The sequence below is a fragment of the Pandoraea sp. ISTKB genome (genome assembly GCF_001721285.1).
Classification (GTDB): Bacteria; Pseudomonadota; Gammaproteobacteria; order Burkholderiales; family Burkholderiaceae; genus Pandoraea; species Pandoraea capi.
The window spans coordinates 1-50,146 of sequence record NZ_MAOS01000052.1; the positions used below are offsets into that span (position 1 = coordinate 1).

Annotated in this window: 34 protein-coding genes and 1 pseudogene; 12 read left to right on the forward strand and 23 right to left on the reverse strand. The window is 64.8% G+C overall.

The genetic code is table 11. The features are described 5' to 3' along the window. Positions 1-174: 174 nt before the first annotated feature. The gene (locus A9762_RS20085; protein ID WP_069343784.1) at positions 175-459 is read left to right on the forward strand and encodes a hypothetical protein; all 285 of its coding nucleotides are present in this window, start codon (positions 175-177) and stop codon (positions 457-459) included. A gap of 11 nt (positions 460-470) precedes the next feature. Here A9762_RS20085 and A9762_RS20090 read toward each other — a convergent pair whose 3' ends face one another. Then, complete coding sequence (locus tag A9762_RS20090) at positions 471-1,172, reverse strand: DUF2092 domain-containing protein (RefSeq protein WP_170836286.1); 702 nt, start codon at positions 1,170-1,172, stop codon at positions 471-473. 689 nt (positions 1,173-1,861) lie between these two features. On the opposite strand from A9762_RS20090, the gene A9762_RS20095 reads away from it, so the two are divergent. Both A9762_RS20095 and A9762_RS20100 read left to right on the forward strand, forming a co-directional pair. Continuing rightward, complete coding sequence (locus tag A9762_RS20095; protein WP_069343785.1) at positions 1,862-2,482, forward strand: hypothetical protein; 621 nt, start codon at positions 1,862-1,864, stop codon at positions 2,480-2,482. A gap of 139 nt (positions 2,483-2,621) precedes the next feature. Beyond that, positions 2,622-3,200 (forward strand): hypothetical protein, encoded by a 579-nt coding sequence (locus A9762_RS20100; RefSeq protein ID WP_069343786.1) that lies wholly within the window; start codon positions 2,622-2,624, stop codon positions 3,198-3,200. On the opposite strand, the gene A9762_RS20105 is transcribed toward A9762_RS20100, so the two are convergent. The 5 genes and pseudogenes from A9762_RS20105 to A9762_RS20125 all read right to left on the reverse strand — a co-directional run bounded on the left by A9762_RS20105 (position 3,188) and on the right by A9762_RS20125 (position 11,520). Further along, entirely contained in the window at positions 3,188-4,654 is a 1,467-nt protein-coding gene (locus tag A9762_RS20105) for a heavy metal sensor histidine kinase (RefSeq protein WP_083254128.1), read from the reverse strand. The two genes, A9762_RS20100 and A9762_RS20105, sit on opposite strands and share 13 nt — an antisense overlap. Positions 4,655-4,695: 41 nt before the next feature. Beyond that, a complete protein-coding gene (locus tag A9762_RS20110; RefSeq protein ID WP_069343788.1) occupies positions 4,696-5,370 on the reverse strand; it encodes a heavy metal response regulator transcription factor in 675 nt (224 codons plus the stop codon). 9 nt (positions 5,371-5,379) lie between these two features. After that, positions 5,380-6,870: an efflux transporter outer membrane subunit gene (locus tag A9762_RS20115; protein WP_069343809.1), complete on the reverse strand. Its 1,491-nt coding sequence runs from the start codon at positions 6,868-6,870 to the stop codon at positions 5,380-5,382. A gap of 41 nt (positions 6,871-6,911) precedes the next feature. Next, positions 6,912-8,172: pseudogene (locus A9762_RS20120) on the reverse strand (efflux RND transporter periplasmic adaptor subunit). A gap of 141 nt (positions 8,173-8,313) precedes the next feature. Beyond that, positions 8,314-11,520, reverse strand: coding sequence for an efflux RND transporter permease subunit (locus tag A9762_RS20125; protein ID WP_069343789.1), 3,207 nt, complete (start codon positions 11,518-11,520; stop codon positions 8,314-8,316). 349 nt (positions 11,521-11,869) lie between these two features. Here A9762_RS20125 and A9762_RS20130 point away from each other — a divergent pair, with 349 nt between their 5' ends. Together A9762_RS20130 and A9762_RS20135 are read left to right on the forward strand one after the other, a co-directional pair. Continuing rightward, positions 11,870-13,009: a Dyp-type peroxidase gene (locus tag A9762_RS20130; RefSeq protein WP_069343790.1), complete on the forward strand. Its 1,140-nt coding sequence runs from the start codon at positions 11,870-11,872 to the stop codon at positions 13,007-13,009. Beyond that, positions 13,006-13,836: a family 1 encapsulin nanocompartment shell protein gene (locus A9762_RS20135; RefSeq protein WP_069343791.1), complete on the forward strand. Its 831-nt coding sequence runs from the start codon at positions 13,006-13,008 to the stop codon at positions 13,834-13,836. The genes A9762_RS20130 and A9762_RS20135 overlap by 4 nt, the downstream gene beginning before the upstream one ends. Positions 13,837-13,930: 94 nt before the next feature. Here A9762_RS20135 and A9762_RS20140 read toward each other — a convergent pair whose 3' ends face one another. From A9762_RS20140 to A9762_RS20155, 4 genes are all read right to left on the reverse strand, one after another. After that, positions 13,931-15,718 carry a glycosyltransferase family 39 protein gene (locus tag A9762_RS20140; RefSeq protein ID WP_083254129.1) on the reverse strand — a complete coding sequence of 596 codons (1,788 nt, stop codon included), beginning with the start codon at positions 15,716-15,718 and terminating at the stop codon, positions 13,931-13,933. Between the two features lie 42 nt (positions 15,719-15,760). Beyond that, complete coding sequence (locus tag A9762_RS20145) at positions 15,761-17,221, reverse strand: HAMP domain-containing sensor histidine kinase (protein WP_083254130.1); 1,461 nt, start codon at positions 17,219-17,221, stop codon at positions 15,761-15,763. Continuing rightward, complete coding sequence (locus A9762_RS20150) at positions 17,218-17,877, reverse strand: response regulator transcription factor (RefSeq protein ID WP_069343793.1); 660 nt, start codon at positions 17,875-17,877, stop codon at positions 17,218-17,220. The genes A9762_RS20145 and A9762_RS20150 overlap by 4 nt, the downstream gene beginning before the upstream one ends. A 318-nt stretch (positions 17,878-18,195) precedes the next feature. Then, positions 18,196-19,188: a LysR family transcriptional regulator gene (locus A9762_RS20155; RefSeq protein ID WP_069343794.1), complete on the reverse strand. Its 993-nt coding sequence runs from the start codon at positions 19,186-19,188 to the stop codon at positions 18,196-18,198. 183 nt (positions 19,189-19,371) lie between these two features. Between A9762_RS20155 and A9762_RS20160 the strand changes: the two genes are divergently transcribed. After that, entirely contained in the window at positions 19,372-21,243 is a 1,872-nt protein-coding gene (locus A9762_RS20160; RefSeq protein WP_083254131.1) for a sulfatase-like hydrolase/transferase, read from the forward strand. Positions 21,244-21,384: 141 nt separating this feature from the next. Next, the gene (locus A9762_RS20165; protein ID WP_069343795.1) at positions 21,385-22,005 is read left to right on the forward strand and encodes a molybdopterin-dependent oxidoreductase; all 621 of its coding nucleotides are present in this window, start codon (positions 21,385-21,387) and stop codon (positions 22,003-22,005) included. A gap of 11 nt (positions 22,006-22,016) precedes the next feature. On the opposite strand, the gene A9762_RS20170 is transcribed toward A9762_RS20165, so the two are convergent. Further along, the gene (locus A9762_RS20170; RefSeq protein ID WP_069343796.1) at positions 22,017-24,152 is read right to left on the reverse strand and encodes a triacylglycerol lipase; all 2,136 of its coding nucleotides are present in this window, start codon (positions 24,150-24,152) and stop codon (positions 22,017-22,019) included. Beyond that, positions 24,149-25,102, reverse strand: a complete 954-nt coding sequence (locus tag A9762_RS20175) for a DUF4105 domain-containing protein (RefSeq protein WP_240493645.1) — start codon at positions 25,100-25,102, stop codon at positions 24,149-24,151. The genes A9762_RS20170 and A9762_RS20175 overlap by 4 nt, the downstream gene beginning before the upstream one ends. Positions 25,103-25,271: 169 nt before the next feature. Between A9762_RS20175 and A9762_RS28645 the strand changes: the two genes are divergently transcribed. Both A9762_RS28645 and A9762_RS20180 read left to right on the forward strand, forming a co-directional pair. After that, positions 25,272-25,568 carry a hypothetical protein gene (locus A9762_RS28645; protein WP_139133311.1) on the forward strand — a complete coding sequence of 99 codons (297 nt, stop codon included), beginning with the start codon at positions 25,272-25,274 and terminating at the stop codon, positions 25,566-25,568. Between the two features lie 79 nt (positions 25,569-25,647). Next, a complete protein-coding gene (locus A9762_RS20180) occupies positions 25,648-26,316 on the forward strand; it encodes a hypothetical protein (protein WP_069343797.1) in 669 nt (222 codons plus the stop codon). Between the two features lie 15 nt (positions 26,317-26,331). Here the strand turns inward: A9762_RS20180 and A9762_RS20185 are convergent, their stop codons facing one another. The 7 genes from A9762_RS20185 to A9762_RS20215 all read right to left on the reverse strand — a co-directional run bounded on the left by A9762_RS20185 (position 26,332) and on the right by A9762_RS20215 (position 38,970). Continuing rightward, positions 26,332-27,816 (reverse strand): efflux transporter outer membrane subunit, encoded by a 1,485-nt coding sequence (locus A9762_RS20185; protein WP_069343798.1) that lies wholly within the window; start codon positions 27,814-27,816, stop codon positions 26,332-26,334. A 119-nt stretch (positions 27,817-27,935) separates the two neighbouring features. After that, positions 27,936-31,229, reverse strand: a complete 3,294-nt coding sequence (locus tag A9762_RS20190) for an efflux RND transporter permease subunit (protein ID WP_069343799.1) — start codon at positions 31,227-31,229, stop codon at positions 27,936-27,938. After that, entirely contained in the window at positions 31,226-34,396 is a 3,171-nt protein-coding gene (locus A9762_RS20195; RefSeq protein ID WP_069343800.1) for an efflux RND transporter permease subunit, read from the reverse strand. The genes A9762_RS20190 and A9762_RS20195 overlap by 4 nt, the downstream gene beginning before the upstream one ends. Before the next feature lie 52 nt (positions 34,397-34,448). Beyond that, positions 34,449-35,732: an efflux RND transporter periplasmic adaptor subunit gene (locus A9762_RS20200; protein ID WP_069343801.1), complete on the reverse strand. Its 1,284-nt coding sequence runs from the start codon at positions 35,730-35,732 to the stop codon at positions 34,449-34,451. Between the two features lie 430 nt (positions 35,733-36,162). Then, on the reverse strand, positions 36,163-37,167 hold the full coding sequence (locus A9762_RS20205; RefSeq protein WP_069343802.1) for a sterol desaturase family protein: 1,005 nt from the start codon (positions 37,165-37,167) through the stop codon (positions 36,163-36,165). A 12-nt stretch (positions 37,168-37,179) separates the two neighbouring features. Then, entirely contained in the window at positions 37,180-38,235 is a 1,056-nt protein-coding gene (locus A9762_RS20210) for a cytochrome D1 domain-containing protein (RefSeq protein WP_371443123.1), read from the reverse strand. 156 nt (positions 38,236-38,391) lie between these two features. Continuing rightward, positions 38,392-38,970, reverse strand: a complete 579-nt coding sequence (locus tag A9762_RS20215; protein ID WP_069343803.1) for a PadR family transcriptional regulator — start codon at positions 38,968-38,970, stop codon at positions 38,392-38,394. A 157-nt stretch (positions 38,971-39,127) separates the two neighbouring features. Between A9762_RS20215 and A9762_RS20220 the strand changes: the two genes are divergently transcribed. Together A9762_RS20220 and A9762_RS20225 are read left to right on the forward strand one after the other, a co-directional pair. Next, entirely contained in the window at positions 39,128-41,149 is a 2,022-nt protein-coding gene (locus tag A9762_RS20220) for an NADPH-dependent 2,4-dienoyl-CoA reductase (RefSeq protein ID WP_069343804.1), read from the forward strand. 212 nt (positions 41,150-41,361) lie between these two features. Next, positions 41,362-43,137, forward strand: coding sequence for a diguanylate cyclase (locus A9762_RS20225; RefSeq protein WP_170836287.1), 1,776 nt, complete (start codon positions 41,362-41,364; stop codon positions 43,135-43,137). A gap of 124 nt (positions 43,138-43,261) precedes the next feature. On the opposite strand, the gene A9762_RS20230 is transcribed toward A9762_RS20225, so the two are convergent. After that, positions 43,262-44,632 carry a CoA transferase gene (locus tag A9762_RS20230; RefSeq protein WP_139133312.1) on the reverse strand — a complete coding sequence of 457 codons (1,371 nt, stop codon included), beginning with the start codon at positions 44,630-44,632 and terminating at the stop codon, positions 43,262-43,264. Positions 44,633-44,872: 240 nt separating this feature from the next. Here A9762_RS20230 and A9762_RS20235 point away from each other — a divergent pair, with 240 nt between their 5' ends. Next, complete coding sequence (locus tag A9762_RS20235; protein WP_069343815.1) at positions 44,873-46,084, forward strand: citrate synthase family protein; 1,212 nt, start codon at positions 44,873-44,875, stop codon at positions 46,082-46,084. Between the two features lie 31 nt (positions 46,085-46,115). Here the strand turns inward: A9762_RS20235 and A9762_RS20240 are convergent, their stop codons facing one another. From A9762_RS20240 to A9762_RS20250, 3 genes are all read right to left on the reverse strand, one after another. Next, on the reverse strand, positions 46,116-47,708 hold the full coding sequence (locus tag A9762_RS20240; protein ID WP_069343805.1) for a PepSY domain-containing protein: 1,593 nt from the start codon (positions 47,706-47,708) through the stop codon (positions 46,116-46,118). A gap of 151 nt (positions 47,709-47,859) precedes the next feature. Then, positions 47,860-48,318 (reverse strand): DUF2946 domain-containing protein, encoded by a 459-nt coding sequence (locus A9762_RS20245; RefSeq protein WP_069343806.1) that lies wholly within the window; start codon positions 48,316-48,318, stop codon positions 47,860-47,862. An 88-nt stretch (positions 48,319-48,406) separates the two neighbouring features. Further along, entirely contained in the window at positions 48,407-49,885 is a 1,479-nt protein-coding gene (locus A9762_RS20250; protein ID WP_069343807.1) for an HD domain-containing phosphohydrolase, read from the reverse strand. Between the last annotated feature and the right edge of the window lie 261 nt (positions 49,886-50,146).

The following is a 50,146-nucleotide window of genomic DNA, read 5'->3' on the forward strand; positions in this document are numbered from 1 at the left end:
TGGGCCCGGGGGATGGGGATCAGGTCCGGGTCCCGGCCCCGGCCCGGGCGGTGGCCCGGGTGGGTGCGGCCCGGGGCCGGGATTCGGCGAAGGACTTGGTCCGGGTCCGGGGTTTGGGTGCGGGCCCGGGCCGGGTTGTGGTCCCGGCCCCGGAGGCTGCCCACCGGCGTGGGATTGCCCGCCGCCATTTGGTGGGCCACCGGTATTGGCATGTGCTGGCATGCCGCCTCGTGTGGCGCCGCTCAGATTGCCCTGATGGGACGCACCGCCCCCCTGAACGCTGCCGCCGTGGAAACCGCCGCCACCGCCGTGAAGGCTGGTGCGCGCACCGCCGCGAAAACCGAAGCCATGGCTGGCCGTCGACGTCAGGACGAGTATCGCAGCGGCGGCCAGACAGGTGGCACGGGCCACGGCAGCGATGCGTGGTTTGCGCGAATCGGCTGTGGCCGTTGGACGTGAGGTCGTTCGCATCATCGCTGACCTCCCGCCACCGGTTCGTCTTGCGTTGCGGCCGACGGCGGGCGCATTTCGATACGTTGCGCGCCTGCCGGTGCGGTGTAGGTGAATGTGCCCGCAGGGAAGGTCGGGTTCACATTCCAGCGGTAATTCACCGAGTGCCGGGGGCGTGACGGTTGCGACGTATCCGTGATGACGAAACGGCACGGCAGCGGCCGCGAGCCGGCGCTGATCCACAATTCCCAATCGACATCGGGTTGCTGATACGCGTAGTGGTTGCACCATTCGCCACCGACCCGGTCAAGCCCGATAAACAGTGCCGAGCGCAATTGCGCCGCATCGTCGGGATCCATTCCCCAATAGAAAAGATCCGCGAGCGGCATGCCGACCTGGTACTTCTCATCGATATCGCGAATCAATGCATCGATAGTCGGTGGCGCGCCAACCTGACTGTAAAAACGTTTGCCCTGCGACTGCTCGTAAAGCGTGAAGGTTTTGCCGTCGTATACGAAGCCACGATGGCGCGCCTGTCCGCTGACCACGGCACGCACTTTATCGGGGCGTTGAACGGAAAGCGCAGTGTGATGCAGGAAGCCGATGTTTTGTCCGGTGCTCAACACGGCATCCGTCACGGTATCGGCATCGACATGAAAGCGTTTGAGCGACCGCAGATAACGACTCATTTTCGTGAGCGCATCGACCGCTCCTTGCTGCATTTCCGGCATCGCCTGAGCCGGTGTCGAGCTGTCTGATCCGGGCGCCTGGGCCAGCACGGGCGCGGCCCCAAGCAGAGCCCCGGTCAGCAGGGTGACCACAACGGCAAGGGGGAGGTGCGGCCGGGAAGCCCGGCGGGAGTCGGGGAAAGGCACTGTGTGACCTCATTCGAATATTGAAATTGAACGGGACGACAACGACGTGCGGGCACGACACCGGCAAAGCAATGCCTGTGCGGCATTAGATGGAGGGTATTGAATCAGAATAGTAATTCGGATTGCAAACTGTCAAGCTTCGAAAAGATCATCCGAATGGATTAGGAATTACTTGAAACTCGTAAGTATTTTTGTAACAAGGTGTATCTGTTTTTCCGTTCGTGGTGAATCTGTCGCTGCCGGAGTTGACGAGAAGTACTGATCTATATCAAATCGCGATACTTATTTTCCCCATAACTCGGGAATTCTTCGTTCATGTATGGAAAAATTCGGGCAATTTAAATGACAAGAATAGATTGCGATATTTGGTATGCAATTCAGAACGAACTTGCAGCTTTGAATTATTTTGTTACTATCCGATGGAAACGTACGGGTTTCTACGCGGTCGGGAATTCCCGTTGTTTTAGTTCGGATAATTAACTAATTTGCGATCCCGGATATGGGAATCGCATTCTTCGATAACAAAAGGACTCACCATGAAGCTCGCGAACGCCATGATGTTGGCTGGTCTGCTGTCGTTGGGAACGGTGGTTCATGCGCAGGATGCGGCACGTCCGGCGCCGATCGTTGCGGGTGGCGTTGTCGAATATCGCACGACCTTGCTTGGCGTCGACGTGAAGAATCGCAGTATCAAAGTCGCGGACGAACAGGGCAAACCGGTGACGTTTCTGGTTGGCCCGGCGGTGCAGAACTTCGAGCAACTGCGTAAAGGTGACAAGATCATCGTCGCGTACGAGCGTTCCGTCGCGATTTCCGTGGCACCGGGAGACGGCATTCGCAGCCGTGTCGTGACTGAAGGCGCAAATCGCGCCGCACCGGGGGAGAAGCCTGCTGCCGACGCCGCACGCAATCTGAAGGTGGTGGCCACGGTGCAGCGCATCGATCGCAAGTCGAATGTCGTCACGCTGCGCGGCCCGCAGCGCACCGTCGACGTCAACGTCGAAGATCCGAAATTGCTGGAAGGCGTGAAGGTCGGCGACGCCGTCACGGTGAATTACACCGAAGCCGTTGCGATTGCCGTGACGCCCGATCCGTCGGCCAAGCGCACGTCGAAGCCGCGAGTCCCGCCGGTTCCGGCATCGGCACCGAAGCCCTGAGGTATCGTCTGACGGCTGCGGCGCGCTGCCCGTAGCCGTCATGACTGCATGACTGTCGTCAACGTGGTGTTGTCGGTGCGCGATCCGGTGCATCGGCGCACAGCGTCCCCCCTGATACGGCAAGCACCCGGAGATCGCCATGGCACGGTCCGCCTTGAAGTTCGACGATGCAACCTATGCTGCCTTGCTTGGTGCCGCACGCGATGCGGACGCAGCACACCCCCACAACAATCCCGCCTTCCTCGATGCGTTCCTGGCGGACGCGTGGAAAGCCGCGCACCGCATTTACGGTGCGCAAACCTATCTGCGTTTCATGGCGCAGTCGGGCGTGACGCGCCGTCCGAGCGCCGGTACGGTGCAAAAGGCCATCGTTCGGGCACGCGCAATGTTCGAAACGCCCGCCATTCCTGCCTTTGGCTCGATGCCGGGGGCTGGCGGGGTCGTCTGGGCGCAGCAACTGGAGCAGAATCTGGCGCGCGCCATGACGTTGCTCGACGCCATGCCCGAGAGTCATCATGCGCTCGGTGATGGCGCCGATGTGGCGGATGCCATGCGGCGAGTCCACCATCTCGAGCGGGAAAATCTGGAGTTACGTGCGCGTCTTGCGCAGATGACGGTGGCCGCAGCCTACGCTCGGGAAGCCCTGGGCGAGACGTTGACCGGTTTCACGCCGCATGCCATGTCGCAGGCGAACAACCTCGGCCGTCACGGCGTTTGACGCGCCAGTGATGTCGGTGTCGATGATGACGGCGCATCGGTAGCAGGCGACGGCGCAGGCGTCCCGTCGTCGTCTTTGCCGCCCGCCTTGGCGATCACGGAAAAGCCGAACGCGTTGAAGCCGTCTGCGCTGCGCGCCCATACCGTCCCGCCGTGCATCTCGGCAATGGCCTTCACGATCGCCAGTCCCAGCCCGTGATTCTCGCGACTGTTCGTGCGCGAGGCCTCCGCCCGGTAGAACCGGTCGAACAGGTGCTTGAGCACTTCCGGCGGGATCGGCGCCCCCGGGTTGACAACTTCGATATGCACTTGGCGCGCGTCGTCCGGTCTCGGCGAGATACGGACGTCGATGTTGGCGCCCGGCGCGCAATGCTCCACGGCGTTGATGACCAGATTGGCCAGCGCCCGGCCGAACAACGCCTTGTTGACGTGTGCGAACGCACTGCCGTGCAGACGCGCGCTGACCTGCGCCTCTTCCAGCGGAATCTCCAGAAACTCCAGCGTATGCGCGGCCTCGCTGCCAAGCGATACGGCAGTGAGGCCCGTGGCGCGTTCGCCCTGATCGGCGCGCGACAGGAACAGCATGTCGTTGATGATGGTGCGCATGCGCCCCAGTTCTTCGAGGTTCGATTGCAGCAGGACACGCAATTCCTCGACTGGCCGGTCGCGTGTAAGCGCGACTTCCGTCTGCCCGATCAGGATGGTGACGGGCGTGCGTAACTCGTGCGCCACGTCAGCGTTGAATGATTCAAGTCGCTCGTAAGCGCTGTCGAGCCGGGCCAGTGCACCGTTGAACGAGTGCGCCAGATCGTCGAGTTCGACGGGCAGCGAGCGGGTCACGAGGCGCTGCTTCCGGTTGTCGGGCCGAATTTCGGACGCTTCGCGTGTGAGCCGCCGCAACGGCGACAGGCCGAGACGCGTGACGGAGAAGGTCAGCAGCAGCACGCCGAGTGCGCCCAGCCCCGAGAGCGCGGCAAGACTCAGGCCGAAGGCCCGCAACGTCTGCTCGTTGGGGGCGTAGCTCGCGGCAACTTGCAGGACGACGGCAGGACGCGTGCCATAGGGCGGCAGAATCTCGCGCGTGGTCAGCATGTCGTCGCCGCCGTTGTCGGGGCTTAACCGTACATACCCGTTGGACAGTCGCTTGACGAACATGCCGCCCACGGGCGTGCCGAACGTGTATCGCGGGTCGTCGCTGGTGACCGAATAGGTCGTGGTGCCGTCGCGCGGGGTCATGTCGCTCAGTTTTTCCCGCACGATCTGCCACTTCTCGGGGGTGCCGCCGTGATAGACGATGATGTGGGCGATCTGTGCACGGTCGTCGAGCGACTCGCGCAGGTGACGCTCCAGTTGCACGCGTAACACCAGATACAACGCCGCGCCCACGAGCGCGAACACCGACAGCGCCACAACGGCGAACATGGCGGCAAGGCGGCGGGAGATCGAGTGTTTCACGGTAGCGTTCGGGTGCAGGTTCGCGTAGGCGGGCTTACAGCTTACGCCTCGCGAACCTCCAGCACATAGCCCATGCCGCGCACGGTGTGCAGCAGCTTGGTAGTGAAGGGGCCGTCGAGCTTCGCGCGCAGGCGCTTGATGGCGGTCTCGACGACGTTCGTGTGGCTATCGAAGTTGACGTCCCAGACCAGTTCGGTAATGGCCGTCTTCGAGAGAATATCGCCCTGACGGCGTGCCAGCACCGATAGCAACTGGAACTCCTTGGCGGTGAGGTCGAGGCGGTGACCGTCGCGCGTGGCACGGCGTCCGATGAGATCGACGAACAGGTCGCCGACCGAAATCAGTGTGGACTCCTGCACCCGCGTACGGCGGGCGAGGGCGTGCAGGCGTTCGACGAGCTCGATGAAGGAAAACGGCTTCGTCAGGTAATCGTCGGCCCCTTCGCGCAAGCCGCGCACCCGGTCGTTCACGTGATCACGCGCCGTGAGCATGATGACCGGCGTTGACTTGCGTTCGCGCAACGACCCCAGCACGGCGAAGCCATCGCGTTTGGGCAGCATGACGTCCAGCACGATCACGTCATAGTCGAACTCCAGCGCCAGATGCGTGCCTTCCTCGCCATCGAGCGCAACGTCGACCACCCAGCCTTGCTCGGTCAGGCCGGCGCGCAGATAGTCCACTACCTTTTGTTCGTCTTCAACGATCAGTACTTTCATGTCGTCCCCTCATCTTTGCGCATTATACGAGTCAGATGGAGCGTCGGCCGACGAGGTGGAAGCGGTCTCGGACGGTTGCCATCCGCCACCCAGCGCCTTGACCAACGCGACCGACAGCACGAGTTGCTGGCCACGAATCTGTACATCCTGACGCTCGCTCGCGAGCGCCGCCTGCTGCGCCGTAATCACGCTCAGGTAGGCCGTCAGGCCGCCGGAGTAGCGGTCGTTGGCGAGGCTGAGCAGACGTTCGGCGTCGACGACGGCCGCGCGAGATTCCCGTGCGGCGGCGTCCAGCACCGACAGGCCGGTCACGCCGTCCTGCACTTGCTGGAACGCGGTGAGCACCGTCTGGCGGTAGTTCGCCTCGACGCCGCGATAGCCGGCGCTGGCGAAGTCGACGTTGGCCTGACGTCGTCCGCCGTCGAAGATGGCCTGCGACGCGAGCGTGCCCAGCGTCCACAGCAGGCTAGGTGCGGAGAGCAGATTGGCAAACTCGGTGCTTTGCCAGCCAATGCCCGGATTGAGCATCAGGCTGGGGAAGAACGCGGCCTTTGCTACGCCGATCTGCGCGTTCGCGGCGGCCATGCTGCGTTCGGCCGAGGCGACGTCGGGGCGTCGTTGCAGGATGTCGCTCGGCACGCCCAGCGGAATCGGCGGCAACGCCTTCGGCAGTGGCCCCTCGGCCACGGAGAACGCCGGGGCGGGAACGCCGACGAGGGCGGCAATCGCATGCTCGTATTGATCGCGCTGCTGGTGCAGCAAACGCGCCTGCACGCGCGTCGAATCGAGTTGCGATTGCTGCTGAAGCACGTCGAGGCCCGAAACCGCGCCCAGATCGTGCTGAGCGCTGACGTAATCGAGCGCCTTCTGCTGCAACAGGACCGACTGGTCGAGCACCTTGATCTCGGCGTCCAGCGCACGCAACTGAAAGTACGCGGTGGCCAGTTGCGTCGTGAGCACCAGGCGCGCGTTCGCGAGATCGTCGCCCGCCTGTTCGGCAGACGCCTGCGCGCCTTCGACCTGACGTCGGATGCGCCCGAACAGATCGGTGTCGTAGCTGACGCCGAGGCCCAATTGCACGTTGTTCTGCACCGTCGACATGCTGCTCGACGAATAGCTCGTCACCGGCCGGTTCGCCGAGATACGCTGGCGCGCTAGCCCGAAGGACGCATCGACTTCCGGCAACCGTTGCGCGGAGGTGCCGGCGAGCGTCGCCTGCGCCTGATCGTAGTGCGCGACGGCGGCGGCAAGCGTCTGGTTCTGGGCGAGAGCCTGCGTTTCAAGCGCATCGAGCGCCGGTTCCTGGAACGCCTTCCACCAGTCGGGCTGCAACGCTGCGTGCGACGGTTGTGCGAGCTTCCAGAAACCGTCCGTTTTCCAGTCGGCAGGTGTCGAGACCTCGGGGCGATGATAGTCCGGGCCGACCGCGCAGGCGCCGAGCAGGGCGCAAAGCGCTGCCGCGGCAAGTCGTGTCGCGCTACGTTGCGCGCGGCGTACGATCGGGTGCCCCGGCGTGCGGACTTCCGGACGAATGGCCGGGCTCACGACTGATCCCCCTGCGGCTTCGCGTTGCTGCTCTTGGGCTTGCTACCCGAGCCCCCTTTCACGGCGAGCGCCTTGGCCTGCACGTGATCGCCGTCGTCGATGGAGTCGCTCGGGTTGACGATGACATGGTCGGTCGGCGACACGCCGTCGGCCAGTTCCAGCGACTGCCCGAGATCCTTGGCGATCACGATTTTTTGCAGATGCACCACGCCCTGATCGTCGACGACCGCCACGCGAGGGCCTTCGGCACGGAACAGCAGTGCGTTGGCCGGCACACTCAGGTGCGCCTGCACGGCGCTCGGCAAGGCCAGTTGCACGTAGGCGCCGGGGCGCAGTTTGCCGTCGGGATTGGGCAGGGCGGCTTCGATTTGCAGCGAGCGTGTCGTCACGTCGATCGCGCCCGACACATGGGTGATCTTGCCCTGGAAGTGCTGGCCCGGCAGTTCGGCCTGCGTGACGATGACCGGCTGGCCGACGGCCACGCCTTGCGCATACGCCTGCGGTACCTGCACGTAGACGCGCAGCGGATCGGTCTGCGCGAGTGAGAACAGCGCCTGACTGCTGCCGCTGCCTGCGGCGATCAGGTCGCCGATGTCGACATTGCGCTGCGTGATCACACCGTCGAAGGGGGCAACGATTCGCTTGAACGACTCCAGTTGCTGAAGCCGCTTGACGTTGGCGTCGGCGGCGGCGAGGTTCGCCACGCCCTGCGTGTACGTGCTCTGGCGCTCGTCGAGCTCCTGTTGCGAGACGGCGTCACGTTGACGCAGTTGCCCAGCGATCGAGCGACGACTTGGCGAGGCCGAGGCTGGCGCTGATCTGATTACGCTGTGCGATGGCCTGTGCGAGTTCCTGATCGATTTCCGGCGTATCGAGGTCGGCGAGCAACTGGCCCTGCTTCACCCGTGCGCCAATGTCGACGTAGCGGTGCAGCAGATAACCCGTCGCCCGGGCGTAGATCGGCGACTCCACGGCGCCGCGCAGCGTGGCGGGCAGCAGCGTTTCGCTGGCTTCGGTGGCCTGCGGCGTGACCACGCTCACGTACTGCTTTGCGTTTTGTGCGGTCACATCGGCGACGTCGCGGCGTTGCAGCGCGTTGGAGATCGTGGTGCGTGCCGCGCCGGCGACCAGCAGCAGCGCGACGACGATGAGCGCGATCTTGGCGCGCCGGAATTCGCCGTGACGCGGGGGCAACTGCCGGCCGTCGGCAGGATCGTGCTCGGGAATGGCCAGTTCGGCGTGATGTTTCTCGGTCATGTCGTTCAACCCGTCAAATCTTGATATCTGGTAGGTGAGGCGATGGTTTTTGCGCCTCGGGCACTTGGGGCCGCGCTATCTCGTTCGATGCCCTCGCTGCACTCGTTGCTCGCGATACGATTGGCGCGGCCAGCGCGGTCGTTAGTGTCCTGTGCTGTCATGGCTGTCGCCTTGCGCCGGTGCCGGGGTGTTGCCCGCTCGTCGCGCCTTACGGCGCGCCAGTCGCGTATGAACGCCCGCGAAGACCAGCGGCACGAAGAAGAGCGTCGAGACCGTAGCGAACATCAGTCCACCGATCACGGCACGCCCCAGCGGCGCGTTCTGTTCGGCGCCTTCGCCGAGGCCCAGCGCCATCGGCACCATCCCGATAATCATGGCCAGCGCGGTCATCAGCACCGGACGAATCCGGCTGGCGCCCGCTTCCAGCGCGGCCTTGAGCGGCGCCATGCCGGCTTCCATGCGCTGCCGTGCGAAGGCCACCACGAGAATACTGTTGGCGGTGGCGACCCCCATGGTCATGATGGCGCCGGTTAGCGCCGGTACCGAGAGTCGCGTACCGGACAGGAACAGCATCCAGACAATGCCGGCGAGGGCGGCGGGCAGGGCGCTCACGATGATGAGCGGATCGACCCACGACTGGAAATTCACCACGATCAGCAGGTAGACCAGCACAATGGCCATCGCCACGCCGATGCCCAGCCCCAGATAGGAGCTTTGCATCGTGCTGACCTGACCGCGTACGACGATCTGGCTGCCGCGCGGCAAATCCTTGCGCGCCTGCGTCACGAGCTTGTCGATGTCGCTCGCCACGCTGCCCAGATCCCGGCCTTCCACGCTCACGAAGATGTCGATGACCGGGCGGATGTTGTAGTGACTGACGACGGCGAAGCGCTGCGTCGGCTCGACCTTCACGAAGTTGGCGAGCAACTGGGGCTGGCCGTTATTGGCCGTGCCTGCGACCGGCAGACGCAGCAGATCGTCCATCGAGCTGATGCGGTACTGCGGCGACTGCACCGACAGGCTGTACTCCACGCCGTTCTGTTCGTTGAACCAGAAGCCCGGCGACGTCTGCGAGCTACCCGAGAGCGAAATCAGGACGTTCTGCGCGACGGCATTGGCGTTCAGGTTCAACTGCTGCAACCGCGTGCGATCCATGTCGAGGTGAATCGTCGGCGAGTTCACCCGTTGCTGGATGTGCGTGTCGACCGTGCCCGGCACTTGACGCACCTGCTTGAGCAGTTTTGTCGCCACATCGAAGTTCGCCAGCTGCTGGTTGCCGCTGATCTGAATGTCGATGGCGGCGGGCAGACCGAAGTTGAGAATCTGCGTGACGATGTCCGCCGGCTGGAAGAAGAACTCCACGCCCGGGAAACGTTGCGGTAGCAGGGCGCGCAGCTTGTCGACGTAAGTCGCGCTCGGATGGTGGTCCGGCGTCAGTGCGATCTGGATCTCACCGTCGAGCGTGCCGATCGTGCCCGAGTTGCTATATGAGAGGTTGATACCGCTGTAGGGCAGGCCGAGGTTGTCCAGGATGGTTTCGAGTTCGTTCGCCGGGACTACTTCGCGCACGACTTTCTCGACCTCGTCGGCCAGACGCGCCGTTTCCTCGATACGCGTGCCGGTCGGCGCCCGCATGTGCATGCGGATGTTGCCCGCATCGACCGACGGGAAAAAGTCGGCGCCCAGCGCGAACACCAGCCCCATCGACAGCACGCAGAACGCGAGGAAGCCCGTGGCGAAGACCCGGCGGCGGACGAGCAGCGTGGACAGCACCACGATGTACGCCCCGCGCATGCGCTCGAAGCCGGCATCGAAGCGTAGATAGATGCGACGGAACATGCCGGGTTTGGCGTTCGGATCGCTCGGATGGGCGTGGCCCATGAGCAGCATGGCCAGCGTGGGCACCAGCGTACGCGAGAGCACGTACGACGCCAGCATGGCGAACACCACGGCCTCGGCCAGCGGCACGAACAGGTAGCGCGCCACGCCGGTCAGGAAGAACATCGGCACGAAGACGATACAGATACACAGCGTCGAGACGAGCGCGGGGACGGCGATTTCCCCCGCCCCGTCGAGAATCGCCTGATGCAGCGGCGTGCCCATGTGTAAATGCCGCTCGATGTTCTCGATGGTGACCGTCGCATCGTCGACCAGAATCCCCACCGCGAGCGCCAGTCCGCCCAGCGTCATGATGTTGATCGTCTGGCCGAGCGCATGCAGCGCGAGCAGCGAGGAGAGGATCGAGAGCGGAATCGAGATGGCGATGATGCAGGTGCTGCGCCAGTTGCCGAGAAAGAGCAGGATCATGGCCGCCGTGAGCGCGGCGGCGATCAGCGCCTCGTGAATCACACCCTGCACGGCAGCCTTCACGAAGACCGACTGGTCGAACAGCGCCGAGATATGCAGGTCGGCAGGCAAGGCCGCCCGGGCTTCGGGCAACAGCGCCTTGAGTGAATCGACGACAGACAGCGTAGACGCATCGCCGGTCTTCATGATTGACATGAGCACGCCGCGCTGGCCGTTTTGCCGCACGATGTTCGTCTGCGGCGAGAAGCCCGTGCGCACGTGCGCCACCTCACGCAGATAGGTCGTGGCGCCGGCCACGGTGCGCACCGGAATGTTGTTCAGCCCTTCGACCGTCGGCGGCGAACCGTTCATGTCGACGGTGTACTCGCGCGGCCCGATCTTGGCGGTACCCGTGGGCAGGATCAGGTTCTGGGCGTTGACGGCGGCGACCACGTCCTGCGCCGTGAGACCCTTGGCGAGCAGGGCGCGCGTGTCGATGTCGACCGAGATCAGACGTGTCTTGCCGCCATACGGGTACGGCACGGCCGCCCCCGGGATCGTGACGAGCTGGGGACGCAGGAAATTGAGCGCGGTGTCGTTGAGTGCCGGCTCCGACAGGCTCGGGCTAGACAGACCCAGTTGCATGACCGGGATCGACGAGGCCGAATAGCTGATGACCAGTGGCGGCGTGGCCCCCGGCGGCATTTGCTTGACCTGCGCCTGTTCGACGGCGACGACCTGCGCGATGGCCGTCTGAATGTTGGCCGTCGGTTGCAGGAAGATTTTGATGATGCCGATGCCGGGCAACGATTGCGACTCGATGTGCTCGATGTTGTTGACGGTGGTCGTCAACCCGCGTTCGTTGCCGGAGATCATCCGGTCGGCAATGTCCTGCGCGGACAGCCCGTTATAGGTCCAGATGATGCTGATGACAGGGATGTTGATTTCCGGCAGCACGTCCACGGGCGTGCGCAGGAGCGCGAGCGGCGTGGCGAGCAGAATCAGAATGGCCATCACGATGAACGTGTAGGGCCGTTTGAGCGCAACGTTGACAATCCACATGATTCAGACGCGCTCGGGCGCAGTCGCAGGCGTACGGAACAAGGGCCGTCCGGTGAATGCGCACGCGGGCGCGCCACCGGTACCGGAAGGAACGCCGCCATGTTATGGGCGCGCCACCAACGCCAAAATGGCGCGAATATGGCGAAATTGACAGAATTGATGCGACCGCCCGTAAACCCGCGTCGCACAAGGGCCCGGTAGCGGAGATGTCGATGGGAGTGGCATATTACGGTGTGTTGCGTTATAAAGTTGACACACCAAAAGTCACTGTCCGATAGCCTTCGGTCGGTTTGCCGACCGGATTTGGCCCTCGTCAGCGGCAAGAACTCAAGTCCCAAGCAGGAAAGCAATGATCGAACGTCCGATTTCTCGCCCCGCCTCTGCTCCCGAGCCTGCCCCCGAACCCCAGCCCGTTTCCGGCACCGTCACCCGTAGCGCCATCTTTCTCGTCGCCACCGTTCGCGACGACGAAGCCGCACACGCCGCGGTTCGCAGTTGGTGTGCCGATGCCGCCGCGTATGTCCGCTCGGTCGGCAAGCGCGTGCCGAGCGGCAATCTGTCATGCGTGGTGGGTTTCAGCGACAACGCCTGGGATCGCCTGTTCGGCGACCCGCGCCCGGCGGAGCTGCATCCGTTCCGCGAATTCGGTGCCGGCAAGCGTCACGCCCCGGCCACCCCCGGCGATCTGTTGCTGCACATCCGCGCAGAGCAGATGGACCTGTGCTTCGACCTCGCCACGCTCATGCTGAACAAGCTGGGCGATGCCGTGACCGTCGTCGACGAGGTTCACGGCTTCCGCTATTTCGACATGCGCGCGATGATCGGCTTCGTCGACGGCACCGAGAACCCCGAAGGCCAGGAAGCGCTCGACTTCACGGTAATGGGCGACGAAGACCCCGACTTCGCCGGTGGCAGCTACGTGCTGGTGCAAAAGTACCTGCATGACATGACGGGCTGGAATGCGTTGCCGGTGGAGGTGCAGGAGCGCATCATCGGCCGCACCAAGTTCTCGGACGTCGAGCTCGACGAGGACGTCAAGCCGAGCAATTCGCACAGCGCGCTCACCACGCTCGAAGTCGACGGCAAGGAAGTGAAGATCCTGCGCGACAACATGCCGTTCGGCCGCCCCGGCTCGGGCGAGTTCGGCACGTTCTTCATTGGCTACGCGCGCTCGCCGTGGCCCATCGAGCAGATGCTGGAGAACATGTTCGTCGGCAAGCCGCCCGGTAACTACGATCGCTTGCTGGACTTCAGCACGGCGGTGACCGGCGGGCTGTTCTTCGTGCCCTCGGCCTCACTGCTGGAATCGTTGGCCGAACGTGAACCGGTGGCGGCTGCGGCCGGCGCTGGTCAGGCTATCAAGACGTTGATCGACGCACAGCCTTCCGGCGTGCAGGTCCTCGACGCTCAGGCTTCTCATCAGGCAAGCCCCGCACCTGCGGACGGCTCGCTGCAAATCGGATCGCTCAAAGGAGTTTCTCAGGCATGAATAACCTGCATCGCGAACTGGCCCCCATTTCGAGCGCCGCGTGGGCGCAGATCGAAGAAGAGGTGGCCCGCACATTCAAGCGTACGGTGGCCGCCCGTCGTGTGGTCGACGTGAAAGGCCCGGGCGGTCTGGCGCTCGCGGGCGTCGGCACCGGTCATCAGACGTCGATCGATGCGCCGCTCGACGGCGTGGGCGCGCGTCAGCGCGAAGTGAAGCCGCTCGTGGCGCTGCGTGTGCCGTTCGAGCTGTCGCGCGAAGCCATCGACGATGTCGAACGCGGTGCGAACGACTCCGACTGGCAACCGGCCAAGGACGCCGCCATCAAGCTGGCGTATGCCGAAGACCGTGCCATTTTCGACGGCTATGAAGCGGCTCGCATCACGGGCGTGCGTCAGGGCACGTCGAACCCGGTGCTACCGCTGCCGGACAACATCGCCGATTACCCGACCGTGATCGCCAAGGCGCTCGAACAACTGCGTCTGGAAGGTGTCGACGGTCCGTACAGCGTGTTGCTGGGTGCCGATGCCTACACGGCCGTCGCGGAAGCGAACGATCAGGGCTACCCGATTCTGGAGCACATCGGCCACATCGTGAGCGGCGAGATCATCTGGGCGCCGGCGATCGATGGCGGTTGTATCGTCTCGACGCGCGGTGGCGACTACGAGATGCACATCGGTCAGGACGTCTCCATCGGCTACCTCGACCACACGGCCACGACGGTTCGTCTGTATCTGGAAGAGACCTTCACCTTCCTGATGCTCACGGCCGAGGCAGGGGTGTCGGTCGGCAACGCCAAGCCCGCGGGCGTCAAGAAGAAAGCGAAGTAATTCGTTGAGGTCAATGCGTTAAAGCATTGACCCAAAAGAAAAACGGCTGAGACGGAAGTACCGTGCTCAGCCGTTTTTCGTTGTGCTTTGCCGATCAGTTGGCGGCGGGCGATGACGCCGTCGGAGCTGCCGAAGCTGCCGAAGCTGCTATGGGAGCATCGGCAGGCGTGCCGCCACTGGCGGACGCCGCATCCGTCGGTTTCTCGATGATGACGCGACGGTTATCGCGCGCAATGACCTTCATCGGCAGGCCGAGCGTCTCCAGCACCGTGAACTTCTCCGGATCGACCAGCGCGAGCGCCTTCGGATCGGCCATCCAGACATCCACGAACTTCTCCAGCGTGGGCACCCAGCTATCCGGCGCTTGCGAGATGCCGAACTCAAGCTCGTCCTGTACCGCGACCATGATCATCGGCTGATGCAGGTAATAGGGCATCGTGTGATCGAGCGTGCCGACCGAGTAGAACGGCGTGTCCGGCCCCAGTCGATCCATCTCCGCGCGCACGGCCGGCACCAGATCCACCCCCGAGCTGGCGCGTCCGAACGCTTCGTGGCCCGAGCCGCCGATCATCGCGAAGGCGAGCCAAGTGCCGGCGAAGGCGATCAGCGCCTGTTTGGTACTGCGCGTGCTCAACCAGCGCGTGATGCCGATGCCGATCAGACCGACCACGCTCGCCGCATACAGGTAGTTCGTGAACGCATGGTAGGCCTCGACGGTGTTACGGCTGTCCGAGTGATGCGAGAGGAACACGAGGCCCGTGACGATCGTCGCCACGAACAGCACGACGGACACGATCAGGTGCTTGCGCAGCGACTCGCGGGTCATGCCGGCCAGTCCGAGACCGAACAGCATGGCGATGGCCGGCACGATCGGCAGCACGTACGAAATCAGCTTCGAGTGCGAGAGCGAGAAGAAGCAGAAGATGAAGACGGCCCAGACCGTGATCATCAACACCGGACGGAAGCCGTTCGCCTGACGCGGCACGGCACGCGAGCCCGCGAAGGCGCGCGGGATCATCGACAGCCACGGCAGGAAACCGACGATCAGCACCGGCACGAAGTACCAGAGGGCGCCCGGGCGGTTGTGGTCCGGCTTCAGGAAGCGGTTGAAGTGCTCGTTGATGAAGAAAAATTCGAAGAACGACGGATTGCGCGACATCACAGCGGCGAACCACGGCACGGTGACGGCGAGCATCACGATCAGGCCGCTCACGAGATGCAGGCGTTTCCACAAGGCCCAGTCGCGTGCAATCAGGGTGTAGATCACGAGCACGGCACCGGGCAGTACCACGCCGATCAGGCCCTTGCTCAGGATCGACAGCCCCATCGCGGCCCAGCACAGCCACATCCAGTTACGCGTCTGCGTGTCGGTGAGACCCGGGCGCTGGGCAAGCAGCAGCGAGCACAGGACCAGCGTCATCATGAACGACAGCCCCATGTCGAGCACGTTGAAGTGACCGAGCAGGCTCCACAGCGGGGCGCTTGCCAGCGTGAGGGCGGCGAAGAAGCCCGCGCGGGCGCTGAACACGCGACGGCCGGTATAACCCACGAGCAGCACGCCGCCGAAACCGGTCAGCGCCGTCCACAGACGCGCCTGCCAGTCACCGAGACCGAAGACCATGAACGTGAGTGCGTTCATCCAGGTCTGGAACGGCGGCTTCTCGAAATACAGGTACCCGTTGTAGCGCGGTGTGACCCAGTCGCCCGTGACCAGCATTTCGCGGGCCATTTCGGCGTAGCGGCCTTCGTCGCTGGAGATCAGGTGGCGCAGATTCAGCACGCCGAACCAGACCAGCGCGAACACGATCAGCAGCCACAGCAGGGCCGCCGGAGAAATCGGCCAGGGCTCTAACCCGGCGTCACGTTGAGGACGTGTGGACATGAATGCGAAGCTTCCGTCTTGATGGATGAGGTGATGAGGCGGTTAACTGTTGTGAGCGCCGGGAGACTGTAACCCCTGAGCCCCCCGCGTGGGCTCGGTAGTCCCATTGGCCGGGTGATGTGTGCTTTGCGAGTGCTGCGGATTGTCTGGATTGTCCGGGTTCGGAAGTGCGACATGGACATGCAGGCCGCGAGGCGCTGACGCGCTGGCGTCCTGCAACTGGACCTGTCCGCCGAGCCTGTCGACGATGGCCCGCACGATCGCCAGTCCCAGTCCGGTGCCTTCGCCGCCGTGATCGCGGGATTCGCGATGATCGGTGGCGCGATAGAACGCGTCGAACACGCGCTCACGCTTGTCGGCATCGATGCCGGGACCGGAGTCGATCACGTCGATGATCACATCGCTCGCGGTCGACGACAGACGCACCGATACCGTGCCGCCCGCCGGGGTGTAACGCACGGCATTGCCGACGATATTGCCCAGCAGCGTGACGATGTCGCGTTTCGCACCGGCGACACGCAGGCCGGACCGTCCGGGCGGGTTCGCGGTGGCATTCGACGAGGCGTCGACGAGATCGAGCACGATCTGCTTGCGGTCGGCGAGCACGAATACGTCTTCCAGCGCTTCGTGCACGGCGGGCAGCAGCACCAGCGGCGGGGCGGGCACGATCGGGGCGCTTTGGGCTCTCGCAAGCGTGAGCAACTGTTCGATCAGGGTCCGGGTGCGTCGCAAACCGCTCTTGAGCTTGGTCAGACGGTTCCGCGTTTCCGCGTCGAGCCCTGCGGGTTCGAGTGCGCGGTCGAGGTTCTCCGACTGAATCACCAGTGCGGTAACGGGCGAGCGCAATTCGTGCGCGGCGTCGGCGACGAACCGGCGTTGTTCGTCGAGCGCCTTGTCGAGGCGGGACAGCAGACGGTTGATCGACACGATGAACGGCTCGATCTCGGTCGGCGCCCCTTGCGTATCGAGCCCACGCAGATCGGTATCGCGCCGTTTGTCGACTTCGGCAGCCAGTTGCTGCACGGGACGCCATGCGCGGCGAACCGTCCAGACGATGGCGGCGATGAGCAGCGGCACGAACACGACGAACGGTAGTGCGGTGCGCAAACCGCTATTGCGTGCGATCTCGTTGCGCCCCTCGGTCGGTTGCGCGACGACGATGCGCAGTTCCGGTCCGATGGTGCGCACGAAAGCGCGCCAGGTATGGTCGCCGGTGTTGACGGTGTGAAAGCCGTCGGACAACGTCACCGGAAACGTGCCGCCGAGACGTTGTACCGTCAGACGATAGTCGTGATCCTGAATCGGCAGGCCGTGCATGGCGCTGTCGGCACCGGCGAGATTGCGTGTATCGACAAGGGCGGCGAGTTGCAGCAGTTGGTCGTCCTGAAACCGGTAGGCTTCACGAAACGCCGCAGCGTAGGAGACGAAACCGGCAACGATGGCCAGCCCCAGCGCGCAGGCCGAGAGCGTGACCACCAGTCGCGACTGCAAGGAACGCATCATGCCTTGGGCACCAGCCAGCCCGCGCCACGGATATTACGGATGACGTCCGCCCCGAGCTTCTTGCGAATGGAGTGAATCAGGAAGTCGATCATGTTGCTCTCGATCTCTTCACCCCAGCCGTACAGGCGGTGTTCGAGGGCGTCGCGCGACAGGATCGTGCCCGGGCGAAGCATCAACGCATGCAGCAGCGCGTATTCGCGTGCCGAAAGCACGCAACTGTTCTCGCCGTACGTCGCCTGATGGGTGGCGGGATCGAGCGCGAGCGCGCCGTTGGTCAGCACCGGCACGGCCACCCCGGCGTGACGCCGGATCACCGCACGCATGCGGGCAAGCAGCTCGCCCACTTCGAACGGCTTCACGACGAAGTCGTCGGCACCGAGATCGAGGCCCTGAATGATGTCTTCGGCGCCGTCGCGAGCCGTGACGACGATGATCGGTGTACGCCCGCCCGCGCCACGATGGGCACGCAGGACTTCCCAGCCGTCGCGCCCCGGCAGGCCGAGGTCGAGCAGCATCAGGTCGTAGGCATGGGCGGCGAGGGCGGCCAGCGCGGCATCGCCGTCACGACACCAGTCGGCCGCATAGGAGGCGTCCTTGAGCGCCTGCATCATGGCCTCTCCGATCATGGAGTCGTCTTCTACGAGCAATATCCGCATGGTTTTCCGTACGCATTCTGGCGTGGCCAAGTCAGCCTACGCCTAAATCTTGCCGACCACGGAGGACGGCACGGGCGCACGATAGCGCGCGAAACTTAGGAGACACTTAGTGCGTGCGAACGCCCGCTGGCGCGACTATGCCACGTAAAGTTATAAACAATCAATGACTTAGCGGCGATTTTTCAAGTGATGTTGCGTTTCGATGATTTAGGCGCCTCGGATGAAAACGGGGCGGCAGGATCGCCCGCCGACCCACTTCGAGGGATTTCCCAGCTTCGGCCCTTGGGACTGGGGCCGGGCCGCTGGCGCCGAGTGCTTTCAGGAGGACGCGCGAGACGGGGGCGAGAGCGTGTGGGATACGTCCTGCAAGACGTCGATGAGTGCGAGTGCAGCGGCACTCGGCGCGTGACCATGCAATACGCCGACCGTTGGTGCAACGTGCGAAAACCGCAAACCGAAATCATGCAACGACGCCCCCAGCGGCGAGCGCGCCACGCCCAGACGTGATGCCAGGAACAGGCAAGGCATCGCCTGCGCCGTGCTGGCGTTGGTCATGAGCGTGACGGACTCCATGATGACGCGCGGCAGCGGCAGCCCCTGGTGTGCGAATTCGGTATCGATGGCACGGCGCATCGGCGTGCCCGGAGGCGGCACGATCCATGGGTAGCGCGCAGCGTCGGCCCAGTCCGGTGACGGATGCGAGACGAGCGGATGATGGCGCGCGCCGAAGACGCGAACCTCGTCGTCATAGAGCGGCACGACCCCGAAGCCTGCATTCATCGCGGTTTCGTCCAGTCGGCAGATGAGCAGATCGATCTCGTGCCATTGCGCGCGGGGCAGCAGGCGATCGAGCGTCTCTTCGAGCAAATTGATGCGTAGCGCCGGGCCGGTGCGTTCGAGCCGGGCGAGCGTCTGGGGCATCAGTACGCTCGCCATACCGGGAAGAATGCCGACGTTGACGGGCTTGGCCAGCCCGTCGCGCAACGCCTGCATGGCGGGCGCCACGCCCGCGAGGTCGGTCAGCATGCGCTCGGCGCGTTCCAGCAGTGCATCGCCATAGGGCGTTGGCGTGACGCGCCGCGTGGTGCGTTCGAACAGCGCGACGCCCAGCGCCTGCTCGATCTCGCGCAACCACTTGGACAGCGCCGGCTGGGTAATCGCTGCCGCCTCCGCCGTCCGGGCAAAACTGCGTGTGCGGCCCAGCCACCGGAGTGTCTCAAGGTCACGAATGCGTAGCTTGCGCAGCACGGCCGGGATCTGACGGGCGAGGGGCCCGGCGTCCGGACTTGGGGAGGGGCGCGCTTCGGTCATGGCTAAGGGAGTGAGGGATTCAAGGGGTAGGTAGACTTAGCGACGCCGCGCTATTGATGTCATTTTGGTAATGAATATAGCGTGACTTTTCATCGATGTGTACTGAGTCTTGCCAAATAATGAGACTCCCATCCGGTAGCCGACGCGTCGCACGACGTTGGCGCCTTCTCAGGAGCGAGACGCATGACACCCCACAAGCCTTCGTCCCCCGCAGCGTCGAACGACGACGTCACCTCAACGCCATCGTCAGGACCGAACCCGTCGCGGCGGGGCTTTCTGAAGCAGGCCGGTGCGGCGGTCGCGTCGGCAGGACTGACGTCTTCGGCCTTGGCCGCACCGACGTCCAGCCACCGTGAGCCGCATGTCGACGACGGTTACACGATGCCGCAGGAAGCGCCTGCCACGCCGCCAAAGGGCTACAACATTCTGTTCATCCTGACGGATCAGGAGCGGCACTTCGACAAGTGGCCGTTCCCGGTGCCGGGCCGGGAGCGCTTGCGCCGCGAGGGCGTGACGTTCATGAATCACCAGATCGCGGCCTGCGTTTGCTCGCCGTCGCGCTCCGTTGTGTACACCGGGCAGCACATTCAGCACACGCGCGTATTCGATAACTGCGGCATTCCGTGGCAGCCGGACATGTCGACCGACCTTCGCACCATCGGTCACATGATGCGGGACGCGGGGTATTACGCCGCCTATCTGGGCAAATGGCATCTGAGCGGCAAGCTGCATCAGAACCACACGCCCTACGACACCCCGACGCAGGCGTACAACGCGCTGTTCAAGTCGTACGGTTTCGACGACTACTTCGGCGTGGGCGATCTGATCGGACGCGTGCGTGGCGGCTACACCTACGACGGTCTGACGACATCGTCGGCAGTGTCGTGGCTACGCGGACGCGGTGCACAACTGGCGAGCGAACAGAAACCGTGGTTCATGGCGGTCAACCTCGTCAATCCGCACGACGCCATGTTCCTGAACACCGATCCCGCAGGCGTCGACACGCAGAACGCCAGCGGGCCGACGTTGGGCAACGCCCGTCCCCCGAAGAATGCGATTTACGACGCGCACTGGAATGTGCCGCTCGCCGCCACGCGTAAGCAGGCCTACGATGCGCCGGGGCGTCCGGCCGCGCACGGTGTCTACAACGCCGCCGAGGGCGTGCTGGTCGGCGACTATCCGCTCGACGACGCGCGGCTCCAGGTCTATCAGGACTATTACTTCAACTGCATTCGCGATTGCGACACGCACGTGGTGAAGCTGCTCGACACGCTGCGCGAGCTGGGCATCGACAAGAACACCATCGTGGTGATGAGTGCGGATCATGGCGACCATGTCGGCGCGCACAAGCTCGTGGGGAAGGGGCCGACGGCCTACCGCGAGCAGAACCACGTGCCGCTCGTCATTCGTCACCCGGCCTATCCGGGCGGGAAGCAATGCGCGGCCCTCAGTTCGCATCTGGACATCACGCCGACGCTGCTCGGATTGACGGGGCTCGACGCCGCAGGCGTTGCCCGCGTGGCAGGCGACGCGGCACACGGACACGACCTGACGCCGTTGCTGCGACGCCCCGAGCGGCAGGCCGTCGACGCGCTGCGCCCGGCAGCACTCTTCAATTACGCGATGCTGCTGTACTACGACAGCGAGTGGCTGGCACAGGAGTATGCAACGTTGCGTCAGAAAGGCGTGCCGATCGAGGAGATCCATCGGCGGGTGATCGCGCGTCAACCCGACTTCCGGCATCGCGGCATGATCCGCAGTGTTTTCGATGGGCGTTACCGCTTCTCGCGCTATTTCTCTCCCGAGCAGTTCAATCGGCCGACGTCGCTCGAAACGCTTTTCGCCAGTAATGACGTGGAGCTTTACGACTTGCACGCCGATCCGACCGAGTCGCACAATCTCGCGCTGTCGCCCCGTGCCAATGGCGCTTTGCTGCTTGCGATGAACGCGCTGCTCAACGACCGGCTCGATGCGGAAGTGGGCGACGACCGGCCCGACATTCTGCCGATCCGCGACGGCCGGGTGCACTTCATGTTCGAGAAGGCGACCGGCTGACTCAATAAGGCGTTGATGGCGTGAGGCCGCCTGGCAAGCCAATGACGTTGGCAGGTCAGGGGGCATCAATGGTACGCTCGTGCGACTGTGCGGCGGCTCGCCGCACGCGCCAGCGTCGTGCCATCCGCTTCTTCCTTCGCCATGAAAAAACGTCAATTCCTAGCCGGTGCCGTGGCACTGGGCGCATCGGTGCCCGTGCTCGCCAAGCCGGGCGTATCGAGTGTATCGGGGCCTTCTGCGGGGGCGTCGTCCGCCCCGGTGTCGACGCCGCTCGTCACGATTTCCGGTGCGATCGAGCGCCACAATCGCGGCCCCGTCGATCCGGCACTGGATCAACTGTTCCACAAGCAACTGGTGCAATTCGATGCGGGATATGCGCTCGACTTCGCCATGCTCACGCGCATGTCCGCCCAGACGATCCGTCCGACGCTCGAATACGACGCCAAGCCGCATACGTTGCGCGGCCCGCGTCTGGCCGACGTGCTTACACAGGCGGGCGCGCCGTCGAATCCGGCAACGCAGGTGCTGCTGCGCGCCATCGACGGCTACGTCGTGGCGACCACACTGGGGCAAGTGCGTGAGTACCGGTTCCTGCTTGCCACGCATATCGACGACAAGCCGCTCGCGCTGGGCGGACTCGGGCCGTTGTGGGCGGTGTATGACCCGGCTGCGATTCCCGCACTGGCGGGCAAACCGCTCAAGGAGCGGTTCACCCTTTGCCCGTGGGGCGTTTATCACATTCAGGTCAACGCGGTGTCCTGAGCTGCGATCGCTCAGCGCGACGTCGGGCGGCCCGGCAGCGACGGGGCCAGCGGCGGGGGATCGATGGGCTGGAACGGGTTCACTCGCCCCGGCAGTTTGACGGGATCCAGTTCGTCGACGTCTTCATGCAGGATTCGGCGGATTTCCAGAATGGCCTGCGGCGTTTCCTGCACGCTGTGGCCGGCCACGATCACCCGCTCGGACTCGGCACCCGCGAGATGCGCGCTGGTGTAGGGCACCACGCCGTCGCTCGACGCTTCGAGCGGCCCCTGCGCACTACGTCGCGCAATGATCGAGTGGTACTGCACCGCTGGCGATATCTTCAGTCCGGCGGCGGCCATCACGTACGGATCGTTATCGCGCAACTGATCGATGCTGTTGGGCACGTAACGTGTCTTGCCCTCGGACGGGTTGTCCTCCGAGCCGGTCGCGTAGTGCAGCACGTCGTCGATGCTCGAGAGCAGGGTGACGGGGAGTTTGATGAGGTTCGAGACCCAGCGTCCGAGCCGGTTACGGGCGAACGGCGTGCCGCGATGCGGCGCGGCAATGAAGATGGCCCGCTCGAATTGCGGTACCGGCCGGAAGTCGAACAGCGGGTCGAGCCGGTCGCGGGCGCGATCGATCTGTTCATCGTCCAGGTGATATTGACTCTGGAATGTCTCCCACAAATCGTCATCGGAGCTGGAAACCATCAACCGGGCGATCACGCCGCCCATGCTGTGCCCGATGATCACGGCATTATGCGACGCCGCAGACAGGCCGTCCGGATCGAAGTTTTTCAGCGTGGCCGCGAATGCGTTGCGAATGGCCATCGCGTTCACGAGGATCGGCGAATTCGTCGGGTAATAGACCTGCCAGACCTGAAAATGCTCGCGCAGCGTGGCGTCGCCCTGAATCTCGTTGGCCAGGTTCACCCACGCTTCGGGGCTGCTCGCCAGGCCGTGCAGCATCAGGATCACGCGGCGTCCCGGATCGAACGGCTGCATCAGATAGATGTGGGGACGCACGATGCCCCGGTCGCGCCCGAACAGGGTGCGCAGCGATTGCTCGGCAAAGCCGGACCGCGCGAGCCAAAGACCATAACCGGCGGTGAAGTTGCCCGCGAGCGGCACCAACTGATGGTTGAGCTCGACAGACGTCTGCCGGTAGGGGTCGTAGACGACCAGCGTGGCGACCTGTGTCGTGAGCACTTCTTCGAGGGTCGTGCCGTTAAAGCGCAGCAACAACGTGAGCGAGGGTGAGGGCATCTCACTGAAGACAGGGCCGGCGTTGGGATCGGTAGCACGCCGGAAGTCGCGTGACGCGCGGCTCTCACGGGTGCTCAGACCGCCGCGCGAGCCGCTGTCGTCGTTGTCATGATCCTCCGGCCCCGTCGCAGCATCGCCGCGCGGCGCCGGGCTGCGGGTGGTCGCGGAGAGTGCATCGGCGGCGGACTTCTCGTCGAGCACGGCGACGAGTTCTGCGCCGAAGCCATCGCGTCGATACGGGCTGCGCAGCCCCGCGAACGATAGCGTCGAGGCGGGCAGTACTTCGCGCGGCTGGGTGCGGTTCCCGGCGAAACGCACGCTGCTGGAATCCACCGGCAACGTCCACCCGGCAATCTTGTCGCTGCCCGTTTGCTGTACCCGGCGGAAAAGGGCGACGGCGAAGTTCTGCACGGCGTAGTTGTAGTAGTCGCGCACCTGCGTCTGCCGGTCTTCGAACGCGCGCTCGCTCGACGGGCGGTCGCTATAGAACAGGTAGGCATAGGAGTAGCGCGCGGCGCGCAACCACAGGTCGAACTGTGCGTCGTTCCATTGCTTGTCGCCGGGAGACGTCTGCGCGATGGCGAGCTGCATCGAGATCTCCGCCATGGCCGCCAGTCGCCGGTCGACGTCGATTTCCTTGGCGCGGCCCAGCGCATCGATACAGTCGAGCGACGTTTTGGCGCAGATCGTTTCGTCCAGTCCGGCCACCCGGATCGTCTGGTCGGTCGAGGTACTGAGCTTGCCTGTGGACAGAATGTCACCGCGCTTCATGGCGATGTACTGCTCCGGGCCGAGGGAGCGGACTTCCACCATTGCGCAGCCCGAGAGAACCGTCAGCCAGAGGACGGCGGCCAGCGCACCGGCACGACGAAGCCCCGATTGCGTGCGAGCGGACCTCATGGCTTCACCGTCGGATCGTCGCCCGGCACGCCCTGACGGATGCGTGTCGAGAAGTCCGGTGCGTCGCCGGCGGCCAGCGCCCGCTGCATGAAATTGCCGCGCTCATGGAGCTGGGCGTAGGTGAAGCCAGGCGTCAGGCCGCCCTGATCGTAGGCGTATTCGGCGAAGTAGCCGGACAGCAGCAGGCGGTAGTCGAGGGGTAATCCGGGCGCGATGAGCCGCGCGATCTCGAAGACGATGGTGGTGCAGTTGCTCGTGAGCGTGTTGTACCAGGCTGGCTCGCTGCGCAGTTCGCGCGCGCGTGCCAGATAGCCTAGAAACACCTCGCGTAGGGCTTTCGGCGGAATGTTCAGTCGGTAGAGGTAGGTCGTCTCGCCGCGCACGTTGCTGCGCACGCGCAGGATGTCGCGCTCGTCGGCCGCGACCAGCGTCGCTTCGAAGTCCTTGAAGAATCCGCCGACGGCCGAGAACTTCTGCCCCTGCTTCTTGCGGATCTCGATGGAGAACACCACGCGCTTGCCGTCGGAAAATCCGAACGACACGAGCGTGTGCGCAATCGCGGGACCCATCCAGTAAGACAGGACCAGATCGGCGCTGACGAGCTTGTCGAGGTCGTATTCGCGGGTTTCCCAGCGGGGAGTGAAGTCGGTTTCGGTGCGCCATTCGAAGTTGCGCACGTTATGCAGTGTGACGCGCGAGCCGTCGATCTGTGAATCGAGCAGTTGTGCCACGTCGGCAGCCCAGTTGCGGTCGTTGGACGGGCGGATCGTTTGCCACCACCCGATGAGCAGAATCGCGGCGATCAGAAAGCCCAGCGGCCAGCCCCGGAGCGGCACGCCGGCGCGCACGCGCAGCAGTGCAACGAGGGCCGCGACACCGAGCAACACCCACAGAGCGATGACGAGATAGCGCACGAGCGTCGGGCCGGGGCAGCGGTAGGCGAGGGCCATGGCCCCCCAGGCGCAGACGCCCAGCACGAGCAGGGCGAGAAAAGCACGTAGCACGTACACGTACCACGCGATGTGATGGCCGGCGAGCGCGTCGCCGGCGTGGGATTGCAGATGCACCATGATTCGCAGAGTTCGATCCGGGGTGGCCGCCGGTTAATGTTTCAGCCCTATGGCAGGTCCGATCGCCGTGCGACCGGGCTACGGTATCGATAGCCGCTTGGCCCAACCCGTGCGGCGCACCACCCATTTTTTCCTGTTCAGCGTCGAAGAATACCAGCAGACCGGCCTCAAGGACTTCCAACGATTTACCTTTATCGAGCGCCGAAGCGCTGAAGGTCGTCTGCATGAACGGCACATAGGTGCAGAAGCGCTGAAGTCTCAGGCAGGCCGCGCAACGCGTGCCGGACGTTACAATGCGTGCCCCATCGGCCGGATTTCAGGCCTTACGGTTAAGGAGACGTCATGAGGCTCAGGTGTTGAGGCGCCCCGGGATGGCGCTTGCAGCGGCGGGATCCCCATCATTCGCCCCAAAGGGGCACCGGTCCGTGCGCGCGCTCGCATGGGGCGTGGCGCTCGTCGGCGTCGCGGTGGGGCTGAGTGCCTGTACGACGCGCCCGTTTCAGCCTGCGCCACCGCTCTACACACTGTGGGCGAAGCCCGGTGTCGATGCGTCGGGCGTGCGAAGCGCGATGCTGGCCTGCGGATTTCCCGATGCGGCACACGTCGAGCCGAAGGACATGACGCTCAACGACTATGCCGGCGCGCAACGCTGCATGATCGACCGGGGCTTTCGCTATCAGGACCGCCGAATCGTCTGCACGGATTTCCCGCGTCTGCCTGCCTGCGCCGGTTTGCCGCGAGGCAAGACGTTCGGCACGGACCCGGATTTCGATCCGTCGACGCTAGCCTCGACATCCTCTGCACAGACGGTTCAGCCCGCCTACACCTACTGGACACGTCCGGGCGACGACATCGCCGCAGTGAAGCGGGAGATGACGGCCTGCGGCTACACGGAATTGAACATGCCGTCAGACGTCATGCCGCTCAACGACATTGCCGCCGCGCAGTTGTGCATGCTCGACAAAGGGTTCCGGTACGGTTGGCCGTCGCAGGCGCTGCTCTGCAAATCGACACCTTCGCTGCCGGCCTGTCGTGGCAAGGCGGTCAATGTGCAGCGCTGCTGTGCGCCACCGACACCGGCCGGACAGAAGTGACGACGCGTCATGTCGTCACTTTGCGGCGGACGTCGCCTGATTCGCGGGTCCTGACGTCGCTTTGGCGTCGGGAAGCGCGGGCGGCCCGTTCTGTGCCAGCGCGTCGTCCGACCACCCGCCACCGAGATCACCGATGAGCGACGCCGCGGCCAGCAACCGTGATTCCTGCACATTCAATGCGTTTTGCCGCGTGGTGAGTTGCGTCGTCTGCGCGGTGACGACGGTCGTGTAATCCACCGTGCCCGCCTGATACTCGCTCATTGCGATGCGGGCGCCTTCCGTCGAGTCGCGCACGGCTTCGTCGAGCGTCTGCGCCTGCTGTTCGAGGATGCGCAGCGATGCCAGATCGTTCTCCACACCCTGCAATGCCGTGAGGACGGTGCCCCGGTAATTCGCCACGGCCGCGTCGTAGGCTGCGCGCGCAGCATCGACTTTGGCGCTTCTTGCGCCACCATCGAAAATCGTCTCCGACGCACTCGCGCCGAGCGACCACACGTAATTGGCAATCTTGAACAACCCCGCGACGGGCGCGGCGGACAGCCCGTCCGTGAGCGACAGCGTGATGTTCGGGTAGTAGGCTGCGAGCGCAACACCGATGGCCGCGTTCTGTGCGGCCATCTGGCGCTCGGCGGTCGCGATGTCCGGGCGCCGCTGAAGCAGTGTCGACGGCAAGGCGATGGGCACGTCGGGCAGGCGCGGCAACGCAGTGCTGTGCGGAATCGTCAGCGATTCCGGATTGCGGCCGACGAGCACGGCGATGGCATGGGCATACTGCGCCCGCGAAATGCCGAGCGCGATCAGACTGGCGCGGGCGTTCTCCAGTTGCGTGCGTGCCGTAATGATGTCGGACGGCGGCACCGTTCCGGCCCGGTCCTGAGCGGCCACGACCCGAAGGTATTCCGTGTAGGCGGCGACGGTTTGCGTCAGCAGATCGATGTTCGCGTCGGTGATGCGCAAGTCGATGACGGCATTGGCGAGCGCGATCTGCTCGGACAGCGTCGCATTCGCGAGCGTGGCCTGACTGGCCTGCGCGGTGGCGTTACTTTGCTCGATGGAGCGCCGCACCTGTCCCCAGATGTCCGGCGCCCAGCTCACGCTGGCTTCGGTCGCGGCCGAGCTCACGATGTTCGCGCCGTTACGCGAGGCCAGTGCCGCGGACGTGCTGGCGCCGCCGCTGCTGCCGCGCGAACGGCTGGCCGAGGCGTCGATGCCGAGCGTCGGGAACAGCCCCGCGCGGGCCTGACGCACTTCGGCGAGCGCCTGCTGATAGTTGGCGTAGCTTTGTCGCACGGTCTGGTTGGAGACTTCAACCTGCGGCTCCAGCGTGTCCAGCAGCGGATCGTGGAAGGCCGTCCACCATTGGCCTTTCGGCCCTTCGGCGTCGGGACGCGCTTGCGTCCAGCCAGCCAGTTCGGTGTAGTGGGTCGGCATATCGACGAGCGGGCGCTGATAGTCCGGGCCGACAGCGCAGCCGGCCAGTGACGCGAGCCCCGCCAGCATAGCGGCGCAGGCCAGCGTCACCTGCGTCGGGGATTTACGCGTACGGGGTGAAGTGCGTGAAGCGAGTGAAGTGCGCGCAATAGGCGCCAGGGGCATGCGATATGCCTTTGCGAACCAACTCATGATCGAACCTCCGGGCCGGGATCGCGATGCCAGGGCAGGCGCGTGGACCAGCGTGCGAGCCGCGCGCGCAGGCGGTCCAGATACAAGTAGATGACGGGCGTCGTGTAAAGCGTGAAGACCTGGCTCAGGAGCAGGCCGCCCATGACCGTGACGCCGAGCGGCTGGCGCAACGACGCCCCCTGACCCAGCGCGATGGCGAGCGGTACGGCGCCGAGCACGGCGGCGAACGTCGTCATCATGATGGGGCGCAGCCGCACGACCGCGGCTTCGTGAATGGCCTGCTTGGCAGGCATGCCGTCCCGGCGCTGTAATTGAATGGCGACGTCGACCATCATGATGCCGTTCTTCTTGACGATGCCGATGAGCAGAATCATGCCGATCAGCGCGATGACGGAGAACGGGGTGCCGAAGATCAGCAGGGCGAGCGTGGCGCCGATGCCCGCTGACGGCAACGTCGAAAGGATGGTCAGCGGGTGAATCGTGTTCTCGTACAGCACGCCCAGCACGATGTACACCACACCGAGTGCCGCGAGGATGAGCAGCGGCACCGTGCCCATCGACTGCGAAAACGCCTGTGCCGCGCCCGCGAACGCGCCGTGGATGGAGGCGGGCATGCCGATGGCGCGCGCGGCGTCGTCGATGGCGACCTGCGCCTGACTCAGCGAGCCACCCGCCGGGAGGTTGAACGAAACGGTGGCCGCGACCATGCCGCCCTGATGGTTGACCTGCGTGGCCGTGTGCCGCGCCGTGAAGCTCGCGAGCGCGGTGAGCGGCACCATCGTCTCGGGGGCCGTGCTGTCTGCGCTTCCGCTGGAGTTGCCTCCCCGGCTGTTCGAGATCGCGTTGTTCTGCTGGTTGGCCACGGCATTGGCGTTGAGCGCATTGGTGCCCGAGGCCGCAGACTTCGCGCTCGCGCCGCTGACGGTCTTGCCGGACATCTGCGTCTGCCCCGTGCCGCTGGCGTTACCCGCGGCAGTGCTCAGATAGATCTGGTCGAGCGAGTTCGGATACTGCCAATACTCGGGCGACACTTCCATGACGACGAAGTACTGATTGATCGGGTTGTAAATCGTGGAGACGGTGCGCTGCCCGAAGGCGTCGTACAGCACGTTATCGATCTGGTTCGGTTGCAGATTGAAGCGTGCGGCGGTCTGACGATGCATGTTCACGTACATCTGCAAACCGTTCTGCTGGAGATCGGTGTTCACGTCGAGCACCGTCTGCCGATGCTTGCTCAACTCGGTGACGAGCTTCGGCACCCACTGATACAGCGCCTGCGCATCGTCGCTCGTCAACGTGTACTGGTATTCGGCCGCCGACTGTCTTCCGCCGATGCGCAAGTCCTGCTGCGCCTGCAGGAACAGGCGCGCGCCGGAGACGCCATTGAGCTTGGGGCGTAGCCGGTTGACCACCGCTGCCGCCGACAGGTGCCGCTCGGCGAGCGGCTTGAGTTGCACGAACACGGTGGCGGAGTTGAGTGAACGTCCGCCGGTGAAGCCGGCCACGGAGGCCACGGCGGGGTCGGTCTGGACGATGGTCTGCAACTGTTCCAGCTTCTTGCGCATGGCCGGGAACGAGATGCTCTGATCGGCCATGATCTGACCGATCAGAATGCCGGTGTCCTGCTCCGGGAAGAAGGTGGCAGGCAGCAGCCGGAACAGGAAGAGATTGCCGACGAGCAACCCCAGCATCACCAGACCGACGAGACCGGCATGGTCGAGCACTGCCGTGAGCGAGCGCGCGTAGGCGTCGCGAAAACGATCGAACTGGCGGCCGATCCACGTCGACCACCGGGCCTGCGAGACGGCCGACTCGCGGGTGAGCACATAGGCGCACAGCGTCGGCGTGACCGTGAGCGAGATCACCATCGAGATCAGGATCGCGATCGACAGGGTGACGGCGAATTCGTGGAACAGCAGGCCGACGATGCCCGGCATGAGCAGGATCGGCAGGAAGACGGCGATCAGCGACAGGCTCATCGACAGCACGGTGAAGCCCACTTCGCCCGCGCCTTGCAGGGCGGCTTCCTTCGGGGGGACGCCCAGCTCCAGATGACGCACGATGTTTTCCATGACGACAACCGCATCGTCGACGACAAAGCCTGTCCCAATGGTCAGCGCCATGAGGGAGAGGTTGTCCAGACTGTAGCCGAGCAGGTACATCGGCCCGAAGGTGCCGATGATCGACAGCGGCAGGACGACCGCCGGGATCAGCGTCGAGTTCGCCGAGCGGAGGAACACGAACACCACGCCGATCACGAGCAGCACCGCCAGCACCAGTGTGCGTTCCGTATCGCCCAGCGACGCCTCGACCGAGACCGAGCGGTCCAGCGCCACGTTGACCTTGATGTCGTGCGGCAGCGTGGCTTCGACCAGCGGCAGGATCTTGCGGATCTGCGACACCGTCTTGACGACATTGCTGCCCGGCGACGGATAGACGATTACCAGGACTGCCGGGTGGTTGTTGAAGAGCCCGGCATTGCGGATGTTCTCGTTGCTGTCGCGCACGAGCGCCACGTCGCGCAGCAGCACCGGCGCGCCGTTACGATAGGCGACGACGAGATCCTTGTAACCGTCGGCCTTGCTGATCTGGTCGTTCGAGGTGACCTGAAAGCGCTGATCGCCCTGATCCAGATGGCCTTTGGCGCTGTTCGCGTTGGCGGAGGACAGGGCAGCGCGCACGTCCTCCAGTCCGATCCCGTAACTGTTGAGCTTGCCCGGCTGCAATTCGACCCGTACCGACGGCAACGCACCGCCGCCCACCGTGATCTGGCCGACGCCGTCCACCTGGGAGAGTTGCTGGAGGATGACGGAGTCGGCCGAGTCGTAGAGCTGTGCGGTCGTGAGCGTGGCGGACGTCAGGGCAATGACCATGACCGGCGTGTCGGCCGGGTTGAATTTGCGGTAGCTCGGATTGCTGCGCAGCGTGCTCGGCAAGTCCGCTCTGGCGGCCTGAATCGCGGCTTCGACATCGCGCGCCGCACCTTCGATATCGCGCTTCAGACCGAAGACGACCGGGATCGAGACCGAGCCGACGGTGCTCGTCGAGGTCAGTTCGGTCACGTCGGCGATCACCCCGAGTCGGCGTTCTAACGGCTCGGCAACGGTCGACGCCATGATCTCGGGGCTCGCGCCCGCCATGCTCGCCTGCACGGCGATCACCGGGAAGGCGACGTTGGGCAGCGGCGCCACGGGCAGCCGCAGGTACGCCAGACAACCTGAAATCAGCACCGCAACGGCCAGCAACGTGGTCGCGACCGGGCGCTTGATGAACAGGGCCGAGAGGTTCACGGCTGGTCTCCCGTATTCCCCGGGTCTTGCGTGCCCTCCGGCTTGTCCGAGGTGCCCGGTCGGCCGGCGGCTAACTGCTTGCGCCGCTCCCGGCGCTCACGCACGCGCGCGGCGAGCCGGTCGAAATACAGGTAGATGACGGGCGTGGTGAACAGCGTGAGCAACTGGCTGAGCGTGAGCCCGCCGATGATCGCGAGCCCCAGCGGACGCCGCAGTTCCGAGCCGGTGCCCGAGCCGAGCAGCATGGGCAGCGCGCCGAGCATGGCCGCGAGCGTCGTCATCAGAATCGGCCGGAAGCGCAGCAGCGACGCCTCGAAAATGGCCTCACGCGGTGGCTTGTGCTGCGAGCGCTCGGCGTCGAGAGCGAAGTCGACCATCATGATCGCGTTCTTCTTGACGATGCCGATGAGCAGCACGATGCCGATGATGCCGATGACGTCGAGATCGCTGCCGGTGAGCATCAGCGCCAGCAGGGCGCCGATACCGGCCGAGGGAAGGGTCGACAGGATGGTGACCGGATGGATGAAGCTCTCGTACAGCACGCCCAGCACGATATAGACGGCCACGAGCGCGGCCACCAGCAGATAGACCTCGCTCGAGAGCGAATCCTCGAACGCCTGCGCCGCGCCCTGAAACGACGATGCCACCGACGGCGGCAGATGCACCGCCTGCTCGGCGCTACGGATTTCCTTGACGGCGCTGGAGAGCGAGGCGTCCAGCGCCAGATTGAACGACACCGTCACTGCCGGGAATTGCTGCAAATGGCTGATCGCCAGCGGCGTGCGCACCACCTTGAGTTGCGCGATGGCCGAGAGCGGCACCTGACCGCTCGCGCTCGTCTGGCTCGGCAGATAGAGGGTGCCCAGCGACTGGATCGTGTTCAGCGAGTCGGGCTTGGCGACAAGAATCACCCGGTATTGTGCCGACTGCTGGAAGATCGTCGACACGATGCGCTGGCCGAGCGCGTCATACAGGGCATTGTCGATGGTCGCGGGCGTAATGCCGTAACGCGCCGCCAGTTGCCGGTTCACTTCCACCTGAATCGACAGGCCGCTGGTGTCGAGATCGCTCGCGACGTCGGTAATGGACGAGATCTGCTTCAGGCGGGCGATGAGCGGTGGCACGTACTGCGCGAGCGTCGCCTGATCGGGGCCGCGCAGTACGAACTTGTACTGGTTGGGCGAAACCGTGGTGTCGAGCGTCAGATCCTGCGCGGGCTGCACGTAAAGCTTGATGCCGGGCACCTTCGCCGTGGCTTGCTGGATGCGGCGGCCGATCTCGACGGCAGTCTCCGAACGGTCGTCGCGCGCTTTCAGGTTGATGAGGAAGCGGCCGTTGTTGAGCGTGGTGTTGATGCCATCGATGCCGACGTACGACGTGATCGAGGTGACGTCGGGGTCTTGCAGCACGACGTCGGCCAGCGCGGTCTGCCGCTTGACCATCGCCGCATACGAGACCGAGTTGTCCGCGACGGTGATGCCTTGCAGCACGCCGACGTCCTGCACGGGGAACAACCCCTTCGGAATCACGATATAGAGCACGACGGTGAGCACCACTGTGCCGATGGCAACCATCAGGGTCAGGAACTGGTGGTCGAGTACCCATCGCAGGCCGCGCTCATAGGCGGCGAGCGTCTTGTCGAAAAGCCGCTCGCTCACCCGCTCGAAACGGCTGGGGTGCCGTGCCTCCTGCGCGCGCAGGATCCGGGCGCAGAGCATCGGCACGACGGTGAGCGAGACGATCGCTGAAATGACGATGGTGACGGCGAGTGTCACGGCGAATTCGCCGAACAACCGCCCGATGACCCCACCCATGAAAAGCAGCGGGATCAGCACGGCGATCAGCGAAATCGTGAGCGACATGATCGTGAAGCCGATCTGACCGGCCCCGGCCAGCGCGGCTTCCAGCGGCGCCATACCGGCTTCGAGGTAACGCACCACGTTCTCGATCATGACGATAGAGTCATCCACCACGAACCCGGTCGCGATGATGAGCGCCATGAGCGAGAGATTGTCGATGGAATATCCCAGCTCGTACATCACCGCGAGTGTGGCGATCAGCGATACCGGCACCGAGATGCTCGGAATGATGGTCGCGGGCACGTTGCGCAGGAACACGAAGATGACGGCGACCACGAGCACCACCGCGAGCACGAGTTCGAAGGCGGCGTCGCTCACCGATGCGCGGATCACGCCCGTGCTGTCCGAGACCACGCTGACTTTCATGCCGGCGGGCAGCGTCGCTTCGAGTTGCGGCAGCGCCCGCTTGATCTGATCCACGGTGGCGATGACGTTCGCCCCCGGCTGGCGCTGGACGTTCAGCACGATGGCCGGCGTCTTGTTGAACCAGGCCCCGCGCTCGACGTCCTGTGCGGCCTTCGCCACGTGTGCGACGTCGCGCAGATAAACAGGATTACCGTTCTGATAGGCGATGACGGTATCCAGATAACCCTGTGGATCGGTGATCTGGTCGTTGGCGTCGAGCGTGTAGTCGAGTTCCGGGCCGTCGAAATTGCCCTTCGGCTGGCTGACGTTCACGTTGGCGAGCAAGGTGCGCAGGTCGTCCAGATTCAGACCGTAGGCGGCGAGCTTCTGCGGATCGGCTTCCACACGCACCGCGGGGACATTGCCGCCCGCCAGCGTGACCACGCCGACGCCCGCGACCTGCGAGATCTTGGCGGCGAGGCGGTTGTTGGCGGCGTCCTGAAGCTGGGTGAGCGACAGGGATGACGAAGTGACGGCCAGCGTCATGATCGGCTGATCCGCCGGGTTGACCTTGGCGTAGGTCGGCGGCGCGGGGAGTCCGCTGGGGAGCAGACTGTTCGCAGCGTTGATTGCCTGCTGCACGTTCTGCTGCGCGACGTCGAGATTGAGCGCCAGATCGAATTGCAGCGTGATGACGGACGAACCCTCGGCGCTGTACGAAATCATCTGCTGCAACCCGGGGATCTGCCCGAGTTGCACTTCGAGCGGTGCCGTAACCGTGGTCGCCATCACTGAAGGGCTGGCGCCGGGGTAGAACGTCTGGACCTGAATCGTCGGATAGTCGACGCTCGGCAGCGACGACACGGGTAGCACCCGCACCGCCACGAGCCCGACGAGGACGAGCGCGATCATCAGCAGCCAGGTCGCCACCGGACGCAGGATGAAAAGTCGCGAGAAATTCATGAGCGCGTGCCTTGGGGCGTCGGATCAGGCCAGATGGCTCGCCGTGGGCGGGTCATCGGGACGAGGGGCTTGAGGCGGCAGATGCACTTGATGCCCCGGAGGCATCCGCATTCCGATGTCGCCCCTGACGTCCCTCATGCGCCCCGGCGGGTTCGCTGGCCGCCGCGCCGCTTGCCGCGCCCGGCAAGGCAATGTGCGCGCCGTCGCTCAGTCGATCCATCCCGTCGGTGACGACCGTCTCACCGGCGTTGAGACCACTCGTGACCACCGTGTGCTTCCCGTCGCTTGGTCCGATGGTGATCTTGCGCAACGATGCCGTCTTCTGCGCCGTGACGACATACACGAATTCCCCCGGTGCGCCGCTTTGCACCGCGGGTGTGGGCACGAGCATGGCGTGATCGAGCGTGTCGACGAGCAGCTTCACGTTGACGAACTCTTGCGGGAAGAGCACTTCGTCGTCGTTGGCGAATCGGGCGCGCAGTGTGACAGTGCCTGTCGCCGTCGCCATCTGGTTGCTGACTGCGTAGAGCGTGCCGGTGGCGAGTTGCTCGGTGTTGTCGCTCGAATAGACGGTGACCGCCAGCGGTGTCCCGGTGCGGTAGCGTTTCATTACCGCCGGCAGGGCATTCTGGGCGACGGTGAACTCCACGGTTGTCGGTTTGACGCTGGTGATGACCGCGATGCCGGTCGTACTGGTGGTGCTCACGTAGTTGCCGGGATCAACGAGGCGCAAGCCCACGCGGCCCGAGACCGGCGCTGTGATCCGACAGTAGGTCAGGTCGAGTTCGAACTGCTTGATGTTGGCCAGATCGGCTTTCACGGCGGCTTCGTCCTGCGCCACGGTGAACTGTTGATCGGCGTACGTCTGCTCGGCAATCGCCCGCTGTTCATGCAGTTGCGTGTAGCGCGCGAGATCGGCTTTGGCCTGAGCGAGGGCCGCACGGTCCTTGGCGAGCTGTGCCTGAGCCTGTTCCTTGCTGATTTCGTATTGACGCGGGTCGATCTGTGCGAGGAACTGGCCCTGTTTGACGTCTTGTCCTTCCTGATAACCGACCTGCGTGAGGTAGCCGCTAAGCTGCGGCAGGACCGTGACGGTGGCTTCGGGCGTGACCGTGCCGAGCGACGTGATCGTGACCGGCATGCTGCCGTATGTCACCTGTGCGACGGAGACGATTTGCGGAGCGACATTGCGCCGTGCGGCTGGCCGGTGCAACAGGTGCCATGCGATCCATGCCACGACCAGCAGGATGACGATGCCGATCCACAGCGCGGTGCGCCGCCGCTTCGGGGGCGCCGGTTGCTGGGGTGGCACTGCTGTGTTGGACGTTTGCTCCATGGCTGCCTCCGCCTGATGACCTGCCGGGATATCGAGCCGATTCCCGGACGGGGAGGCCACGTTTATCAGTCTAGCGACGAGGGAGTCGGACTTGGTATCAGGCGGGGGTGTCCGAGGTTACGGCGTGTTACGCGCGGCCTGGCGAAACGAGCGATGGGGGGCATGACGAAGCGGACATCGCGCGCGGTGCGCTCGATGCCCGTCTGAGAACGTCGAAATGCAAAAAACGAGGGGGAATCGCTGGAAAATCGTCGTAAAAGCGCCGATTCTGCGGATTGGGGAAGGGGCAAGCACGCCGGATGGAGAGGCAGGAGGAGGGGCGCGATCCGGCGATTCTCCCCCTGTTACATCGTGTTACCGCAGCGCCGCCGGTAAGCGGCTGGAAGGCATTGCGTCCTTCGTACCGGGTGGCGAACCACCCGGGCGGGGCTCAGACCGGCTGACGACCGGACGTCCGGCGCGGCACGATGCGTTTGGCAATGCGCCCGAGCGCACGCACCTGTTGTGCGATCACCCCGATGCCATAACGGCGCGAACGGCCTTCCGGTGCGGGCAACTGGTCGCGAATGCCGGTCGGCTCGAGGGTGCGCTCCCACGACGCCGTGCGGAACAGCATGTCCCACCACGGGAACAGCACCCCGAAGTTGCAGCCGTAGCGCGTGCCTTCATGTCCGTAGCCGATGGCGTGGTGGCGACGGTGGAACGTCGGGCTCACGATCAGGCGTTCGAGCACCGGGCCATACGGCAGACGGGCGTTCACGTGCTGCACGCTTTGCAGGAAGTTACCCACGGCCACGAGTACCACATACTGCGCGGGTTGCACGCCGATGAAGAGGGCGATGGCCGCGAAGAAACCGGCTTGCAGGATGTCGTCGAGGAAGTGATTCCGGTCGTCGGACCACAGCGACATCTGCTGCTGGCTGTGATGCACGGCATGCAGCTCCCACCAGACGCCGAAACGATGTTGCCAGCGGTGATACCAGTAACCGGCAAAGTCGAGCACCGTCAGGTACATCAGGAACGACACGATCGGCTGATCCGTCACACCGGGGTACAGGCCATCGAGATCGACGCTCGGCAGCCCATGGATCACCATCTGGCTCTGCAACTCGTTGAAAACCGGTTGCAACACCACGAAGAACAGCAGATTCAGAATGCCGAGCTTGGCGATCCAGGTGTAGATGACGTCCGAGCGAACCTGTTTGCGGTCTTGCCACTGTTCGAGCGGGCGCAGGGCTTCGAGCGGACGCAACAGCAAGTACGTCAGGCCGACCTGCAAGACGCCGATGATGACGAGATAAAGGGCGTCGTAGATATCGTCGTCGTAGCCCATCAGATTGAAGTGGAACAGCAACGGCTGCACCACATCCACGTAGATGAGCGTCTGGGCGGCAGAAATGCCGCTATCGACGAAATTGATGGCTTCCTGAATCATCTGTCGGCCCTGTCAGTCCGGGTTCGGCGAGAGAACCGGAGCACGCTCGGCAAAATAGATGCCGTGCGGCGACCGGTTGACGGCGATGGTATCGACCAGTTTGCGCGTGGTCAGGTCGATCACGCCCACGTGGCGCGCAAATCGGAACGTTACCCAAAGATAGCGTTTATCTGCGGACAATTCCATATCGTCCGGCCCCGGCATCAGACCGGTGATGTCGGCAACCTTGGTCAGCGTTTCGTAATCGATGATGCTGATGGTGCTCTCGACCCGGTTGCTCACGGCAATGTGGCGGCCGTCGGAGAGCGAGCGGAAGTTGTGCGCGCCGCGTCCCGTCTGAATGCGTTTGACGACTTTCTGCGTGCGCCAGTCGACCACTGCGACGTCGTCCTCGCCAGTCATGCCAACGAGCAGATACTTGTCGCCCGGCGTCATCCACAGGCCGGCCGGCGTCTTGCCCACCGGCATGCGCCATTTGACGCTCTGCGTCGGCAGGTCGATCGCGACCAACTCGCCCGAATCCTGCAACGTGACGAACACCGTCTTGCTGTCGGACGAGAACGTCATGTGGCTCGGCGTCTTGGCCAGCGGAATGCGCTTGGCCACCGTGACGTTTTCACCGTCGTAGTGATACAGATCCACGCGATCGAGGCGCAGTGCCGCGGTGACGAACCACTTGCGGTCGGGCGAGAAGCCCAACTGATAAGGATCGTCGATGTCGGCGACCTGACGCTGGAACTTGCCCGTGTTCGGATCGAGGAACATCAGGCTGTTCGAGACCGAGTTGGCCACGATCAGCGAGCGTTTGTCGGGCGTGATCATCAGGTGATGCGGCTCTTTGCCCGTGGGCATGGTGCCCACGACCTTGTGCGTCGCCTGATCGATCAGCGAGAGTTGCGCGGCGCCGGAGTCGAGCACGATGACCGTGCCGGCGTGAGCGGACGAAACTGCCAGGGGGAGCGTAGCGGCAACCAGCATCGACAGCACCGTACGCTGGGAGGCAGCGCGGGCACGGCTGGCAAGCCAGGAAAGCGTGGAGGGCTTGAGGGGCTTGAAGGAGAACACCATGAATGCCTAGGGTGGGGCGAAAAACGGCGACGTTCGCCGGTCGGCCGGAATGTCCGGCCTGGACACCTGCTTAACGTCGATTCTCACGTTAAACGCGCCAGACACCCCATCCGTTGACAAGAAAATGGGACGAATTCCTATGTCGCGCAGCCCACGTCAGGTGGCCTGACGGGCTTCGGTCACGGTGTCATCCCATTGCGCCAGCAACTGCAGGGCTTCCCGTGTCCAGTCGAGCCATCCCTGTTCGTAACGCACCCCCAACCGGAGGATGTGGCGTTGCAGCGCGGCCTCACGGGTCAGGGGCCTGCCGGTTTCATCTGTCGGAAAATCCCGGGCTTCGATGGCCTGATACGCCGCCAGTTTCTGCGCATGGAGCGCTGAGCGGCGCTGCAATTCGGGCACCAGACCGAGCGGGCCGATAGCGGCGTCGGCCCGCAACCGGACCATGAGGTCGTCGCGCAGATCGGCAGGTTCCGTGGTCGTGGCCACCCAGGCGAGCAACTCGTCCCGCCCGGCGTCGAGCACCCGGTAGACGCGTTTGCGTGTGCGACCGCCGTCCGGGGCTGCCGCCGAGTCGATCCATCCGGCCGTCTCCATGCGCGCCAGTTCGCGGTAGATTTGCTGGTGCGTGGCGTGCCAGAAGAATCCGATGGACTTGTCGAACCGGCGCGCCAGGTCGTATCCCGAGTAGGGCTTTTCCAGTAGCGAGGTCATCAGGGCGTGGGCGAGCGGCATGCCCGCTAGTCTAGGGACTCTAATCGCACTATGCAACGTGTTGCATAGTCGCTCGCGCGCTTAGAATCGTCGAACTATGCAACCGGTTGCATAACCGGAACAAGACCAGCCTATAAGAGACCCCACGGCACCCCGCCGAACGATGAGAGAGACAACGATGAGCGGCTATCCCCACCTGATGCAGCCCCTGGATCTGGGTTTTACCACGCTGCGCAACCGCGTGCTCATGGGCTCGATGCACGTCGGGCTCGAAGAAGCCCGTAACGGCTTCGCCCGCATGGCCGAGTTCTACGCCGAGCGTGCCCGCGGCGGTGTGGCGCTGATGGTGACGGGCGGGATTGCGCCGAACGAGGCGGGGCGCCCGTACGCCGGTGGCGCGAAGCTCAGTACCGAAGACGAGGCCGACAAGCACCGCGTGGTGACCGAGGCGGTACACGCGGCGGGCGGCAAGATCGCCATGCAGATTCTGCACTTCGGTCGTTACGCCTACCATCCCGATCTCGTGGCGCCCAGCGCCCTGCAGGCGCCCATCACGCCGGCCAAACCGCGTGAACTCACCGCCGATGAGGTCGAAGCGACCATCGAGGACTTCGTGAATTGCGCCGCGCTGGCGCAGCGCGCCGGGTACGACGGCGTGGAAATCATGGGGTCCGAGGGGTATCTGATCAATGAATTCATTGCCGCACGGACCAACCATCGCACGGATGGCTGGGGCGGCAGCTTCGAGCATCGCATGCGTTTTCCGGTGGAGATCGTGCGACGGGTGCGTGAGCGCGTCGGGCGCGAATTCATCATCATCTATCGACTGTCGATGCTCGATCTGGTCGAAGGCGGTTCGACGTTCGACGAAGTCGTGAAACTCGCGCGTGCCGTTGAAGCGGCCGGTGCGACGCTGATCAACACCGGCATTGGCTGGCACGAGGCCCGTATCCCGACGATTGCCACGAGCGTGCCGCGCGCGGCGTTCGCGTGGGTGACCGGCAAGCTCAAAGGACATGTCGGCATTCCGCTCATCACGACGAACCGCATCAATACGCCTGACGTCGCCGAGCGAATCCTGGCAGACGGCGAAGCCGACATGGTGTCGATGGCGCGTCCGCTGCTGGCCGATCCGGAGTTCGTGAACAAGGCTGCCGCAAATCGTGCCGAGCACATCAACACTTGCATCGGCTGTAATCAAGCCTGTCTCGACCATACCTTCAGCGGCAAGATCACGTCGTGTCTGGTCAATCCGCGGGCCTGTCACGAGACGGAACTGCGCATCGAGCTGGCCGGACGCAAGCGTCGTGTGGCGGTCGTGGGCGCCGGGCCTGCCGGTCTGGCCGCCGCGACGGTCGCTGCCCGGCGCGGCCACGACGTCACCCTGATCGAAGCGGAGGCAGAGATCGGTGGTCAGTTCAATATGGCCAAGCGCATTCCCGGCAAGGAGGAGTTCTTCGAGACGCTGCGGTACTTCCGTCATGAGCTTGCCGCGACCGGGGTAACGGTCCAGTTGAACACGCGCGCGACGGTCGACTCGATCGTCGCCGGCGGCTACGACGATGTCGTGCTGGCCACCGGTGTCGTGCCGCGCACGCCCGCTATCGACGGCATCGACCATCCGAAGGTCCTGAGCTATATCGATGTCCTGCGCGGCGGGGCCGCCGTCGGCAAGACGGTCGCCGTGATCGGCGCGGGCGGCATTGGCTTCGACATCGCCGAGTTCCTCACGCAATCGGGGGAAAGCGCCACGCTGGTACCCGAGAAGTTCTACGCGGAATGGGGCATCGATCCGTCATACGCACACGCCGGTGGCCTGCGTCCCCCGGTGCCGGAGACGTCCCCGCGCAAGGTCTATCTCATGCAACGCAAGACCTCGAAGGTCGGTGATGGGCTGGGCAAGACCACGGGGTGGATTCATCGCACGTCGCTCAAACATCGTGGCGTCGAGATGATTCCTGGCGTGACGTATCGCCGGATCGACGACGAGGGCCTGCACGTCACGATTGACGATACGCCGCATGTTTTGTCCGTTGACAACGTAGTTTTGTGCACAGGGCAGGAGCCGCTTAGGGAACTGGCCCAGGGGGTGCGGGACGCCGGTGTGCGCGTGCATGTCATTGGTGGGGCCGACGTGGCGGCGGAACTCGATGCCAAGCGTGCCATCAAGCAAGGTACCGAGGTGGCGATCGACCTATAAGTTTAGGGAGCCACGCGGGGGGCGGCATATCGTTGTGCGACAATGACGCCTCGCGAATCCCGCCTGCGGAAGGTGGTTTTGCGATGCCAAGCGTATGTGCCAAGTGCCGGGCACGACGTTTCCGCGGCAAGCTGCGGAGTGCCGCCGTCACGGTGTTTGCCGTCACGGCCTCAGTGGGAGTCTCTACCGTGTGGCCGACGGTGCCATCGTCAATGAAGCGCAAGTTACTTTCGGCCGGTTCGCTGACCGGCCGTCTCCGATTGCAGAACCTCGCCGTCGTCTGCGCTGTCGTCATCCTTTGCAGTGGTCTGCTGACCTGGGCCTGGGGCGCGTACCGGCAGGCCAGCGATGCCGCGCTTGCGCTCGATGCGTTGCGCGCCACGTTGCTGGCGATGGAAAAGGCGTCCGCCGAACGCGGCCCGGCCAATGCGGTGCTGGGCGCAGATCTCCCACTACCCGATGCCTCGGTCACTGCGTTGCGCAATGCCCGCGAAGCGACTAACGCACGTCTCCAGGAATTACTCGTGGCGCTGTCGTCCGACGGCTGCCAACAGTGCGCAGGCAGCTTGCGCACGATCGAGCGGGCGCGGCTCGATCTTGCTGCCGCGAGTGCCAACGTCGATCAACTGGTGCAGCGACCGCGCGAGATGCGCAGCGACGCGGCGGTGCGTGACGCCGTTGACCGCATGATCCGTGTCATCGCCGACTTCACGCCGGTAGCCTCATCGCGCATCGACATCGTGTCGCAAGGCGCGCCCGGCGCACTGCATTACGTCATCCTTGCCCGGCTCGCGGCCGAACTGCGCGAGTACGCCGGCCAACTCGGGTCGCACTTCACCGCTGCACTGACGACCCGTCAGACCCTCACCGAAGCCGACCAGCGCACCATCGAACGTACGCTCGGTCGCATCGACCAGCTTCGCGACATGATCTCGGCGCGCGTGATCGAGCCACCGGAACTCGGTCCCGCCACGCTCAATGCCCTGAACACGAAATACTTCAGCGGCGGTCTGCATTACGTAGCGACTGTGCGTACGCTGGCCGCTCAGCCGCAACCGCCGTCGCTTACGACGGCCGAGTTTGCCAGCCGCTATGTGCCGACGATGAGCGCCATCACCGATTTTCGCGACGCCATGTTGATGCGAGCACAGCGCAAGGTCGAAGCGCAACGCTCGCAGGCGCTTCGGTGGCTGTGGTTCACGGCGGTGGGCGAAGGGCTTCTGGTGCTCGTGACCGTCGTAGTCATGCGTAACTTCCGGCGTACCGTGGTGCTGCCGTTCGAGGCGGCCACGCGTTTCGTCGACGCACTCGCGCGAGGCAATCTGGACGCTTCCGTCCCGGGCGACGGCTTACCCATGAAGCACCCGCAAGTGATCTCCGTCTTCGATGCGCTACGTGTGCTGCGGCTCAATGCCGTGGAGTTGGTGCAATTGCGTCGGGAGCGCTCGCGACTGCTCGGCGAGCTGGAGCTGAGCGCGGACACGGACCCGCTGACCCGCCTCATGAACTGGCGTGCCTTCGAGCGTCAGGCGCAAGCGTTGTGTTCGACGGCTGCGCCGGGCCATATCGCGCTGATCAAGTTCGATATCGACAACTTCACGCAGATCAACGCGGCCTGGGGACATAAGACGGGCGACGACGTGCTGCGTCGCGTGGGTGCGGTATGTCTGAACACGTGTCAGCCGGGAGACGTCGTAGCGCGGCTTGGCGCAGACGCCTTCGTCATCCTTGCGCGCGTACTGGACGAGTCGCGCGCCCGGCAGTTTGCAGAGCTGCTGCGCGGGCGCATCGAAGCGACGGCATTGAAGTTACCCAACGAAGAAGTGCTGCCGCTCACCGCGAGCTTCGGAATTGCGATGGCAGAGTCGGTGACGTTCGACGCGGATGGCGCACCCACGAGCGAGCCCACGAACGTGTCTGCATTACTCAGTCAGGCGGAGCGTCAACTGCACGCCGCACGACAGGCGCGACGTCACGCCATCGATTAAGGCGTGGGGCGCCACCGACTTGCGCGCCCCAGCACTTTTCATTCCCGGGCGTTTCGATCCATGGCGCCGGTCGAACTCATCAAACCACTTAATCCGGTCACCCCGATCGCCCCGGTCACCCCGATCAAGCCCAACGCGGCGTCGCCGTGCCCAACGCCAGCGCGGGCAGTGCCCAGTCGACGGGCGTGCCGACAATCGACATCGGTGTCGCGATGCGGCGCACCGGTCCCCACGAGGTGTCCTCAATGCGCGGCGAAAGATCGTCTGACGTTTCGGCACTCAGCGGGGGCGGGCCGTTGTCCGGTGTGCGCTGTGTCACGAGCAGGCCCGCGGTACGGGCGAGCGACGCGCGCACGGTGGCGCCGACGCCTCGTGTCTGACGCAGCGCCAGCCCATGAACAGCGGCTGCGGCCATCAGATACCCCGTGGCATAGTCGATCCCTTGTCCGGGCAACGGCACGGGCCGGTCGGTACCCGCTGCGCGCATGCCGGCGTCGGCGATGCCCGAACTCATCTGCAAGAGACTGTCGAAACCGCGCCGAGCGTGCCACGGTCCTTGCCAGCCATAGGCGTCCAGTGAGACGTCGATGAGTGCCGGATTGAGTTCGCGGCGACGGGTGGCGCCGAGGCCGAGCGCTTCCAGCGCGTCGGGACGATAGCCGTGTACGACGATATCGGCGTCCCGCAGCAAGGCTTCCAGCGTTGCGCGTCCTTCGGTCGACTTCAGGTCGAGCCGCGCACAGCGCTTGCCGAGCACGACCTCCGGCACCGTGCCGGGTTCGTCCCAGTCGGGCGGGTCGATGCGCAACACCTGTGCGCCGAACCCTGCCAGAAAGCGCGTCGCGGTCGGCCCTGCGAGGATACGGGTCAGATCGAGCACGCGAACGCCGCTTAGCGGACGTTCCCGCAACGGCTTCCAGTCGCTCGCGCGGCCGCCGGCATCGAACGTCTCCCAGTGCAGCAGCGGCTCGGCGGCGACTGCGATGCCTTGCGGATGCGCTTGCCATTGGGTCAGCGTGCGCATGGCCGCCGCGCATCCGCCCTGAGCGACGACAGCCGCTTCCAGTGCGTCGGCCGTCCACTTGGCGACAGCATGGGCGACGGCGTCGCGTTGCGCATTCACACCGAGCACGGCCAGCGCAGCCGCACGGTGATGGGGCGCATTGGTATGCAGACGGATCCAGCCGTCGGCCGCCGGATAGTCGCCTGCGATCGGATCCCACATTGGGGGCGATGACCATCCCTGCGCGCGCAACGATGTCTGAAACCAGAACGAGGCGAGTCGCCGGTCGACGTTGACCTGCGGCAAGCTCACGCCTGCGTGCAACCCGCAATCGCCCGCAGCGCCGGTGGTGAGTCCGGCCACGGCGAGGGTCGCCGTCGCGATGGCTGCCGTGGCGAAATCCGTATAGGGAAAGACGCACGGCAGCGCGCCATGGCCGCTGATCGTGACATTGACGTCGGCAGACGCCTGCGCGCTGACGGCACGGCGCATCTCGTGCAAATAGGCGGCGACACCGCTCGTGTCGTCGCACAGCGCAACGGGGGAAGCGTGACGGGGGGAAAGCTCGTGATGCATGGGAAGTCCTCGAACAATTCGATACGTGGCATCGCAATGAGTCGCGATGCAAGACTGCCGGCGCATTGAAGCTTAAGCCCATGGATTTTATTGTCAATATTGATTAACTTAATCAATCTGTTGGCATCGCATTCGCACCGGATTCCCTCGATCACGATGAACTACTTCACCGCTGCCCAAGCCGCCGAGCGTCTCGGCGTTTCGCTCCAGACCCTGTACGCCTATGTGAGCCGGGGGCTGCTGCATGCCGAGCCCGGCAAGACACACCGCGAGCGCCGCTATCGTGCGGCGGACGTCGAACGGCTCGCCGCACAGCGCACGCGCGGACGCAAGCCGAAAGAGGTGGCGAAAGCGGCGCTCGACTGGGGAATGCCGGTGCTCGAATCGGCCATTACGCTCATCGAGGACGGTCGTTGTTACTACCGGGGACGAGACGCATTGGCGATGGCGGAAACCGCGTCGGTCGAAGCGACGGCGGCGTGGTTGTGGCAATGCGATGAGACATCGGCGTTTGCTGTCGACGCGGGCGACAGTGTCCGGCAGATGGCGCGGGACTGGCCCGTGATGCTGCTCGAACGCTACCGCGACACGCGCGCCGAAGTCGCATTGCTCCCCACCTTTACCGTGGTGAGCGACGACGCCGCGACGGCGATCTGGCAGCGCGACCCCTTACGTGTCGCACAGGGCAGTGCGGCGTTGCTGCGCGCCATGACGGCGTGTCTGCTGGGTACGCTTCCCAGCAGCGCCCCGATCCACGAACAGTGTGCCGACGCCTGGGGGGTGAAAGATGCCGAAGGCGCGGATCTCATCCGCATGGCGCTGGTGCTTTGCGCCGATCACGAACTGAACGCCTCGAGTTTCACGGCACGCTGTGTCGCATCGACGGGCGCGAGCCTGCGGGCGGCGATCATTGCCGGCCTGTCCGCGCTCACCGGCGGACGGCACGGTGGCACGACGGCGCGTAACGAAGCGATGTGGGCGGAAGTCGGTGAAACCGATGTGGCGAACCGCATGCGCGATCGTCTCGCACGCGGGGAGAAGCTTCCCGGTTTCGGGCATCACCTTTACCCGGCGGGCGACGTGCGGGCGAGTGCGATGCTGGCGCGGGTGCTGCCCGCGCATCCCACTTGGCAGACGATGATCGATGCCGCCGATACGCTCGTCGGACAGCGGCCGTCGCTCGACTTCGCGCTGGTGGCGCTGCGTCGTCACCTCGGGTTACCGCTCGGCGCAGCCTTCGGCCTGTTCGCGCTGGGGCGCACCATCGGCTGGATTGCGCACGCGCGGGAGCAGCGCGAGAGCACGCAACTGATCCGCCCGCGCGCGGCGTACGTCGGGGTGAGGCCGGAAGCGGTCGCGTCGGACTGACTGGTCGTCCGGACGCACACGCTTCGCTGCGTTACCCGTTGGCGCGTCGGCCGAACACTGCGCGGTCCCCAGCCCAGACAAGTGCCATCGTCGCGCCCATCAACGGGAAGACGCAACCGAGCGCCACCATGCCGAACGTCCAGCCGCGCATCGGCGGACGCGACTGCGCGCGCGCTGGTGCGCCCAGCGAACGGGCCGGGCGTCGCATCCACCACATGACAGCGCCGGTCACCGCCATGGCGAACAATCCCATCGAAATCAACGCGCACAACCACTGGTTGGCTAAGCCGAAATAACGGCCCATGTGCAGGGCCGTGCCGTACGACACGGCCTGCGCCACGGCGCCATAAGCGTTGTAATCGATATCGCGCAGCACGCGGCCGCTGTACTGATCGATGTGGATCGTGCGCTCGGCCTTCGGATCGGCGGGGAAGTACGACACGGTGTAGACGCCATTCGGACGCTTCGGCACGACGAGGCTGTAGCCGCTGTCGACACCGAGGCGCGAGGCAATCGTCATCACGTCGTCGATCGGCAGCGCGCCCTGTGCGCGCAGCGCAGCCGGCGTCAGTCCGCCTCGGGCGGCACCGCCATGACCAGTGTGTTCCGCATGTTCGTCGCTATTGCCTTGCGCGCTGTGTGCGCTTTTCGAGCTTTGCGGACCTTGCGTGCCGTGGGCGTCATGCCCGGTGTGCGTCATCCCTTGCATGCCGTCCATGTTCGCCATGCCGGGCATGGCGGCCATATCGTGAGCCGCAGGCGGCGCCGATTCCGGCACGGTCGTGTTGCCAACGGCCCATGGAATTTGCGCGATGGGCAGATCGTCCATCTTCATCGGTTGGGTGGGTACCTGCGAGCGCACGGGCGCTTCGCCCCAGACACCGGGCGGCGATCCCATGCCGACCTTGGACGTCAGCACCTTGAACTGTGCACCCCACGAGCCGGACCACGGCAGCCCCGAGAGCACGAACGCCAGTCCCCCAGCCGCGAGCCACAGGCCTGCCACGCCGTGCAGATTGCGCAGCAGCGGGCGTCCTCGCAGTTGCAGGCGCGGACGTACCGCGTTCGCCCACGTGGCACCGGCGCGTGGCCACCACAGGGCGAGGCCGGTGACGAGCATGACGAGTGTCCAGCATCCCGCCAGTTCCATGAGCAACTCACCCGGCTTGCCCAGCATGAGCGAGCGATGCAGGGCCCGTGCCTGTGCCATGAGCCGATGTTCGACGCTCAGCGTGCCGAGCACTGCGCCCGTGTAAGGATTCAGATAGACGCTCTCGCGCTCACCGTTCGGGAGACGGAAGATGAATTCCGCGCTGCGCGCCGGATCGCGATTGACTTCGACCGAGCTGATTTGCGACCTGGCGGGCAGGGAAGCTGCCGCGCGCTCCATCAACGTCTGCTGGGCGATGCGCGGCGCGTCGGAGGGGGCGACGACGAACCGGTCGTGGTACAGCCACGGCTCGATTTGCGGCTGGAAGACATACAGGGTGCCGGTCACGGCCAGCACCATCAGCCACGGCATGACGAAGAGACCGGCGTAGAAGTGCCAGCGCCAGAGCGTGCGGTACTGCCCGGCGGCGGACGCCGGTTGCGCTTCACGCGCGTGGGAATAAGGGATCTGCATCGTGCGACGATTCCGTCTCGTGTCGCCGCTGTCGGGCGGCGGCGTGCGCAGGCTCGCCGACGCGAGCGTCAGGCGGGCAATGAGCGCATAGGGGAAACGACGCCTTCACCGGCAATCGTGGCAACGGTGAGGCATCGGACTGAACGCGAGATCAGGAAAGGGCGGGCGGCGCGCGCGCAGGCGGCGTGTAGGCGAACTGAGGGGTGGACGGCAGCGTGCGTGCCACCGGTCCGGCGCGGGCAATCCACGCGAAGGACACCGCGCCGGTCAGCGCAGGCATGACCAGCGGCGGATGATTGGCAAGCAACGAGCAGTAGCCGCAGATGTCGCCCTGCGTCTCATGGGCCGAATGGTCGGCGTGGGACATCTGCGACGTATGCGACAGGTGAGACGCAGAGGCTTCACCGTCATGCACGTGATTCGATGTGGCCGCGAGCGTCGGTACGGTGCGCGCTGCGCCATCGACGGTGCAAAACGCAACATCCAGCAACCTCGCCTGTTCCGCCCGATGCGCCGCGAGCACCTGACTGACGACCGGCATACACACGGCCAGCCACATGGCGGCGAGGCCGAGCCATGCTGTCAGGCGTGCGCGGGAGGTCAGTGACATGCGTCGAAGCGGAAAACCGGGTAGGGGGCCGAGGCAATGACCGCGGATGAAAGCATCCGCGAAAGCCGGAATGCTATCACGCGATACGTCACAGCATGCCCGCCGTCAGTGCCTTGAGCGTGGCGGCGGCGCGCGTCGAGCAGTCCAGTTTGCGGAAGATGCTTTCGACATGGGTGCGCACCGTGCTTGGGCTGAGCGCCAGGGCGCGCGCGGCTTCCTTGTTGCTCAAGCCTGCGCTGATTTGACGCAGCACGTCGAGTTCGCGCGGCGAGAGCAACGGGTTAGCGCTCGCGGTGGCAGTCCGTGGGGGTACTGTCCGTCCCTGGGCCGTCGCGACGATGGCCGTCACGATATCGGGATCGAACTTCCCGGCGCCAGCGTCTCGTTCGATGATCGAGACGGCCTCGTCGAAGGCATGGGCTTGACGCCACGGACGCGCCGCCAGCAACGCCTCGAATGCCACCGATGTGGCGAGAATGCGCTGCGGTGTGCTTAACGCGGGTCCGGCCACGCCCCGGAAGTAGCCGCTGCCGTCGAGCCGCTCATAGGCATACGATGCAAGCTCTGCTGCCGCGCGCAGTCCCTCGATCTGCTTGGCGGCGCGCGCGCTCCAGTACGGCACGAGACGGACCTTCTCCCACTGATCGGCGGACAGCTTGCCGTCCGTCTCCCAGAGCCGGTTCGGCAACGCCGCACGACCGATGCCATGCAGGAGTGCCGCTGCGTGCAGGTGGGTCTGTGTATCGGCGTCGAGCGAAAGGCTCTGCGCGGTGCGCGATGCGAGATCTGCCGTGCGACGCGAGAACCCGGCGAGCCACGGCAGCTTCAGTTCGGTGACATCAGCCAGCAGGGACAGCGGAACATCGGCATGGCCGTCGGGTTGCGCGAGCTGCCACGTGCGGGTGTCCAGGTCTGCGGAGGGCGTGTCATGGGTATCGACGGCATCGAGACCGTCCAGCCAATGATCCGCGTGGCGCAACGCGGTATCGACAAGCCGGGCGGGATACTTGGCGTCCGACTGGCTGCGCAGGAAGGCGAGGGCGTTCTCGCGTCCGTGAGCCCGCGAGAGGATTTCCAGATCGCTCGCGACATTGACGAAGAACACCGTTTCGGGAATCGCATCGCCCGCATGGCCGGCAGGCATGCCTTTGCCGTCGAAACGCTCGAAAACGTTGCGCAAGGCGTCGACTACGCGCGTCGGCATACCCATCGTGGCGGCGACATCGCCCGACACTTCGCAGTGAATCAGGGCCAACGGCACGATGAGCGATTGGGTTTGCGCGGAGAGTGGCGGGAGGGTCTGCGCCATCATCGCTTCGCGCGCCGCGACGTCGTCGCCGAGCAACTCGGCAAAGCCACCGGCGTTGGCCGTGCAGCCTGACCAGCGCAGCAGAGCGGTGGCCCGAGCGTGATTCTGCGCGCCGAGGTCGGCGCCGCACGCCTGCGCGAGCCATCCGGCGAGGCAGGCAGCACGGCGGGAGTGGTCCGTCGAGCGGCCCATGCTGAGATCGCCGATGAAAGCGAGCGCGAGAATCGCGTCGGTGAGGCCGGCGGAACTGGGAGGCATGTTAGGCGCGGAGGATGGCAAGCGGAGGGTTAGCTGACGGTCGGAAGCGTTCAACGAAGACGAGGCAGGCGGCGGTCGTTGGCACCGCGATCGGTCATTGCCTGCGGGGCATCGGTCGATCATCCGATACCGCGACATGCGCCGGACGACGACACTGGCAACCAGTCGAGGCCAACCCAACGGCCCGATCTGACCGAATCCCGCTCGGATCGCACGCAAACCCGTTCGCGTCGATGCCGGACCTACCCCGAATCAAGGAGA

Bases quoted from the DNA above. Each gene is read 5' to 3' on its own strand.
- A9762_RS20250 (WP_069343807.1), bottom strand. From the start codon at position 49,885: ATGCCTCCCAGTTCCGCCGGCCTCACCGACGCGATTCTCGCGCTCGCT.
- A9762_RS20145 (WP_083254130.1), bottom strand. From the start codon at position 17,221: ATGATGCGTTCCTTGCAGTCGCGACTGGTGGTCACGCTCTCGGCCTGC.
- A9762_RS20220 (WP_069343804.1), top strand. From the start codon at position 39,128: ATGAGCGGCTATCCCCACCTGATGCAGCCCCTGGATCTGGGTTTTACC.
- A9762_RS20205 (WP_069343802.1), bottom strand. From the start codon at position 37,167: ATGATTCAGGAAGCCATCAATTTCGTCGATAGCGGCATTTCTGCCGCC.
- A9762_RS28645 (WP_139133311.1), top strand. From the start codon at position 25,272: ATGGCAGGTCCGATCGCCGTGCGACCGGGCTACGGTATCGATAGCCGC.
- A9762_RS20100 (WP_069343786.1), top strand. From the start codon at position 2,622: ATGGCACGGTCCGCCTTGAAGTTCGACGATGCAACCTATGCTGCCTTG.
- A9762_RS20135 (WP_069343791.1), top strand. From the start codon at position 13,006: ATGAATAACCTGCATCGCGAACTGGCCCCCATTTCGAGCGCCGCGTGG.
- A9762_RS20125 (WP_069343789.1), bottom strand. From the start codon at position 11,520: ATGTGGATTGTCAACGTTGCGCTCAAACGGCCCTACACGTTCATCGTG.
- A9762_RS20165 (WP_069343795.1), top strand. From the start codon at position 21,385: ATGAAAAAACGTCAATTCCTAGCCGGTGCCGTGGCACTGGGCGCATCG.
- A9762_RS20225 (WP_170836287.1), top strand. From the start codon at position 41,362: ATGAAGCGCAAGTTACTTTCGGCCGGTTCGCTGACCGGCCGTCTCCGA.
- A9762_RS20170 (WP_069343796.1), bottom strand. From the start codon at position 24,152: ATGAGGTCCGCTCGCACGCAATCGGGGCTTCGTCGTGCCGGTGCGCTG.
- A9762_RS20130 (WP_069343790.1), top strand. From the start codon at position 11,870: ATGATCGAACGTCCGATTTCTCGCCCCGCCTCTGCTCCCGAGCCTGCC.
- A9762_RS20200 (WP_069343801.1), bottom strand. From the start codon at position 35,732: ATGGAGCAAACGTCCAACACAGCAGTGCCACCCCAGCAACCGGCGCCC.
- A9762_RS20095 (WP_069343785.1), top strand. From the start codon at position 1,862: ATGAAGCTCGCGAACGCCATGATGTTGGCTGGTCTGCTGTCGTTGGGA.
- A9762_RS20175 (WP_240493645.1), bottom strand. From the start codon at position 25,102: ATGGCCCTCGCCTACCGCTGCCCCGGCCCGACGCTCGTGCGCTATCTC.
- A9762_RS20215 (WP_069343803.1), bottom strand. From the start codon at position 38,970: ATGCCGCTCGCCCACGCCCTGATGACCTCGCTACTGGAAAAGCCCTAC.
- A9762_RS20150 (WP_069343793.1), bottom strand. From the start codon at position 17,877: ATGCGGATATTGCTCGTAGAAGACGACTCCATGATCGGAGAGGCCATG.
- A9762_RS20240 (WP_069343805.1), bottom strand. From the start codon at position 47,708: ATGCAGATCCCTTATTCCCACGCGCGTGAAGCGCAACCGGCGTCCGCC.
- A9762_RS20155 (WP_069343794.1), bottom strand. From the start codon at position 19,188: ATGACCGAAGCGCGCCCCTCCCCAAGTCCGGACGCCGGGCCCCTCGCC.
- A9762_RS20185 (WP_069343798.1), bottom strand. From the start codon at position 27,816: ATGCTGGCGGGGCTCGCGTCACTGGCCGGCTGCGCTGTCGGCCCGGAC.
- A9762_RS20210 (WP_371443123.1), bottom strand. From the start codon at position 38,235: ATGGTGTTCTCCTTCAAGCCCCTCAAGCCCTCCACGCTTTCCTGGCTT.
- A9762_RS20110 (WP_069343788.1), bottom strand. From the start codon at position 5,370: ATGAAAGTACTGATCGTTGAAGACGAACAAAAGGTAGTGGACTATCTG.
- A9762_RS20235 (WP_069343815.1), top strand. From the start codon at position 44,873: ATGAACTACTTCACCGCTGCCCAAGCCGCCGAGCGTCTCGGCGTTTCG.
- A9762_RS20230 (WP_139133312.1), bottom strand. From the start codon at position 44,632: ATGCGCCGTGCCGTCAGCGCGCAGGCGTCTGCCGACGTCAATGTCACG.
- A9762_RS20160 (WP_083254131.1), top strand. From the start codon at position 19,372: ATGACACCCCACAAGCCTTCGTCCCCCGCAGCGTCGAACGACGACGTC.
- A9762_RS20245 (WP_069343806.1), bottom strand. From the start codon at position 48,318: ATGTCACTGACCTCCCGCGCACGCCTGACAGCATGGCTCGGCCTCGCC.
- A9762_RS20195 (WP_069343800.1), bottom strand. From the start codon at position 34,396: ATGAATTTCTCGCGACTTTTCATCCTGCGTCCGGTGGCGACCTGGCTG.
- A9762_RS20140 (WP_083254129.1), bottom strand. From the start codon at position 15,718: ATGTCCACACGTCCTCAACGTGACGCCGGGTTAGAGCCCTGGCCGATT.
- A9762_RS20090 (WP_170836286.1), bottom strand. From the start codon at position 1,172: ATGCAGCAAGGAGCGGTCGATGCGCTCACGAAAATGAGTCGTTATCTG.